Genomic DNA, 57,671 nt, shown 5'->3' on the forward strand with positions numbered 1-57,671 from the left:
GAAGGAAATTCATAGTGGACTAAGTAATGTTTTGCGAGCAGGGGTAACTCCGATTGTGGCTCACATTGAACGTTATGATGCTCTTGAGGAACATGCTGACCGTGTTCGTGAAATCATCAACATGGGTTGCTATACTCAAGTCAATAGTTCTCACGTCTTAAAACCAAAGCTTTTTGGTGATAAGGAAAAAGTGAGAAAAAAACGAGTCCGTTATTTTTTGGAAAAGAATCTAGTTCACATGGTTGCAAGTGACATGCATAATTTGGGACCAAGACCTCCATTTATGAAGGAAGCCTACGCTATTATTGAGAAAACTTATGGTACTAGACGTGCCCGTAATCTTTTCATCAAAAATCCACAAAGACTACTTGAAAATCAATACATATAGGAGAAACTATGACTCAGGAAAACACGAAACGTGTTGAAATCGATGTACTTGCACTCTTGCAAAAACTCTGGACTAAGAAAGTCTTCATTCTATTTACAGCTTTTTATGTTGCTGTTTTTGCCTTCTTAGGAACTTATTTCTTTATTCAACCAACTTATACGTCATCAACACGTATCTATGTGGTAAATCAAGCTGATGATGGCAAGAATCTTTCTGCACAAGACTTGCAGGCTGGTACGTTTTTGACAAAAGACTATAAAGAAATTATTACGTCTAATGATGTTTTGTCTGAAGTAATTAAAGACGAAAAATTGAATATGACTGAAGCAGACCTTGCTAAAATGATTTCAGTTAACATTCCTACAGATACGCGTCTTATTTCAATTTCTGTTAATGCAAAAACTGGACAAGATGCACAATCCCTAGCCAACAAGGTTCGTGATGTTGCTGCAGAAAAAATCAAAAAAGTGACAAAAGTAGAAGATGTCACAACGCTTGAAGATGCGAAATTGCCAGATTCACCTTCTTCTCCAAACATTAAACGTAATGTTGCTCTTGGAGCAGTGCTCGGAGGTTTCCTTGCAATTGTTGGTGTATTGGTTCGTGAAATCTTGGATGATCGTATTCGTCGTCCGGAAGATATTGAAGACACCTTAGGACTGACACTTCTTGGAATTGTCCCTGATATAGATAAGATTTAAGGAGAAGAAATGCCTCTATTAAAGTTAGTAAATTCTAAAGTAAACTTTGCCAAACAAACCGAAGAATATTACAATGCTATTCGCACAAATATTCAGTTTTCTGGCGCTCAGATGAAAGTTATTGCTGTTAGCTCAGTCGAAGCTGGTGAAGGTAAATCAACAACATCTGTTAACATTGCCATTTCGTTTGCTAGTGTTGGCCTTAGAACACTGCTCATTGATGCAGATACCCGTAATTCAGTTTTGTCTGGAACATTTAAATCAAATGAGCCGTATAAAGGCCTTTCAAATTTCCTTTCTGGGAATGCTACTTTGGAGGAAACCGTTTGTCGAACAGACATTGCAGGTTTGGATGTAATTTCGTCTGGTCCTGTTCCACCAAATCCAACAAGTCTTTTACAAAATGAAAATTTCACACACCTAATGGACGTTGCTCGTAGCCAATATGATTATGTTATTATCGATACACCACCAATTGGTTTAGTTATCGATGCTGTCATTGTTGCTCACCAAGCCGATGCTAGTCTTTTGGTGACAGCTGCAGGTAAAATTAAACGTCGTTTCGTAACAAAGGCAGTAGAACAATTAACACAAAGTGGTTCTCAGTTCTTGGGTGTTGTTCTAAATAAAGTAGATATGACTGTAGATAAATATGGTACATATGGTTCTTACGGGGCATATGGTGACTACGGCAAGAAATCAGAGCAAAAAAGTAGTCATTCAAGGTCGCAACGCCGTAGAAAAGGATAGCATTAATGGGGATAATGTAGCTCCTTAAACATTAGCATATAAAAAAGGGGTTCAGAGTGAAAGAAAAACAAGAAATTCGTCGCATTGAGATTGGTATTATACAACTGGTTGTGGTCCTTTTTGTAGCCTGGGTCACAAGTAAATTGCCTTATACTGAGATTACCAAGGGAAGTGTCGTTCTCTTAGGTATTGTCCATGTAGTAACTTATTATATTAGTAATTACTTCGAAAATTTAAAATATCGTGGTTACTTGGATGAATTTATTGCTACTCTTAAATATTGTCTCATATTTGCTGCAATCGCAACCTTCCTATCCTTTTTTGCAGATGGTAATTTTTCAATTTCACGTCGTGGACTCCTTTATTTTATCCTCATTGCAGGTGCTCTCTTATACCTAACAAACACTGTTCTCAAATATTTCCGATCATCCATCTACACACGTCGTAAGAGTAATAAAAATATTCTCTTAATTTCTGATCAGACTCGTCTTGAAAATGTTCTGACACGTATGAAAGATAATATGGATGGTAGAATTACAGCAGTTTGTGTTTTGGATAATCCTTATTTTACTAATCCATTTATCAAGAGTGTTAAGCCAGGCAACTTGGTTGAATATGCAACCCACTCAGTAGTTGACCAGGTCCTGATTAATCTTCCTAGTGAACAATACAAAATTTGGGATTACGCCTCACCTTTTGAACTTATGGGGATTCCAGTTTCTATCAATCTCAATTCGCTGGAATTTATGAGTCAGGGGGAAAAACGAATCCAACAACTAGGACCTTTTAATGTTGTTACCTTTTCAACACAATTTTATAGTTACGGTGATATATTGGCAAAACGCTGCTTAGATATTTGTGGGGCTCTAGTTGGGTTGCTCCTCTGTGGTATTGTCGGAATCTTTCTTTATCCGATTATCCGTAAGGACGGCGGTCCAGCTATATTCGCCCAAGATCGTGTTGGTGAGAATGGACGTATTTTCAAGTTTTATAAATTCCGTTCAATGAGAGTGGATGCAGAAGAAATCAAGAAGAATCTCATGGCACAAAATCAGATGTCTGGCGGGATGTTTAAAATGGATAATGATCCTCGCATCACTAAAGTTGGTCATTTTATCCGTAAAACGAGCCTTGATGAACTTCCACAATTCTGGAATGTTCTTAAGGGGGATATGAGTTTGGTTGGTACACGTCCGCCGACCTTAGACGAATACGAATCCTACACTCCAGAACAAAAACGTCGATTAAGCTTTAGACCAGGAATCACTGGCCTTTGGCAAGTAAGTGGTCGAAGTGAAATTACAGATTTTGATGAAGTCGTCAAACTTGATGTAGCTTATATGGATGGATGGACTATCTGGCGCGATATCAGAATCTTATTAAAAACAATTAAAGTAGTAGTAATGAAGGATGGAGCAAAGTGATGGCTTTCTCCATTTCTTTTAATGGTGATTAAATGAAAAAAACAGTTTATATCGTTGGTTCTAAGGGAATTCCAGCAAAATATGGTGGTTTTGAGACTTTTGTTGAGAAACTAACAGAGTTCCAGCAAGATAAAGATATCCAGTATTACGTAGCTTGTATGCGTGAAAATTCTGCTAAATCAGGAATTACAGCTGACTCTTTCGGGCATAATGGCGCAAAGTGTTTCAACATTGATGTGCCTAATATTGGTCCTGCTCGTGCCATCGCTTATGACATTGCAGCTCTAAATAAGGCCATTGAAATCGCTAAAGCCAATGATGATCAAGAACCGATTTTCTATGTTTTGGCTTGCCGTATTGGACCATTTATCTCAGGTATCAAGAAGAAAATCAAGGCTATTGGTGGTACCCTAATGGTTAATCCTGATGGTCATGAATGGTTACGTGCAAAATGGAGTCTTCCTGTCCGTAAATACTGGAAGATTTCAGAACAACTTATGGTTAAACATGCTGACCTTTTGATTTGTGATAGTAAAAATATCGAGTCCTACATTCAAAAAGATTATGCAAAGTATCATCCCCAAACAACCTATATTGCTTATGGAACTGATACGACTAAATCTCGATTGACTAAGGTTGATGATAAAGTTCGTACCTGGTATTTTGAAAAAGGGGTTATTGAAAACAACTATTATCTTGTTGTAGGTCGCTTTGTCCCTGAAAACAACTATGAGGCAATGATTCGTGGTTTTATGGCGTCACATTCTGACAAGGATTTTGTGCTCATTACTAACGTTGAAGAAAACAAGTTCTATGACAAGTTGCGTCAGGAAACTGGCTTTGACAAGGACCCTCGTGTGAAGTTTGTTGGAACGGTATACGACCAAGAATTGCTCAAATATATTCGTGAAAATGCCTTTGCTTATTTCCACGGTCATGAAGTCGGAGGGACGAATCCATCACTTCTAGAGGCATTAGAGTCTACCAAACTTAATCTTTTGTTGGATGTTGGCTTTAACCGTGAAGTTGGTGAAGATGGTGCTCTTTATTGGAAAAAAGATCAATTGGCAACTGTTATTGATCAAGCTGAACAATTGGACAATCAAGCTATCGAAGCTCTTAATCAAAAATCTAGTCAACGTATTGCCCAAGCTTTCACATGGGAAAAAATTGTCACAGACTACGAAAAAGTATTTAAAGGATAGAAATGCAGAAAATTTTATATCTCCATGCGGGTGCTGAAATGTATGGTGCTGACAAGGTTTTGTTGGAGCTTATTAAAGGCTTGGATAAAGATGCCTTTGAAGCGCATGTTATTTTACCAAATGATGGTGTTTTAGTGGCTGCTTTAGAAAATGTCGGTGCCAAAGTGAAAGTTATTGACTACCCAATCTTGCGACGTAAATATTTTAATCCTAAAGGTATCATGGAGTACTTTGGCTCTTATAACCGTTATTCTAAACAAATTGCAAAGTATGCCAAAGAGAACGGGATTACCCTGATTCACAACAATACGACGGCGGTGCTTGAAGGCATTTACCTTAAACGTAAGTTGAAACTTCCTTTGATTTGGCATGTGCACGAAATTATTGTCAAACCAAAAGCTATTTCTGACTTCATCAATTTTTTGATGGGACGCTTTGCTGATACGATAGTAACGGTTTCAAATGCCGTGGCGAATCATGTCAAAATGTCTCGTTATGTGAATGATAATCAGGTACAAGTCATCTATAATGGGGTTGATAATGATGTTTTCCATGTAGTGGATGCTTCAGCCATTAGAGAGCGGTTTGGTATTGCTCAAGATGCTCTTGTTATTGGGATGGTTGCCCGTGTCAATGCCTGGAAGGGGCAAGGAGACTTCTTGGAAGCTGTGACTCCAATTTTACAGGCTAATCCAAAAGCCGTTGCCTTTCTTGCAGGTAGTGCTTTTGAGGGAGAAGAGTGGCGCATTGATGAGTTAGAAAAGATTATTGCTGACTCGCCAGTAGCTGGTCAAATCAAGCGTATCGATTATTATAGTAAGACAACAGAGCTCTATAATATGTTTGATATCTTTGTCTTGCCAAGTACCAATCCTGATCCACTTCCAACTGTAGTTTTAGAAGCAATGGCTTGTGGGAAACCCATCGTTGGCTACCGTCATGGTGGCGTTTGTGAAATGGTGCAAGAAGGTGAAAATGGCCTTCTTGCTATTCCAAATCAGCCTTCAGAACTGTCTAAGGCAATTCAAAAATTAGCGGATAATACCGAGAAGCGAGAACAATTTGGCAAGGCATCTGTCAAACGCCAAAAAGAACTCTTTTCATTACAAAGTTATATTCGTAATTTCTCGGAATTATATAAGAAGTACTAATATGAACAGTGAAACACTAAAGAATAAACTAAAACCAATCGTTTATCCAATTATTAATTTTATCCCAAGACGACGACTTAAGAATAAGAATTTCACAATTATTTGTGATAATTGTTGGGCTGGGAAGGTTTATCAGGAGTTGGGACTACCTTATCAAACGCCTTTTGTTGGAATGTTTGTCTTTTCACCTGATTACATCAAAATGCTCAAGAATCTAAAACATTATTTGAGTGGAGATATCCCCTTGAAATTCGTTAAGGAATCGAAATACATCAAAGACTTTGATAATGCCTATCCTCTAGCACTTCTTGATGATATTGAACTTCATTTTTTGCACTATGCAGATGAAGAAGAAGCGACTCAAAAATGGCAACGTCGATTGGCACGCATTCATTGGGATAATATGTATTTCAAATTCAACGATAACGATGCTTGTACTTACGAGCTTATGAAAGAGTTTGAAGAACTTCCTTACAAAAGCAAAGTCATCTTCTCTTCTAAGAATTATAGTGACTTACCTTCCTTGGTTCATTTCAAATCAGCTGAAAAGCAAGGTCATGTCGGTATCGATTTAAAAACTTACCACCACTATTTTAATGCTGTTACTTGGTTGAATAAGGGTGGGGAGGATTTAACTAAATGAAAAAGATAAGACTCATTATTCCGTACTTTGGAAAACTTCCAAAGTTTTTCCCTTATTTTTTGTTGACCGCCAAACGTAATCAAAAGATTGATTTCTTAATTTATACTGATCAAAATATTGACCAATTTGAAATTTTGAACGCTGAGAATATTGAATTTAAGACTCTTTCGTTTGATGATTTAAGAAAAAAAGTTCAGTCTAAATTTGATTTTGAAATTTCTCTCAAAACACCTTATAAATTATGTGACTATAAAGTTGCTTATGGATTTATCTTTGAAGAGGAGTTGAAGGGATATGACTACTGGGGATTTTGTGATACAGATGTCTTACTTGGTGATATTTATCAATTTCTGGAAGAACATAGCTTTTTTGAGAATGACTATTCTCGATATGGCCTTTTAGGTCATCTCCAAATATTTAAAAATTCACAGGAAGTTAATCATATATTTATGTCTGGCCAAGGTTTAAACTATCGACTGGATTTTCACAATATCTTTACAAGTGAGCAAAATTTTATTTTTGATGAGGCAGATGGTATCCAAAAGATTTTTGAAAAAAATAATTTTAAACAACTGCAAGATAAGTTTTTTGATGATATTGATATTAGTCAGTTCTCATTTAGAGAATATGGTGAAAATGAACCTAAACGCTATTATTTTTGGTCAGAGGAAAATGGTTTGGAATCAATAAATTTAATCGATGGTAATATAAAGGTTAATCGTCCTCTATATGCACATTTCCAAAAGAGAGTGATTAAGTGTCCTGAGTTTAGACTAGTAGATTCATTTTATGTTATACCAAATCAATTAGTTATTGGAGAGAAAATTTCTAAGGAAGAGCTTTTAGAAGTAACAAGAAATAAATTCTATTGGGCATATGTTAAATCGACAATATTAAAGAAATTTAAAAAAGAAAAATGGACACTAGAGTTTATTCGTCATAAATTAAGGATGAAGAGTTAATGGATAATATAGATTTGAGCATAATTGTTCCTGTATTTAATGTTGAAGGTTATTTAAAAAGAGCCCTAGATTCCATACTTATGCAATCGTCACCAATTAAGTATGAGATTCTATTAATTGATGATGATTCAACCGACCAGAGTGGTGCGATTTGTGATGAGTATCAAGATAATTATTCAAATATTTTTGTTAGACATATTGAGAATAACGGAGTCTCGGAAGCTAGAAATTTAGGGATTTCTCTCTCGAGGGGTGAATATTTGTACTTTATGGACTCAGATGATTTCTTATCAGATGATTTCTTTGAGAAGATATGTCCTAATCTTAATGGAGAATGGGATGTTCTTTGTTTTGGTTACAATGAAATTAAAGAAACCAATAACACTATTTTGTCTTGCCGTTCTCATTCTTATCAGCACCTAGGACTTCTTAAAAAGGAAGAGTTTAGGAATGACTTCATAAAGCTTTTTAAAACTGATATGATGTATAATGTTTGGTCGAGAATTTATAACAAAGAATTTATTCTAAAAAATAATATTAAGTTTCCTAGTAAACCAATAGGGGAAGATACTTTATTTAATTTCCAAGTTTATCAACAATTAGATAACATTCTTTTTATTGATTCGACTCTCTATAATTATATTGCAGGTAGAAGTGGTTCTGCACTGACGAGTTATCATCCTAGAAGAATTGAATTTCAATTAGATGAACTTCAAGAATTACATAAATTGCTTGAACAGTTCCAATTAGAAGATGCTACATTAATGCAGGATATTAAGACCAAAATTATCATAAGTTCAGTTTTCCAGATTTCTAATTTAAAGTTGAAAAGACAAGAAAAAATAGAATTACTACAGTCCATTATTTCAAATAAAGCTTTTGACAATATTTTTTCAGGGAATGGAGATCAAATCATTGGTCCTTATAATATGTTATTGAGACAGCGAAATATTTCTTCTTTTCTTAGAAGATTGAGTATTGATCTTCTTACCCAAAAAAAGTTTCGGACAGTCATCTTTATTGAAAAAATGAAAATGAATCCAATTTTACGTAAAATTGCTTTTAAATAAATTAGCTATTCTTATAAACGGTAAAAGGGTATTATGTTAAAAATTAAGTTTGAGAACCTTTTGGTTATTTTGGTCTTATCGGTAATTGTAGGGTACGATGTTATTATGACTTCGGTTCTAAATAAAACTCTCCCTCAATTACCAACTATTCTCTTGATTGGTGTTGCATTGGTGTTGTCACTAAGATTTTTATTTATTAAAAATTTTAGTATATCATTTATTGTTTCAGGAATTCTTTTAATCGTAACAAGTTTATGTGTCTTTTTACAAACTGGTGCTACCAATTTTCTTCTTTACTCATTATTGATTTTACTACTTTATGATGTTGATGTAGATGTTATTTTAAAAACTTACGTGTTTATTGCTGGTTCAATTGTCATAGGTATATTCTTACTTTCAATAATTGGTCTTCTACCAAATTTACAATTTGCCCAAGTTAGATCTTCTGGTTTAGTTATAAGAAATTCATTTGGCTTCATTTATCCTACAGATTTTGCCTCACACTGTTTTTATTTGTTTATTGCTTGGGGATATTTACTTAGAGAAAAGTATATTTGGCTTAGGGTGGCAGTTGGAGTAGCTTTATCAGCCTTTATTATCAAATTTTGTGATGCTAGATTGAATTCTATGTCTATTTTGATAGCTGTAATTATTTTTTTAGTAATGTACTATACTAAAGAAAAGAAATTTAAAGTTTATTACATACTACCCTATTCTGCGGCAATTTTTTCATCATTGATGTTTTATTTGTCTTCTCATTTTTCTTTTTCTTCCCCATTTTTTGTTAAGTTGAACGATTTCTTCAGTATGAGACTTTTTTTGGGTAAAAATGCCCTTGATACATACAAGTTACACCTTTTTGGAACTAATAATGTAAAATTTATTGGTTATGGTGGTACTACAGAGTCAGTACTCAGTTATAATTATGTTGATTCCTCTTATATTCAAATGTTATTCTACTATGGAATTGTTCCTGTAGTCTTACTTGTATTAGTTTATGTTTTATCATCCAGGAGATTTTACAAAGAAGGTAAAATGTTATTTCTATCATTACTTTCTTTAATAACTATTAATTGTATGATAGAAGCGTTTTGGATTAGACCAGGATACAACATCTTCATGTTTACATTATTCGCAAGTTTAATTTCGATAAAAGAAATAAATGACGAGGAAAATAAAATAGAGATACTATAAATGAAAGTTTTAAAGAATTACGCCTATAATCTCTCTTATCAATTATTGGTCATTGTGTTACCAATTATTACGACACCTTATGTAACTAGGATTTTTAGTTCGAAAGATTTAGGTACCTATGGTTACTTTAACTCTATTGTGACCTACTTTATTCTCTTAGCGACCTTAGGAGTTGCTAACTACGGGACCAAGGAAATTTCTAGTAATCGTAAGGACATTCGAAAAAATTTCTGGGGTATCTATACCCTCCAATTGATTGCCACCTTTTTGTCTCTTCTTTTGTATACGCTCTTGTGTTTATTTTTGCCAGCAATGCAAAATATGGTGGCTTATATCCTTGGGCTTAGTTTAGTATCTAAAGGAATGGATATTTCTTGGTTGTTCCAAGGTTTGGAGGATTTTCGTCGTATTACGGCAAGAAACACAACGGTTAAACTCTTAGGAGTTATTTCCATTTTCTTATTTGTAAAAACTTCCGGTGATTTATACCTCTATGTGTTTCTACTAACCTTTTTTGAATTACTAGGTCAATTAAGCATGTGGTTCCCGGCAAGACCATATATTGGTGAGCCTCAATTTGATTTGTCGTTTGCTAAGAAGCATCTTAAGCCAGTTATTTTACTGTTCTTACCTCAGATTGCTATTTCACTTTATGTGACTTTGGACCGCACTATGTTGGGGGCCTTGTCATCTACTAATGATGTGGGGATTTATGATCAGGCTTTGAAAATTATTAATATTTTGTTGACTTTGGTGACTTCATTGGGAAGTGTAATGCTTCCAAGGGTATCTGGTCTGTTATCTAGTGGAGACTATAAGGCTGTTAACAAGATGCATGAATTTTCTTTCTTGATTTATAATCTAGTCATTTTTCCAATTATTGCTGGTCTCTTGGTTGTCAATAAAGACTTTGTTAGTTTTTTCCTAGGAAAGGACTTCCAAGCAGCCAATATTGCCATTGCTATCATGGTCTTTAGGATGTTCTTCATTGGTTGGACAAATATCATGGGAATTCAGATTTTAATTCCGCATAATAAGCATCGTGAATTCATGCTTTCTACCACTATTCCAGCATTTGTTAGTGTGGTACTTAACCTTTTATTGATTCCACCATTTGGTTTTATTGGGGCTTCTATTGTTTCCGTTCTTACAGAAGCTTTGGTTTGGGTGATTCAGCTTAATTTTGCAAGAAAATTTATGAAAGATGTTTCTATCCTTCCTGCTATGTCTAAAATTATCATTGCATCAGTTGTGATGTATCTTGGACTTTTTGTCTTCAGAACCTTTGTTCAATTTAAACCTATGCTAAACGTAGCAGTAGATGGTTTTGTTGGAGCCATCATTTATTTAATTTTGATTGTTGTTTTACGTGTCCTTGATGTGAGAGACTTGAAGGAACAGTTAATGAAAAACTAAGGAGTAAACTATGTACGATTATCTTATTGTTGGTGCTGGATTATCTGGCGCTATATTCGCACATGAAGCTACAAAACGTGGCAAAAAGGTAAAAGTGATTGACAAGCGTGATCACATCGGTGGAAATATCTACTGTGAAAATATTGAAGGCATCAATGTTCATAAATACGGTGCTCACATTTTCCATACGTCCAACAAAAAAATCTGGGACTATGTTAACCAGTTCGCTGAATTCAATAACTATATTAATTCTCCAGTAGCTAACTACAAGGGTAGTCTTTACAATCTTCCTTTCAACATGAATACCTTCTATGCCATGTGGGGAACCAAGACTCCGCAAGAAGTGAAGGACAAGATTGCGGAACAAACAGCTGATATGAAAGATGTTGAGCCAAAGAATCTTGAAGAACAAGCTATCAAGTTGATTGGTCCAGATATCTACGAAAAGTTGATTAAGGGCTATACAGAAAAGCAGTGGGGACGTTCTGCAACAGACCTTCCACCCTTTATCATCAAACGTCTTCCAGTCCGCTTGACCTTTGATAACAACTACTTTAATGACCGTTACCAAGGTATTCCAATCGGTGGTTACAATGTCATCATTGAAAATATGCTTGGCGATGTGGAAGTAGAACTTGGGGTTGATTTCTTCGCCAACCGTGAAGAACTGGAAAGTTCAGCTGAAAAGGTTGTCTTCACAGGCATGATTGACCAGTACTTTGACTATAAACATGGAGAGCTGGAGTATCGTAGTCTTCATTTTGAACACGAAGTCCTAGATGAGGAAAACCATCAAGGTAACGCAGTAGTTAACTATACAGAGCGTGAGATTCCTTATACTCGTATCATTGAGCACAAGCACTTCGAGTATGGAACCCAACCGAAGACGGTCATCACCCGTGAATATCCAGCAGATTGGAAACGGGGAGATGAACCTTACTACCCAATCAATGATGCTAAAAATAATGCTATGTTTGCCAAGTACCAAGAAGAAGCAACTAAAAATGACAAAGTTATCTTCTGTGGGCGCCTAGCAGACTATAAATACTACGATATGCACGTGGTGATTGAGCGTGCCTTAGAAGTCGTAGAGAAAGAATTTAGTAGATGACAGAAGAAAAAATTGATATCGTTGTCCTCTGGGTAGATGGCAGTAACCCGGAGTTTATCCGTGAGAAACAAGCTGTTTCCGGTCGAGTTTCAGATTGGAACCAAGAAATTGATGGAGAGCAACGTTATCGTGACTATGGTATTTTTAATTATTGGTTTCGAATGATTGAAAAACATGCTACTTGGGTAAATAATGTTTATTTAATCACTAACGGACAAAAACCTGACTGGTTGAACTTGGAGCATCCAAAACTTAGATGGATTACTCATAAGGAATTTATGCCTGAAGAGTACCTACCTACCTATAATTCTGCTGCTATTGAACTTAATCTCCATCGCATTGAAGGATTATCGGAGAATTATTTGTATTTCAATGATGATATGTACTTGATTAAAGATAGCCACCCTTCAGATTTTTATAAAAATGGTCAACCTAAGCTTTTAGCGGTGTATGATGCCATAGTTCCTTGGTCACCATTTACAAATACTTATCTCAATAATGTTGAGTTGATTTATCGTCATTTTCCAAATAAAAAAGCTTTAAAGTCGTCTCCTTGGAAGTTTTTTAATTATCGCTATGGGTCTTTGGTTCTGAAGAACTTGCTACTCTTACCATGGGGGCCGACGGGCTATGTGAATCAGCATTTGCCTGTACCGATGAAGAAGAGTACTTTGTCACATTTGTGGGACATTGAAAGTGAGACTTTGGATAGAACATCCAGAAATAAGATTAGAGATTATGGGGTAGATGTCAATCAATACATCTGTTCTCACTGGCAAATTGAAAGTAATCAGTTTTATCCTATGTCAAAGAATTTCGGAGAGACAATTGGTTTAAATCAAGTTAATAAACTTGATAGGATCTTTGAAGATAAACATAAAAAATTGCTTTATGTGAATGATGATAGTGACTTTAAGGAAGAAAACCTCATTCATTTTAAGCAAATCTTAAATGAATACTATCCTAAAAAATCAGCGTATGAAAAATGAGAAGTAAAAGATGAAATACTATTTAAAAGAAGAATTTTTACACGACAATAATGCTAAAAATGCGGGAAATAAAGCACGTAATGACGTTGAAGTGATTTTAAATGACCTAGGTTATGCCCCCTTAAAAGTTATAGTTGATGACTGGTATAAAATGAATGTTCTTAATGCTCAGATTCACAAATATAGAGCACTTTTGAGAGCCTTTAAACGCTTAAAGAAAAATGATGATATTGTGATACAATTTCCCTTGTTACATCATTCTTTGTTCATTAACAGTATACTAAAATCTCTTAAAAATAAAGGTGTTAACATCTATCTGCTGATTCATGATTTAGAGACCTTGCGTTTTGTAAATGACAAGACTCTCCCCTTTAGAATGAAGTTGCGGATGAAATTAACGGAAAGTGATACATTTCATAGTGTAACTGGCATTATTGCCCACAATCCTATTATGAAGTCGGTTTTGGTGGATAAAGGAGTGGCGGAAGATAAGATTGTCAGTCTTGGTATTTTTGACTATTTGATTCCAAATTTCCAAGAAAAGAACGAATTGTCAAAAAATCAGCCAATTATTGTGGCTGGTAACTTGGAACAAGAAAAAGCTGGCTATCTTTACTCACTTCCAAAAGAACCTGCTTATAACCTTTATGGTGTAGGTTTTGACGAGAGTAGAGCCCTTGAAAACGAGACCTACTTTGGTTCTTTCCTACCTGATGAGCTTCCTGCAGCCCTAAAGGGTGGTTTTGGTCTTGTCTGGGATGGAGAAAGTGCTGAGACCTGTAGTGGTGTGTTTGGTGAATACCTACGTTACAACAATTCTCACAAGGCGTCACTATACTTAGCCTCAGGTTTCCCGATTGTAGTCTGGAAACAGTCAGCCTTGTCTCATTTTGTTCTTGAGCAGGGTTGCGGTATTGCAGTAGAGTCTCTTCATGATTTGAAGGCTACCATTGAAAATCTCTCAGATGACGATTACCAAACCTTGGTTGAAAACACCAAGCGTGTCGGTAAGGAGATTCGTGATGGTCACTACCTAATTACTGCGCTTAACAATTTAAAGTAAGATAAAACTCCTCATTTTATTGAGGAGTTTTTGCATTATTTAGAAACCTCAAACTGGTACTGGGTTCCTGGAACCTTCCCATTTGAGTAGATAGCTTTGATATAGTCGTCATATGTAATTGACTTAGATTTTCCTGCTTTTACAAGCTCTTGGTCACGCCAGATATATGGATCAGTGGCGTTACTATCTCGTTTGATAAGATAAAGATATTCAATATAGGTTCTATTATCGACAAAGGTACCAGCAACCTTTTCTTTACCATTATCAGATCGCGTATACATACGAGTTGTTCCACCTCCGTCGAGTAGGAAGGCAAGACGAATATTTGAGTAACCTAAATCTTTCAAAAGGTGATAAACGTCTTCGTGATTTAATCCTTTATTGAGGGACTTGTGGCCGTAGGTTTGAATAATACGGATAATGCCATCATAGGTCTCTACATAAATAGAGCGTGCATTAGGTTGGTCAGGATCACCTTTCTCCCATGACTTGTCAACCTTTTTATCTTTAATGAGTATACCAAAGGCGCCGGTATCCCAACCGTTGCTTCCCATATGTGTGAACATTTTGGCTGTATCTATATTTGGGTAGGTTCCTGCACTGATATTGTTTTGATCATCGCCATAAAGAAGGCCAGTTTTGCCAAGTTCGATTTCCTTTTGAGCGAAAGGACGATCTAGACCTTCATAAGACCAAAATCCTGAGTTAATCAGAGCAATGGCTTCACGACGTTTAGCTTCGTACTTAATACTTTGCTCTGTGAGTTCAGGATTATTATCTTCGGTTCTTCCTTTTTGGAGGACGTATTTTCCGTCTTTTTTAAAAGAAAGGATTTGCATGTCTACATTTTTAATACTACCAGTCTCAAGAAGAATTGATTGATCTAGTAGTTCCTTATTTTTGATGGTGAAACTCAATCCATCCTTATTAGACGGCATGGAGAGCTTTTTTATATCACGTTGATTAAAGTAAATAGTGACATAGAGTAGTCCAGCCACGACACCTGTTAAGATTAGAAGAACAAGCACTATTCTTAAAATATTTTTCAATTTCATACTATTATTATAAACAATCCGGGCTAACAAAACAATCTAATTCTTTCTAAATTTGAAAAAATAAGAATATTTTTCTGCAATAATACTGGAAAGCGTTTTCTAAAAGGTCTATAATAGAGGTAAATCAGTCATGGATGTAATTACTACCATGGCTTTACCATTTTCTGAAGGAGTGTCTTTTATTAGATGCCATGCTAGTGTTTAATAGTATACCTAAAGATACATAGGGCTTCTTCAGTTTATGAATCCGATTTCTGCTTTAGAGGTGATAATATGAAAGAATTTTATTTGATGAGACATGGGCAAACATGTTTTAACGTTCAGCATAGGCTTCAAGGGGTCTGTGATGCTCCTTTGACAGAAGTTGGAATCGAACAGGCTAAGAAGGCAGGTCAGTATCTAGCTAAGCAAGAACCCATTTTAGACCATCTCTTTTCTTCAACATCTGAGAGAGCTAGTGATACTCTAGAAATTGTAACTGGAAGAACAGACTATGAAAGGCTTAAAGGGCTTAAAGGACAGGATTTTGGAGCCTTTGAGGGGCAGCCAGAGTATCTGCTTCCGAAACCTTTACCAGATGGTCAGGGGTTTGGAGATTACTTTCTTCAATTTGGTGGTGAGAGCACTACTCAGGTTCGGGATCGTATGGAGTTGACGGTTAGAGCCATCATGGAGAGTGTGGCTGAAGGTTCTAAGTCCTTACTGGTTAGTCATGGTCCATCTATTTTACAGTTTTGTAGACGTGTTTTAAATCCGACTCCAGAATTACATGGTCTAAAAAATTGTTGTATCTTACATTTTAGTTATGATCAAGGTCAATTTGCATTGGTTTCGATTTATAATCCGGTAGAGGAAGAGTATATTTTCGGAGGCGAAGAATGACACGGTTTTATTTGATGCGACATGGGCAAACACTTTTTAACACACTTAATCGTATCCAAGGTTGGTGCGATTCCCCTTTGACCGAAAAGGGGAGAGACCAAGCTCGTCAGGTTAGGGCTTATTTTCAAAAACATTATCTGACCTTTGACCAATATTATTGCACGACAACGGAGAGGGCTTCTGATACTTTAGAGTTGGCGACAGGACAAACTGACTACCATAGGGTAAAGGGCCTTAAGGAAATGAATTTTGGTATTTTTGAGGGTCAACCTGAATATCTTCACCCCAAGACAACTATTGTAGGGCATTTTGGTGACCATTATGCTCAGTTTGGTGGGGAAAGTCAGGACCAATTTGTTGCTCGTGTAGTGAAAAGTGCTAGGGAAATAGTCAATAAACATCCCGATCAATCCATCTTGGCTGTTAGTCATGCTGGGGCTTTGATGACTTTTTTACATGCTGTGGAGCCAGAGCGTGAGTTTCAGTCTTGCCCAGGTAATTGTGCCATCTTAGTTTTCGATTATGATGGGACTGATTTTCACTTTATCAAACTCATCGATCCAATAGCTGATCGAGAGTTTTCGGATTTCTAGAAGCTTTCTCATGTCAAAGATAGTAAGATGCCCTTTCTTAGTGTATAATGAAAGGGTATCTTAAATTTTGGAGTATCTATGAAGTTTACAAAAAATCAATTTATTTGGTTGGCTGTCCTTTTTTTCAGTTGTTTTTTGATATACACTTACTGGGAAACAGTTGTTTCAATTTGTAACACCATTTTTGTTGCCAGCCAGCCCTTCTTGGTAGGAGCAGGAATAGCTTTTGTGGTCAATATCTTGATGTCTTTTTATGAAAAATGGCTAGTCAAGCTTGTTCCTTTTGCTTTTACCCATAAAATCAAACGCCCCATTTCTTTGATTTTAGCCTTTGCGACCATTGGTTTAGTCTTTACCTGGGTAGTCTTTACCGTTCTTCCAGATTTGATTGATAGTATCAATACACTGATTAGTCAAGATAGATCGGCTATTAATAACCTGATTAATTGGTTACTTAAAAATAAGTCTTTGCAAAAAGTTATTCAAGATTTTGGTGGTGTGACTCAGGTTAGAGAGCTGATTAATACTTACAGTGCTCAATTACTTCAACAGATTATGAATGGTTTGACAAGCTTCTTGACGTCATTAACGAGTTTACCGTCAACCTTGATTAACCTCTTTATCAGTATCGTCTTTTCTTGCTATGTCTTGGCTAGCAAAGAAAAACTTGGTAATCAGGTCAATCGCTTGGTAGAGGTTTATTTAGGTCGTTTTGGTAAGACGTTCCATTATGTCGTTGGGATTCTCAATAATCGTTTCCGTAATTTCTTTGTTTATCAGTCTCTTGAGGCATGTATTTTGGGGACTTTATGTTATATTGGGATGCGTATCTTTGATTTTCCATATGCTGCGACCATCTCTATCTTGATTGGATTCTCAGCTATGATTCCAGTTGTGGGAGCCTACATTGGTGTGACGATTGGTACCATTTTGATTATGACTCATTCAGTGACTTTGGCACTTTTGTTTATTGCTTATGTGGTTATATTGCAACAGTTCGAGGGAAATCTCATCTATCCGTATGTTGTTGGTGGTTCTACTGGTCTGCCTGGTATATGGGTTATCTTCGCCATCACCATCGGATCAGCCTTAGGTGGCATCCTAGGTATGCTGGTTTCTGTGCCAGTAGCTGCGACCCTTTATCAGATTGTTAAGGACAATGTGGTTAAACGTGAACAGGACAAGACAGCTAAGTCGCTTGAAACTAAATATTAAGTGAAACAGACTACGGTCTGTTTTTTGATACGCTTGACTAAACATCGTCAGCAACAAGGATAGTTGTGTTGGATTGTCTATATCATAGAGTATTATGATACTACATTGATATAAGTGGTTTTTGATCTTATTAATAGAATTTTTAGTATTTAGATACTATTTATACATAATGGATTTTCTTATCTGATTCACACAATTTTCAAAAAAATGCTAGAATAAAACTATCAAGATTTTCCTATCTTTCCGAAGAAATAGTGGAAGTATTGCTTACGTGCAGAAATTAAGAATTTATAAATGTGTTAAGGATAAGGTGTGAGATATGATAGAATCAACAAGACCTGAGCTTTCGACTTATCAAGAAGAACGGTTAGCTAAATTTGTGAGTGACAATCAAAAACTTGGCAAGGGTCAAATTGTGTTTGCTGGAGACTCGATTACAGAATTTTTTTCCTTGAAAAAATATTTAGGAAGAGACCTCCCTTTGATTAATCGTGGAATTGCAGGAACAGATTCCGTTTGGCTCTTAGAGCATCTTAGAGAGCAGGTTTTAGATTTAGAGCCTGATAAATTAATCATCTTGATTGGTATTAACGACATTGGACGAGGCTATCCTATTCGAGATATCGTCAATCGTATTTCGGATATGGTTATGGCAGTTCGTCAAGAATCACTTTCAACAGAGATTTATTTGCTGAGTGTCTTTCCAGTCAGTGAAAGGTTAGAACATCGCTCAAAGGTAAAAGTAAGGAATAATACGACGGTTTCTGAGCTCAATCAAGAACTTGCTGTTCTTCCTGGTGTGACCTATGTGGACCTTTTTGACTATCTAGTGGATGATCAAAGTCAGTTAGATGAGAAATATACAACTGATGGTCTTCATTTAACCCCATTAGGCTATCAAGCCATAGCAGAACCAATCATAAGGGAGATTTTAGAATGAGGGTAGGTTTAGTCCTGGAAGGTGGAGGCATGCGTGGCCTGTATACAGCTGGTGTTTTAGATGCCTTTTTAGAGGCTGGTATCAAGGTTGATGGGGTAGTTTCAGTGTCTGCAGGGGCGCTTTTTGGTGTCAATTACTTGTCCAATCAACCTAAGAGGGCATTGCGCTATAACAAGCGTTTTATGGGAGACCGGCGTTACATGAGTTTCTGGTCCTGGTTAACAACTGGTAACTTTGTTAATAAGGAATTTTCCTACTACAAGGTGCCAATGGAACTAGATGTTTTTGATCAGGAGGCTTTTGCTGAGTCAGGGGTTCCTTTCTATGTGGTTACTACAGATATTGAGACAGGGAAGCCAGACTATATCAAGATTGACCATGTCTTTGAACAGATGGAAGCCCTTCGTGCCAGTTCCGCCCTCCCCTTGGTTTCTGAGATTGTAGACTACAAGGGTAAGCGTTATATGGATGGTGGCCTTTCTGACAGTCTTCCTGTTGGTTTTATGGAAAACTTAGGCTTTGATAAGCTTATTGTCATACTTACTCGTCCTAAGGGCTATCGTAAACAGCCTTCAAAAACCAGCAAGAGACTCTACAAGATTTTTTATCGAAAATACCCGGAATTTGTGAAAGTGGCTTCAAACCGCCATCTTCACTACAATAAGAGCATTGAGAAAATTGAGGCTTTGGAAAAATCTGGAAAACTGTATGCCATTCGTCCAGAACATGCACTTAAAGTCGGGCGTTTAGAAAAAGATCCAGAAAAGTTTGAAGCCATCTATCAAGAAGGACTGAAACAAATGCGAACCAATATTAATGATCTCAAAACCTTTCTTCAAGACAAGTAAAAAACGTGCCATTGCGCACGTTTTTTTTACTTGTTAGATTGTCGAGCTTGTTTGCGTTCTTTGACTTTTTGTCGATGGTCTTTTTCGTTAAGATAAATCAAGTATAGAAGTCCAACTGGGACAAGGCATAAGAGCCAGAAATAAACAGGTAGTCTATTACTTCCTTTAGTATTAGTGGTTGCATTACCCTTTTGGTTACTTCCAAAATCGAACCAGCCTTTAACTTTAGTAGCCTTAACCGAAGTAGCTTTGATTTTAGGTGAGACTGTTTTTAGGCCATTATCAACCACAATTTGGTCATCTTTGACAGAGATTTTAGGTTCTTGGCCTTTTTTAACAGTGGCATAGACATCTTTTGCGACATCATATTTTTTACCGTCAATTTTTTGCTCGCCTTTACTTAAAACTTTCTTGTAAGAGAAGTCTTTGTACATTTTCTCAACAAGAGCATTCCCAAATGTATGGCGAATTTCTTCCCCTGTTTGGTCAGACCAGTCACCAGAACCCATGATGACAGCAATCATACGCTGATCGCCACGTTTAATAGTATTGATATAGTTGAAGGCACCTTCTGGACTAGAACCTGTCTTCAAACCATCAACTCCCTCAATACCGTATTTAGCACCAGGGATAGAGTAGTTGTAGGTTTCGAAGGTTTCCTCATAAGGTGTTCCTTTTTTAACCGTTACAACTGGCTTGTTGGTGTAATTGAGAATTTTTGGATACTTCTTGATAAAGTTATAGGTCATGATGGCCAGATCACGTGCAGTTGTCTGGTTGGTTTGGTTGATATCATAGCGTTGGGGGCTGTAGTAGCCTTTAAAGGCTACGGCAACAGCACCAGAAGCATTGTACCATTTGGTATGGGTCATTCCCAGCTCTTTAGACTTCTCATTCATCTTGTCAATCCATTTATCTGGATCATTTTTGGTCAGATAATTGGCTAACATTACGGTTGTAACGTTTGAAGACGGCACAGCAGTCATGGTAATGAGTTCTGAAACGGTATATTGGACACCAGCGACAATCTTATTATTGGAAATTTCATAGATCTCAGCTATAGCTTGATCGGTAGGAGTAGCTGTGATGACAGTATCTTCTGAAATCTCACCTTTAGACATGGCTTCAAAGACCAGATAAAGCGTCATAGCCTTGGACATAGAGGCAGGGTCACGGACTTCATCAGCGTTTTCTTCCCAGAGGACGTCACCAGTATTTCCATCAATTAGGAGAGTGGACTTAGGACGATAGGCCTCCGTAGCTTCAGTATAGCCAGCGGCATGTGTGATATCCATTAACTCGTCAGCACTAGACAAACTTGGTGCTAGAGCCAGACAAGCTGTTAAAAGGATGGCAACAATTTTCTTTTTCATAATGTGTCTCCTTTATTATCTATGAGGCTCTGACTTAGCAAGAACCTCCTCACATTCAATAATAGTAAAAGCATGTCACTCAAACTGAAATTTTCTTATTTGATAGTGACTATTATTCCCATTATACCATATAAAACCTAGTCTTTTAGCATCCTTGGAGAATTTAATGCAATTTTTAGAATCTATTGAATGTTGTAGGCAATAGTGCTGGTGACAAGAAAAAACGAGCTATTTGCTCGTTACTTGTCATTTTTTATGGTTGTTACTTGATGGTAAATCATAAACCATGTCTCATTTCGACGCCAGATACTGGTATGGAAATTTCCCTCCAATTCGTAACTGATTAATTTGGTTTTTTGACTTACAGATGTCATCTTAAAGTCTTTATAATTGTTAAGGAGCGGTTGTTGGTTAGCAATGACTTCTTGGCGGTTGTGATGATGTCCATTTTCATCAATCAAGTAGAAATCAGGGGCTAAAAGATTTTCATAGTCAGGGATTTTTGATAGAAATATCTTTTCATTTCGAGAAAGTTTATGGAGGACATTGCCATAAATCTCATCCTCAGGAATTGCAGCTGGTTCGACATGGACATCAGTGTCGTAGACAGAGAAACGCTTGCTGAGGACTTTTTCGATTTGTTCAGTGATGGCATGACTCTCGTAAACAGAGAGGTCGGGGTTCATTTCAACAACAATGTCAAGGTAGATATTACTCCCATAGGAACGGCCACGTTGCTTTTTAACTTTGGTAACTTTAGGAATCTCCAGAATGGCTTTTTCATAGGCCTTGAGATTTTTCTTATCGAAACCATCTGATAAACTAAAGGTTGCTTCCATGAAGATATCATAGGCTGTCTTTAGGATGAAAAAAGTGATGATAATGGCAGTAATATAGTCAATGATGGTAAGGTTGAAAGATGCTGCGACGATGGCAATTGAGGTTCCGATAGAGGTCACAGCATCAGAGAGATTGTCTTTAGCAGCCGCAATGAGGGCGCTGGACTTCAGTTTTTTGGCAAGACTCTTATTGTAAAAGTAGACGCTACACATGACGATGGCAGAGAGGACTCCAACAGTAGCACCAAGAGGATCAACTACAGTTTCAATTCTTAGAAAAATCTTTCGGACTGTTTGGATAAGGACTTGGAAGCCCACTACAAACATGATGAAGGAGGTGATTAAGCTTGATAAGTCTTCAATCTTCCAATGGCCAAACCTGTGGTCTGAATCGGCTGGTTGACTAGCCAGGTGTAGTCCAATGAGGAGAGCTACATTTCCCAAGATATCTGACAAGTTGTTGAAACCATCAGCTATCAAAGAGCTAGAGTTTAAAAAGTGTCCAGCGAGAAGTTTCGCTATTGTTAGAAGCATGTAGGCTACGATACTAACGATGGGACCTCGCCTCGCTGCCCGTAAGTTTTCATACGTCGTCATAGAATTACCCTTTTGTTTAAATACAAGTGTTTATTATAGCATAAAATGATAGCTTATTAAAGGTTGTATTGGTTTTTATCGTAATGCTTGTTCGATTTTAAAATGAGAGTCAGAAGGAGAATGCAAAGAGTCAGCCTTTTTCAGTATTTTCCGAATATTCCCTACACATTTATGGTATAATTTAGGGGATAAAACAGTCTAAAAAAGAGGTTTTTATGGAACATTCGACATGGCATAGGCTTTTGAAAGAAGCTTTGCCGGACCATTATTTTTCAAAGATAAATCAGTTTATGGACCAGGTTTATAGCCAGGGAATCGTCTATCCCCCACGTGACAAGGTTTTTAATGCTTTGTTAGAGACTCCTTTCGAAGAGGTTCGGGTGGTTATCCTAGGACAGGATCCTTATCATGGTCCTAATCAGGCTCAAGGCTTGTCATTTTCAGTGCCTGAGACGATTCCAGCCCCCCCTTCTTTGGTTAATATTCTCAAAGAATTGGGAGAGGATCTTGGGCCTAGAACGCATCATGATTTAACGACATGGGCCAAGCAGGGAGTGCTATTGCTTAATGCTTGTCTGACTGTTCCAGCAGGTCAAGCCAATGGGCATGCCGGTCAGATTTGGGAACCTTTCACAGATGCTGTTATCAAGGTCCTCAATCAAAAAGATAGCCCCGTTGTCTTTATACTTTGGGGCGGCTATGCTCGTAAGAAGAAGTCTCTAGTGACTAATCCTAAGCATGCCATTATTGAAAGTGCCCACCCGAGTCCCTTGTCGGCCTATCGTGGTTTCTTTGGTAGTAAGCCTTTTTCAAAAGCCAATGCCTACCTTGTCTCTCAAGGCCAATCCCCAATTGATTGGTTGAAGTAAAATAGAAAGTTGGAAGATTATGTTACTTATTAAAAATGGTCGTGTTGTCGACCCTAAATCAGGTTTAGACACACAATCTGACGTTCTTATTGATGGTAAAAAAGTCGTTAAAATCGCTGAAAATATTGACGCAGGTGATGCTCAAGTCATTGATGCGACTGGTCTTGTGGTTGCTCCTGGATTGGTGGATATCCATGTTCATTTCCGTGAACCAGGCCAAACCCACAAGGAAGACATTCATACTGGTGCCTTAGCAGCGGCGGCGGGTGGCTTTACGACTGTTGTAATGATGGCTAACACCAATCCAACGATTTCAGACAAGGAAACCTTGGAGGAAGTCTTGACTTCAGCAGCTAAGGAAAATATCCATGTGAAGTCTGTAGCAACTATTACAAAGAACTTTGATGGTGAAAACATCACTGATTTCAAGGGCTTGCTTGAAGCAGGTGCTGCTGGTTTCTCAGATGACGGCATTCCATTGACCAATGCTGGAATTGTCAAGAAGGCCATGGAGTTGGCTAAAGAGAATAATACCTTTATCAGTCTTCACGAGGAGGATCCTGATCTTAATGGTATTCTCGGTTTCAATGAAAATATTGCTAAAAAAGAATTTCATATTTGTGGGGCAACTGGCGTAGCTGAGTACAGTATGATTGCGCGTGATGTCATGATTGCTTATGATACCCAAGCCCATGTTCATATTCAACACTTATCAAAAGCTGAATCTGTCAAAGTGGTTGAATTTGCTCAAAAACTTGGAGCACAAGTCACAGCGGAAGTAGCACCACAGCACTTCTCAAAAACTGAAGAACTCTTGCTTTCAAAAGGTGCTAATGCCAAGATGAATCCACCACTTCGTTTGGAATCTGACCGTCAAGCCGTTATTGAGGGATTGAAATCTGGAGTGATAACTGTTATTGCCACAGACCACGCGCCACACCATGCTGACGAAAAGAATGTGGCTGATGTGACTAAAGCCCCATCAGGAATGACAGGACTTGAAACGTCTCTATCTCTTGGATTGACATACTTGGTCGATGCAGGCCATTTGAGTTTAATTGAGCTATTGAAAGTGATGACCAGCAATCCATCTGAGCTTTATGGCTTCGATGCCGGTTATTTGGCTGAAAATGGACCAGCTGACCTTGTGATCTTTGCAGATAAGGAAAAGCGTCAGGTCACAGCAGACTTTAAGTCTAAAGCGTCCAATTCACCATTTGTCGGTGAAGAGCTTACAGGAAGTGTCAAATACACTATCTGTGACGGTGAGATTGTTTATCAAGCCTAAGTTTACGCCCCTTCTTATTTGAGAAACCGAATGAAATTGTTATGGTTTTGTCTATTGCCATTTCTTTTGGTTTTAGGGCTAGCAGTAAGGAGAGAATATGAAAAAATTTTTGATTTGGCTTGGTTGTTTAATAGCTTTTATAGTCCCCGTAATTTCTGTTAAAGCTGATGACGTTAGTTACCGTATCCCCTCATACAAAGGGCATCTAAGTATTTCGGATAATAGTAGTGCTACATTTACGCAGGAAATTACTTATGATTTTGAGAGTGATTACCATGGGCAATATGTCACATTAGGTAGTGCAAAGCCAGTTCCAGATGGTTTTTACATTAGTGGTAATCCAACAGTAACAGCGACAGTAAATGGCCAAACCAAACCCTATGTTAGGGTTGAAGCATCAGAGTTATCAGATGGAACTAAGCTGAAAGTTTACAACCAGGGGCATAGTGGTGATAAAGTTGTTCTTAAGGTTACTTGGCAAATTAATCGTATTTTAAATCTTTATTCAGATATTGCTGTCCTCAATTGGTTTCCGATTTCCGATTGGGATAAGTCGATTGGTCATGTTGATTTTACTGTTGATGGTTTAGATTCCAATAAGGGTGAGCTTTATGCTCATGCAGGATTTTTCCAAAAAAATCCTCAGGTTCAAAGGACGGATGAAGGCTATAATATTCAGTTTGATCATTTTCCTGCAAAGGGGAAACTTGAACTTCATGCTTATTGGCCTATGACACCAAGTCTAAAATCTAAAAATTCCACTAATATCATCAATAGTTCAGCTAAAGATAAATTCCTAAAACAGGAAAATGATATTGTGAGAAATAGAAAGATTTACCACATCATTTTCTATGGTCTTTTACCAGGACTTCTCCTCGTCCTATTTGTTTTGGCAATCGTGTTTTATAGTTCAGTCTTGAGGAGCACTAGGCCACCACGTTTTCCAAAGGATAGTAGACTTTATGACATCCCTCAAAATCTAGCTCCTCTAGTTCTTGCTCAGAACGTCTACAACCAACGATTTGACATTAGTGGTCTGAATAGTGTGACTTATCCACTATCCTTTAACCATATGGTTCAAGCAACGATACTGGATCTTATAGATAGAGGAAATTTATCCTTTAATCAATCAAGGGGAGAGCCAATTCTTGAATTTATTAAAAGTGATGGTTTAGCCGATTTTGAAGTAGCTTTTATTGACATGCTTTTTGATGGTCAAAGTCAAGTCAAAGAGAAAGATATGTTCTCACGATACTATATCAACGAAGATGAAATTGAAGGTCAGTATAAAAAAGCTAAAAATAGGACAGAAAGAGATAAGCTTCGTTCTATAGGTAGAAATATTAGAAGTCTGTTTTTAGAAGATGCTACAAGGGTTACCCAAGGTGTCGAAAATCAAGAAAAGCAACTCGGATTACCAAGCCTGTATAGGCAGCTGACTCCTTCAGAAACGCATTTATCTTCAGTAGCAAACATAATGTTTATATCTCTTTATGTACTCATTGCTATTGGTTTCTTCCTTCTCTCAATTGGTTTCTCCTCTAATTTATCCTTTTTATATTTACTCATTTTCTTCCCAGTTATTACCATGCATCTTATTTATCGTCTTCAAATTAATGGGCGGGCAAACGGGTGCCTTGTTCCAGAAAACTCGGATATTTATTATCAATGGCATAGTTTTAACAACATGATTAAGAGTATCGAGCAGTTTAATCAAGCAGAATTACAATCCATTGTTTTATGGAATCGTATTCTAGTTTATGCGACACTTTATGGACAGGCTAAGAAAGTTAGTGACGTCCTGAAACGTTACAACATTCACCTTAGCAATCCATCTTTAGATGCCTTCACTTATTCACCTGTATCTTTTGCCATGCTCTATAATTCAACTGCATTGCAAAACTATGTTTCTGCTTCAGATACCGTAAGTAACTTCTCTATTAACTCAAGTAGTGGTAGTGGAGGCTTTAGTGGTGGTGGCTTCTCTGGTGGAGGAGGCGGAGGAGGTGGAGGTGCCTTCTAATTCTTTAACCAATTGAATACTATCACCTGATAGAGACACTCAGAGTACTTTGGGTGTCTTTTAGTGTCAATTCAGATGGCTTTCTTCTCTGAAAATTTTTCTGAATAGATTAGACATTTAGTGTGTTAAGTTTATAAAACTAAAAAAGAGCCTAAAAGCTCTTTTTTGATGAAATTTTAATATCCAGGCTCAAAGACTTCAATAATTTGAATAAGGTAGCCTTCATGGAAACCGACTCGGTAATCGACGTTTGGCAGCGTTTTAACCAAATCATTAAGCTCCTTATCCTTGCTAACGGAATCAGTTAGGACTGGTAGTTCAACAACAAAAAGTTGGGAATGGTCCATTTGTAGATAGCTACTATGTATCTTGGTATCAGGACGGAGTTGTTTGAGAACAGCTTTGTCTGAGGCCTGAAGAAGTTGGTACAAATCTAAGTCTGATAAAGGAACTTCTCCAAATTTTGGACTAATATTGATCGTGATATCAATATGAGCTGACCTCGTCCCTACAATACGATTAGAAAGAAAACTAGCTAAGATAGGATTAGTCAGCTGATTCAATTTTTCTTGAGTTTCTGGGCTACTAATGATGGAATTACTCGTTTTATAAATCTCAAGTAAATCTTTAGCTTTTGTGGCATCATCAGCCTTTAAAGCTACTGAGACATCCTTCAGATTTTTTTGTAAAGCTCTGAAAATTTTTGTTTTTGGGTGATAATTTGGATTAGGGCTTTGTTGTAGTTAGTCATAGTCCCTAGCAATTTAAAACGTTCTCTGTCCAATCTTTTGATGAACTGTGAGTGGACGGCTTCGTTCCAATTGTAAAAATCCCATAGGAGAAGGGCGAGGTAAAGCATCAAAACGATGATACTATTTGAACTCACTCTAAATACCATTTCAAATAAGTTCTGGGGGTCATTCGTAGTTGGAAGAACGCTATTAAGACCATGGATGACTGTGAAAAAGACGTAATAAACAGCGAGAAAAGTGGTACTACACAACCAATTACGTCTCGCCCAGTATTCATCGAGTTTGCTCATCTGATCTAAATCAATAGCGAAAATCTTAAGGATCAGAAAGATGATAAGAGGAGCTAAAAAGTAAGTCAGAATATGTAGGTTATTATCAAGACTCACATCTCCATTGATATGTAGGACATGAGGCAATATGACGATTGAAAGCAATCGCGTTGCAACATCAAAGAGAATAGTTGGATAAAAAGCAAAAAGAAGTCGATGATAAAAGGAGCGTTCTCTAACAAGAGCCAAGTCAACAACTAGAAAGAAAAGAGGGTCTACAATGATTTTGACAAGGTTGAAGTAAGATGCCCCAGCAACGTAAGAGAGGAAAATGAGAAAGAGGTGCCCAGGTAATGGTTTAACCTTAGACATGATTTGATAAAGGTACCAGATAGAAATAAAACTAATGGCCTGCAGGAGAGGATTGATAATATTAGTAATCATGATAACCTCCTTTGGTCATGTCAATTTCAATTTGTAGACGATAAATGCCAGCACGTGTATTTGAAATAATGTTAACATTTGGATAATTGACCAGAATGTGGGTGACACGTTTTAATTCTGGGTCGCTAAAATCAGAAGTAATCGGTGAATCTTCTTTTGTGCTTGAGCTTTCAACGACAAAGTGCTGACTGTCCTCGTCTTTAAAATAGGCAAAGCTAAGGTATTTTTGTCTACTGTCTCTTGCTTGGTCAATGACATGATCTAAGATAGTCGATAAGATATAAACCCAGTCTAAGGGATAAATAGGATAGACAGTGATTGGTTCGGGAATTTCCATACTAACCCAGACATCTAGTTCTTTAGCCTTTAAAAATTTAGCTTCAAAAAGCGCCTGCAAGTCAGCTAATTTTATGTTTTCAAGCTTATTTCTGTAGAATCGGTCAATCTTTTTATCTAAAGGGTTTGGTGTTAGCAAATAATCTATAAGTTCCTCAGCTTCGTCGTTTTGTTGGAAGCGAATGAGGTCATAGAGATTTTCAGCTTCATCCTTGATAAAAAGTTCTTGGCTAGTCTTTTTTTGATACCAAATATTGATGTTTTGACTTGATTTTTGCAGAAGGTCTATATGCACCTCCTGAGCAGCCCTTGTTTGGGCTTTTAATTCTTTTCTATAGAGGGTAACTTGTTTAGATAGAATTAAAGCCGTAGCAATAAGGAAGAAAAGAGTGAGTTGGATATTATTCGTAATCAATTCCGAAATAAAGTAAATGACTGCTAGACTATAAAGTGCGACTGACGTAGATCTGTACCATGGTCTGGCAGAATCAATTTGCTTTAAGCGATTATAATCGACTTGTAGAAGAGCATTCTGAGCAAACCAAAGTAAGAAGGCTAAGAAAAGGATTAAGAAGCCAGCGAAATTGTAATCTAAGACAAAAGGAAAAAAGATTGGAATAATGAGGGAAATCACAAGCCTTACCATTAGGGCAAAGGTAAATGGTATAAAGAAGGATTCCAAGATGGTATGTCTAAGATTTTTGAAGGATTTGACAGAATGAAGGAATACAAGCGCTATAAAACCTGATTTTGGGAAGAGAATACCTAAAAAGCTGAAAGTCATAATCGCCACTCCAGCTAAAAAGAGAACCCAGTATCTTACGGGTCTATGCGTGGTTAATTTGAAGATAACAATTTGTAATATAAAAGCTGTACATGCCGTAAGCCCGTGAACAATGGCATCACTCAATATAATATAATCTCCTATTCGGGTAAAATCTATTCAATTATATCATACCCCTTGGAAAAATAGCATACGAATTGCCTATTAGTGACAGTTATGTAAGGCTTTTCATTTTTCAAGCATATTTCTTGCCCATAAAGTTTTTTTCCCCTATTCTAGATGTATAGAAAAAATTCGATAGAGGAGATCGATATGATAAAACTTTCTAAAGAGACACATCTTGAGATGTTCACTAAAATGGAACGTATCCGTGAATTTGATTCACGTATTAATAAATTGGTTCGTCGTGGTTTTGTTCAAGGGATGACTCACTTTTCAGTTGGTGAAGAAGCCGCTAACGTTGGGGCTGTTCAACACTTGAGCTACGATGATATTTTCTTTTCAAACCACCGTGGTCATGGACAATCTATTGCTCAAGACATGGACTTGAACAAAATGATGGCCGAACTAGCTGGTAAGGCAACGGGTGTTTCAAAGGGCCGTGGTGGCTCAATGCACTTGGCTGACTTCGAAAAAGGTAACTATGGTACCAATGGTATCGTTGGTGGTGGCTATGCCCTTGCTGTAGGCGCAGCCCTCACGCAACAATATAAAGAAACTGGAAATATCGTTGTTGCCTTTTCAGGAGATGGTGCTACTAATGAAGGCTCTTTCCACGAGTCAGTCAATATGGCTTCTGCTTGGAAATTGCCAGTAATTTTCTTCATCATTAACAACCGTTATGGTATCTCAATGGATATTCATAGAGCTACCAACACTCCTCATTTGTATACACGTGCGGAAGCCTATGGTATTCCAGGTTTCTACTGTCAGGATGGTAATGATGTCATGGCAGTCTACGAAACAATGGGCAAGGCTGTGGAACATGTTCGTGGTGGAAATGGTCCTGCTATCGTTGAGGTAGAGTCTTACCGTTGGTTTGGTCACTCCACTGCCGATGCTGGAGTTTATCGTACCAAGGAAGAGGTTGATGAGTGGAAGAACCATAACGATCCAATCATTAAATACCGTAACTATTTGGTTTCTGAAAAAATCGCAAGTGATGAGGAACTAGATGCTATTCAAAGCCAAGTTAAGGCACAAATCGATGCAGCGTATGAGTTTGCTCAAAATAGCCCAGATCCAGAACTTTCAATTGCCTTTGAAGATGTATGGGTAGACTAAAGAGAAAGGTTGAGGAATAACAAGTATGAGTGAAACAAAATTGATGGCCTTACGTGAGGCAGTAAACCTTGCCATGAGCGAGGAAATGCGTAAAGATGAAAATATATTCCTTATGGGTGAAGATGTTGGTATCTACGGCGGTGACTTTGGTACTTCAGTGGGGATGTTGGCTGAATTTGGTGAAAAACGTGTTAGAGATACGCCAATTTCAGAAGCAGCTATCGCTGGTGCTGCTGTTGGATCTGCCATCACAGGTCTTCGTCCGATTGTTGACTTGACTTTCATGGACTTCATCACAATTGCCCTTGACGCTATCGTTAATAACGGTGCAAAGAACAACTACATGTTTGGTGGTGGATTGAAGACACCTGTAACCTTCCGTGTGGCATCTGGTTCAGGGATTGGTTCTGCAGCACAGCACTCACAATCTCTTGAGTCATGGTTGACCCACATTCCAGGAATTAAAGTGGTTGCACCAGGGAATGCTAATGATGCTAAAGGCCTTTTGAAATCTGCTATTCAAGACAATAACATTGTTATCTTCATGGAACCTAAGGCACTTTACGGTAAGAAAGAAGAAGTAACACAAGATCCTGATTTCTACATCCCACTTGGAAAAGGTGAGATTAAACGTGAAGGTACTGATTTGACAATCGTATCATATGGTCGTATGTTGGAACGTGTTCTTAAGGCGGCTGAAGAAGTGGCTGAACAAGGTATTAATGTTGAGGTCGTTGACCCTCGTACCCTCGTTCCACTTGATAAGGAATTGATTTTCGACTCAGTTAAGAAAACTGGAAAATTGATGTTGGTAAATGATGCTTATAAGACTGGTGGCTTTATCGGCGAAATTGCTGCTATGGTTACTGAAAGTGAAGCATTTGATTACCTTGACCACCCAATTGTACGTTTGGCAAGTGAAGATGTGCCTGTACCTTATGCGCGTGTCTTGGAACAAGCGGTTCTTCCAGATGTTGAAAAGATTAAGGCTGCTATTATCAAGATGGCCAATAAAGGAAACTAACTTTCTAGCGACGGTTAAGTGATATGTCTCGCTAGTAAAATGTGTTTCTTGTTTTAACTGTGAGAGTATCGGAAAATATAATTTAAAGTAGAAAGGAGAGGGCGAACCAGAGGGTATAACTGAACCCGAGCGGAAAGCTTGGAAAATAGACCGTCCGTCTACGTCAGCAGGCTGACGTGTCGGACGCCTAATTTTCAGTCGCTTTCTGGTCGCTCTTGGTATCTTATAAATGGCTTTTGAGATTATTATGCCTAAGCTTGGTGTTGATATGCAGGAAGGCGAAATCATCGAGTGGAAGAAACAAGAGGGTGATGTGGTTAATGAGGGTGATATCCTTCTTGAAATCATGTCAGATAAGACGAACATGGAACTTGAAGCAGAAGATTCTGGTGTTCTTTTGAAGATTACTCGTCAGGCTGGTGAAACAGTTCCAGTAACTGAGGTAATTGGTTATATCGGAGCAGAAGGTGAAGTTGTGGCTGATAATGCTGCGAGCGCACCAGCTGCAGCAGCTGCACCGCAAGTTGAAGAAGTTGCTGTTGTGGAAACGCCTGCCGCTACGCCTCAACCACAAGTAGCTGTGGTTCATGAAGGTGGTAAGGTTCGTGCAACGCCTAAGGCTCGTAAGGTGGCGCGTGAGTTGGGCATTGACCTTGCTCAGGTTCCGGGAACTGGACCAAAAGGTCGGGTTCATGCAGATGACGTTGAGAACTTCAAAGGTGCTCAACCTAAGGTAACCCCATTAGCACGTAAGATTGCTGCAGACCTCGGTATTGATTTAGCGACCGTTTCTGGAACAGGCTTTGGTGGTAAGATTACTAAGGAAGATGTCCTTGCAATCAGTGCTCCAGCACAAGTTAAGGAAGCTGCTGCTGCACCTGCGGTTGAAGTTAAACCTGAAAAAGTCTTGCCAGAAGGTGTGGAAGTCATTCCAATGTCTGCTATGCGTAAGGCGATTTCTAAGGGAATGACGCATTCATACTTGACTGCACCAACATTTACTCTTAACTATGATGTGGACATGACTAACCTTATGGCTCTTCGTAAGCAAGTCCTTGATCCAATCATGAACAAGACTGGTATGAAGGTGACTTTCACTGATTTGATTGGTTTAGCAGTCGTTCGTACCCTTATGAAGGAGGAACACCGTTACCTCAATGCATCCTTGATTGATGATGCGCAAAATATCGAATTACATAAATTTGTTAATATCGGTATTGCCGTTGGTCTTGATGATGGTTTGATTGTGCCAGTTGTTCATGGTGCAGATAAGATGAGTTTGTCCGAGTTTGTTGTGGCCTCTAAGGATGTCATTAAAAAAGCTCAAGCTGGTAAATTGAAGGCTGCCGAAATGTCAGGTTCTACCTTCTCAATTACTAACTTGGGAATGTTTGGAACTAAATCATTTAATCCAATCATCAACCAACCAAACTCAGCTATCCTTGGTGTTTCAGCAACTATTCAGACACCTGTTGTTGTTGATGGTGAAGTTGTCGTGCGTCCAATTATGGGACTTTGCTTAACTATTGACCACCGTATTGTGGACGGTATGAATGGTGCCAAATTCATGGTTGATTTGAAGCATTTGATTGAAAATCCAATGGAATTGTTGATTTAAGTAAAATAAAATATCTGAAAACTGAAGTTTTGAAATAGAAAGGAGAGGGCGAACCAGAGGGCTCAACTGAACCCGAGCGGAAAGCTTGGAAAATAGACCGTCCGTCTACGTCAGCAGGCTGACGTGTCGGACACCTAATTTTCAGTCGCTTTCTGGTCGCTCTTGGTATCTTATAAATGGCTTTTGAGATTATTATGCCTAAGCTTGGTGTTGATATGCAGGAAGGCGAAATCATCGAGTGGAAGAAACAAGAGGGTGATGTGGTTAATGAGGGTGATATCCTTCTTGAAATCATGTCAGATAAGACGAACATGGAACTTGAAGCAGAAGATTCTGGTGTTCTTTTGAAGATTACTCGTCAGGCTGGTGAAACAGTTCCAGTAACTGAGGTAATTGGTTATATCGGAGCAGAAGGTGAAGTTGTGGCTGATAATGCTGCGAGCGCACCAGCTGCAGAAGCAACTGCTCAATTGGAATCAGCTGGACTTGAAGTTCCTAAAGCACCTGCCCAAGCTGCTCCAGTAGCTGCTGCAGAAAAAGCACCACTTGCTGACAATGAATACGATATTATTGTTGTTGGTGGTGGTCCTGCAGGATATTATTCTGCTATTCGTGGGGCACAACTTGGTGGTAAGGTTGCTATCATTGAAAAATCTGAATTTGGTGGAACATGTTTGAATAAAGGATGTATCCCAACTAAGACCTACCTTAAAAATGCAGAAATTCTTAATGGACTTAAGATTGCTGCAGGTCGTGGTATCAACCTAGCGTCAACAAACTACACTATCGATATGGATAAGACTGTTGACTTTAAGAACTCTGTCGTTAAGACACTTACTGGTGGTGTTCAAGGTCTTTTGAAGGCTAACAAAGTGACTATTTTCAACGGTCTTGGTCAAGTTAACCCAGATAAGACAGTTACAATCGGTTCAGAAACAATCAAGGGACGTAATATCATCCTTGCGACTGGATCAAAAGTTTCGCGTATCAATATCCCTGGCATTGATTCACAACTTGTGATGACATCTGACGATATTCTTGACTTGCGTGAGTTGCCTAAATCACTCGCTGTTATGGGTGGTGGTGTCGTTGGTATCGAGCTTGGTCTTGTTTATGCTTCATACGGTGTGGATGTAACCGTTGTTGAGATGGCTGACCGCATTATCCCTGCTATGGATAAAGAAGTATCACTTGAACTTCAAAAAATCCTTGCTAAGAAGGGTATGAAGATTATGACATCTGTCGGAGTTTCTGAGATTGTAGAAGCTAACAACCAATTGACCCTTAAACTTAATAATGGTGAAGAGATTGTAGCTGACCGTGCCCTTCTTTCTATCGGACGTGTTCCTCAGTTGGATGGTCTTGAAAATCTTAACCTTGAACTCGACCGTGGTCGTATCAAAGTTAATGCTTACCAAGAAACATCTATTCCAGGAATCTATGCTCCAGGTGATGTCAATGGAACCAAGATGCTCGCTCACGCTGCCTACCGTATGGGTGAAGTTGCGGCTGAAAATGCTATGCATGGTAACGTTCGTAAGGCTCACCTTGACTACACACCAGCTGCTGTATACACACACCCAGAAGTTGCGATGTGTGGTATTACTGAAGAAGAAGCACGCGCTAAATACGGTGACGTTCTGATTGGTAAATCAAGCTTTGCTGGTAACGGACGTGCCATTGCTTCCAACGAAGCTCAAGGTTTTGTTAAAGTCGTTGCAGATGCGAAGTACCATGAAATCCTTGGTGTTCACATTATTGGTCCGGCTGCAGCCGAATTGATTAACGAAGCATCAACTATTATGGAAAATGAATTGACTGTAGATGAGCTCTTGCAATCTATCCATGGTCACCCAACTTTCTCTGAAAATATGTATGAAGCTTTTGCTGACGTACTTGGAGAAGCTATCCATAACCCACCAAAACGTAAATAAGATAAATGAAAAAAATTCTCGGACAAAGGTTCGGGGATTTTTTCATACATTTTCATTTGTATTTATTTGAAAAAATTGTTACGGATTTTCAATAGTTTTGTAGAAAAATACGAATAATAAGTTAAAGAGTTTTCTATCAAGAGAGAAAGTTTGTTTATAATTTTATAATATTTCTATTTTATTTAGAAGATTTTTAATAATAACCTTTTCACGAGAGTTTTTCTGTGGTAAAATGGTTCAAGTATTACAAATGCAAAAGGAAAGTTAAATGCGAACGAAAGATTTTATCTACTATGCTAGTGCGGCTGTTCTCTTGGCTGTCACTACTCAGGTTGCTCAAGCTGATGAAGTGGCAACACAAACACCTTCTATTACTGAAGGAAACCACTATCAACCTGCGACTGCAGCAGAAATTTTTGGTGGTGAAGCGTCACTTACTGAAACACCAAGCTCAACTGTTTCAGCCCCTGCTTCTGTAGCAACAAGTGAAGTGCCAAAAGCTAACACTCCAGCAGTCTCTACAGTTGTTGCTAAACAAAGTTCGGAAGTGTCTAGTGTGGCTGTAACCTCAACTGCATCAACATCTGTAGCTAACTCAACAACGATTGTTACGTCTACATCAACAGCGATTTCAAACGCTAGCTCTGAGAGTGTGACCGCTTCTGCACATTCAACAGCTTCTGAGGCCCCTAACAACGCTGTTGCCACACCTGCTAAATTAACGAATTCTTCGGATGTCTCTTCGACAAATCTTAGGGTTCAGCCTAAGACTTTTATTGATGTTAGCAGCCATAACGGTGATATCAGTGTAGAAGATTACCGTGCTCTTGCCCGCCAAGGTGTGGGTGGTGTCGTCGTTAAATTGACTGAAGACACTTGGTACAATAATCCCAAAGCTCCATCACAGGTTCGCAATGCTCAAATCGCAGGCCTCCAAGTATCGACTTATCATTTTTCTCGATACACAACTGAGGAAGAAGCACGTGCAGAGGCTCGCTTCTATATCGAAGCAGCACAAAGACTTAACCTTCCAAAGAGAACTGTTATGGTTAATGACTTTGAAGATTCCAACATGCTTCCAAACATCAACCGTAATACCCAAGCCTGGGTTAATGAAATGCGTAAGTATGGCTATAACAACTTGATGTTCTACACAAGTGCCAGCTGGTTGGATGAAAACAATCTAGGTTACAGAGGTCCAGTTTCAACCTCTCAATTTGGTCTTGAAAACTTCTGGGTTGCTCAATATCCATCAACAACACTTACAGCTACAAGTGCTAAGAATATGCGCTATAACGGTAAAACTGGTGCATGGCAGTTCTCAGCGACGGCTAATCTTTTGCCAGGAAAACATGTCTTTGACCAAAGTGTTGATTATACTGGGCGATTTACAGCTAATGTCGGTGTTGAGGCAGATCCTACTCAAGGTGATTTGAGTGGTCTTATCTCGATTGTCAATAACAACCCAATTCTAGGTAGCTTTGATGTTGTCATTTCTAATGTCAAGGCACCAAATGGTGTTGAGACTGTAAAAGTGCCTATCTGGTCAGAAGTTGATGGTCAGGATGATATTATTTGGTATACGGCTGACCGTCAAAGCAATGGAGCTTATACTGTCAATGTGAAAGCTTCAGCTCATAAAAACACAACAGGTCTCTATAATGTTCATCTTTACTATGTTCAGAAAGACGGACAATTGACTGGTGTGGGGGGAACGACAACGCAAGTCTTCATTGGTAAGACACCTGAGCAGTTGAAACCTAAAGCAAGTTTTGCTATTGAGAATAACAATGCCCAAAATGGTACATTTGATGCTGTCATCACTAATATCACAGCACCTTTGGGTGTTAAGGATGTTTTGGTGCCATCATGGAGCCTTGAAAACGGTCAAGACGACCTTATTTGGCATAAGGCAACTAAACAAAGCGATGGTAGCTATCGTGTAACCATTAAGGCAAGTGAGCATAAGGGCAATAAAGGTAATTATCGTGCGGATGCTTATATTGTAGATAACTCTAACAATCGTCACTATATTTCAGAAAAAGTAGTATCGGTTGACTATGCACGTCCAAGTGGTGTCCTTTCGATTGAAAACAACAATACAGCAGCAGGTACTTTTGATGCAGTTGTTCGTAACATTGTTGCTCCTACAGGTTTAAAAGAAGTTCTTGTTCCTTCATGGAGTTTAGCTGGTGGTCAGGACGACCTTATCTGGCATAAGGCAACTCGTCAAGCTGACGGCTCTTACCGTGTGACGATTAAGGCAACAGACCATAAGAATTCAACTGGTAAATACCGTGCCGATGCTTATATTGTAGATGACTCAAACAATCGCTTCTACCTTACTGAAAAAGTGGTAGAAGTTACTCAAACTCGTCCTACTGCAAGTCTCATTATTGAAAACAATAATGTTGAATTGGGAACTTTTGATGCAGTTGTTCGTAATATTTCTGCTCCAAATGGTGTTAAGGAAGTCTTAGTGCCATCATGGAGTCTTGTGAACGGTCAAGATGACCTTATCTGGCACAAAGCGACTCGCCAATCAGATGGTAGTTATCGTGTCACTATCAAGTCTAATGAACACAAGAATTCGCTTGGCAATTATCGTGCTGACCTTTATATCGTAGATAACACTAACAAACGCTACTATGTCACTGAAACGGTGGTAGACGTTAAACATAACAAACCAGTTGGTACGATTTCAGTAGTCAACAATAATAAGGATACTGGAACATTTGATGTCATTATCAGTGATGTCTATAGCCCTAAAGGTATCCGTACTGTTCAAGTGCCTATCTGGTCTGAAAAAGACGGACAAGATGATATTCGTTGGTATGAAGCAACACGTCAAGCTAATGGCACTTATACGGTAAATGTTCAAGCTACTAACCACAAAAATTCAACAGGTTTGTACAATATTCATTTGTACTACATTTTAAATGATGGGGCACAAGTTGGTGTAGGAGGGACAACGACAACAGTTGAATTCCGTAATGCTAAGACTAAAACGCAAACCTATATCACTAATGTTAATTCAGAAGCTGGTAGCTTCACTGTAGTGGTAGATCAGGCACCTCAAGGGCGTCAAATTCAGAAAATTCGAGTGGCGGTTTGGTCTGAGAGCAACCAAGGAAACCTTTCTTGGTACGATGCTACACCGACTGGAACACATACAGAGGTCAATGTTTCTACAGTCAATCACAAGAATCTTGCTGGAAATTACACGACTCATGTTTATGTTGATTATACAGATAATACAGTAGAAGGTTTTAACCTTGGTCAAACGTCACTTTCTCCACGTAATCGTCGTGTTGAGCCACAAACGACTTATTATTCTCAACGTGACCCTCGCTGGGCTTCTAAGTGGTATGGTGTCAGCAACATGGACCAATCTGGTTGTGTCCCAACATCATTGGCGATGACTTTTACAGATATCTTGGGAACAACTGTAGCACCAACAACTGTAGCAGATTACTTGTATTACAATACAAATTCATTCAATAAAACATCAGTTGCTGGTACTGATGCGGAAGGTATTGTCTCAGCAAGTAAAAACTGGGGGCTTAAGAGTAACATGCTTTCAAGCATCTCTAGTATTGCTTCTGCTTTGTTATCCGGTCAACACGTTCTTGCTGCGGTAGGAGCAAGTCAGTTTATCAACTATCCATATACGCATGAAATTGTTCTTCATGGCTATGATAATGGTAAAACTTATGTACGTGATCCATTTAATGCTGCAAATAATGGCTGGTATTCTTTGGATTACATTCATGGTGTTAAGAGTACAGATCCAATGGACACTAAACTTGGTGCACCATTCTTCTCAATCTTTGCTTAGTTTATTAAATGAAAAGTCTTCAGAAGTGAATTTCTGTGGGCTTTTTATCGTTCCTATTGTATATTCTTGGAACTATATCAATCAATTGTCAAAATCTTTTATTTTGTATTTAATTCCTTGTTATTATGATGAATATTAGATTAATTAACCTGAATTGAGTAGTCTTTTATTTGAAAAACACTTATTCTTTTTTCATTTTTGTTATTTTTTTAGAGAATTATCACTTTTCCTCTATTCGTAAGACAGTTTCTGTGGTAAAATGATTGACGTATAAAAAAGTGTTAAAGGAAAGTTAAATGCGAACTAAAGATTTTATCTACTATGCCAGTGCAGCTGTTCTTATGGCAGTAACCACTCAAGTGGCTAGTGCCGATGAGGTAGCCACTCAAATACCTACCGTTGCTGAAGGGAGTCATTATCAAGCTGCAACGGCAGCTGATATTTTTGGAGGTGAAGGAGTTCTGGTTAAGGACGCACCGTCATCATCAGCAGCATCCACTGTGGCAACTCCGTCAACCGCTACAAGTGAAGTAGCAAACTCAAGTACTCCACAAGTCAGCCAATCAGTGGTAGTTTCAACTGAAACTTCTGAATCAAGGACAGTCGCTTCCGAATCAGTAGCTAAAGTAAGTTCGGTAGCAAGTTCAGAAAATACATCTACTTCAAGTGTTTCAGAGGTATCAAGTGCAGCTTCGACTGAGCCGGAAAGATTGACTCATTCGGTAGCAGGTCAAACTGCAGATGCCTTGCAACCTAAAGCAAATTTTTCAATTGAGAATAACAATCAGACGACTGGTACCTTTGATGCAGTGGTTCGTGATATTGTCGCTCCTTTGGGTGTCAAAGAAGTTCTCGTACCAACTTGGAGTTTAGCCAATGGCCAAGATGACCTGATTTGGCATAAGGCAGCTAAGCAAATGGACGGCTCTTACCGTGTGACCATTAAAGCAGTAGATCACAGGGGAGAGGCTGGTAATTATCGTGCTGATGCCTATGTTGTTGATCTAACAAATAAGAGACATTATATTGCTGAGAAAGTAGTCTCCGTTAATTACTCTCGTCCAAGTGCAAGTCTCGTTATTGAAAACAATAATGCGGTTACAGGTACCTTCGATGCTGTAGTGAAAAACATCATTGCTCCTACAGGTTTAAAAGAAATCCTCGTACCGTCATGGAGTCTAGTTGGTGGTCAAGATGATTTGATTTGGCATAAGGCTACGAAACAAGCGGATGGTTCTTACCGTGCTACCATTAAGGCAAGTGACCACAAAAATTCAACCGGTAAATACCGTGCCGATGCCTATATTGTAGATAATTTTAACAAGCGTTTCTACTTGACTGAAAAAGTGGTGGAAGTTAGCCAATCGCGTCCCAGTGCCAGCCTAACGATTGAAAATAACAATGCTACGACAGGCACTTTTGATGCTGTGGTTCGAAATATTGTTGCACCAAATGGCTTGAAGGATATCTTGGTACCGTCATGGAGTCTTGTTAATGGACAGGATGATTTGGTATGGCACAAAGCGACTCGCCAAGCAGACGGTAGCTATCGTGTCACCATTAAAGCGTCGGACCACAAACATTCAACGGGTAAATACAGAGCGGATGCTTATCTCGTAGATAATGTTGGTAACCGTCAGTATTTGACAGAGACTGTGGTTGAGGTTAGTGAGGCTAAGCCAAGTGGCAGCATTTCTATCTTAAATAACAATGGTGCTGGTAGTTTTGATGTGCTTATCAGTGATGTCTATAGCCCTAAGGGTGTGCGTACGGTTCAGGTGCCTATCTGGTCCGAAAAAGATGGGCAAGATGATATTCGTTGGTATGAAGCCACACGTCAAACAGATGGCAATTACAAGGTTACTGTCCAAATTGCCAACCACAAAAACGTAACTGGTCTTTACAATGTTCATCTTTACTATATCCAAAACGATGGCTCACAAGTTGGAGTTGGGGCGACTCAAACAAAAGTGACCTTATCGGAACCTAAAGCAGACCTTGCCATCACAGGTCTCAACAATGCTACTGGTAGCTATGATCTTGTCATTTCAAATTTGGTTGCACCATACGGCTTCAAAGAAGTTCTAGTTCCAACCTGGTCAGAAAAGAATGGTCAAGATGATATCATCTGGTACAAGGCAGCTAAACAAGCTAATGGAGACTATAAGGTAACCGTTCGTTCAAGCAACCATAAAGGTGATAGCGGTCTCTATAATTCTCATGTCTACTTGGTTGATAATGATGGTAAATTCATTGGCCTTGGAGGCAAACAAGTGACACTTGATATCACTAAGACTCAAGGAACCTTAACTATTACCAACAACGACAAAAATCGAGGCACTTTTGATGTTGTCATCACCAATCTCACCAATCCAGGTGGGATTACTGGTGTCGTTATCCCTGTATGGTCTGACCAAAATGGTCAAGACGATCTTGTTTGGCATAATGCTACAAAACAGGAGGATGGTTCCTATAAGGTGACGGTTTCTGCCAGCCAACACAAGTGGAATTCAGGCAAGTACATCGTTCACGGATATTTGACAGATGCATCAGGTAAGAATGTTGGTTTTGGTGCAACTTCTGTTGACGTGGTAGCTCCTAAGAAAATCGGTTCAGCCTCACGAGGAAACTATGATGTCTTTAATAAGATTGTTTATCTAGATGCGGGCCATGGTGGCTATGATCCAGGGGCTTCTTATTTTGGCATTTCTGAAAAGAGTTTGACCTTGGCTATCCAAAGTCGGGTGAAAGCTAAACTAGAAGCAGAAGGTTATCAAGTTGTGACCACACGCACAAGTGATACCTTTGTTGACCTAACAGATCGTTCTCGTGCAGCCAATGCATCTGAGTCAGATATTTTCGTCAGTATCCATATCAATGCTTCAGGAAGCTCTGATGTGCAAGGTATCGAGACTTATTATTACCAACCTTTTGCAGAATATCCTTCACGTATTAATGCGGCTTATCATGCCAATCCGACTCGTTTGAGCATGAGTGATACCCTGGCAAATGCTATTCAGTCTAGCCTTATTAACGCAACTGGAGCTCAGAATCAGGGCGTTAAACGTCGCACCTTTGCGGTCTTGCGAGAAACAACAGCCCCAGCAGTCCTTCTAGAACTAGGTTTCTTGTCAAATCCTCAAGAAGCAGCTCGCTTAAGGACGTCTGCTTACCAAGAAACTTTGGCCAATGCGATTGTAGCAGGGATTAAGCGTTATTATTCTATTTATAATTAAGAAATTGAGAGAATCTAATGGTTCTCTTTTTATTTTCAAAGAACGAAAACGCTTGCATAAATGTAATCTAAATGGTATATTAGAAAATGTGAAAACGCTATCAAAAGGAGTTATAATGAAAAGAAATACTCAATCTAATAACGAAAAAGTCCTTCGTTATAGTCTTCGTAAGTACAAGTTAGGTTTGGCTTCTGTAACAATTGGAGCTGTTTTTTTGAGCTTTACTGCGGTTCAAGGGGTAAAGGCAGAAGAAGTTTCAACATCTGTATCAAGTACACAGGTAGAACCATCTGATTCTAGTCTTACCACCAGTGGTCTAGTAATTGAAACGCCAACAGCTCCTGTAACAGCTGATAATACCACAGTGTCCAAGGAAAATGAGCCAGTTTCTCTTTCAGAAGAAAATACTAGCCCTACTGTGGCTAACAAGCTAAATGAAACAACTGAAAACATACCAAAAACAGTAAGTACTAACAATAGTCAACCTCTTACTAATGCGTCTGAGGACCCTATCACTGACGGAACTATTCGCTTGCATTTTCAAGAGTTACCAAGTCCAGACAAGGCTTCACTTGGTCTTTGGACTTGGGATGATGTGGAGACACCATCATCTCAGAAGGGTGCCTGGCCAACAGGAGCAACCTCATTTGCAGAAGCCAAACAGGATGATTATGGTGTTTACCTGGATGTGAAGTTGTCTGCTTCTCCCAAAAAGCTTAGCTTCTTGATTAATAATGCCGCTGGAACGAACCTTTCAGGAGATAAAACTGTTGAAATTCTAAGTCCTCAAATGAATGAGGCCTGGATTGACAAGGATTTTCAAGTTTACAGTTATCAACCTATCCCTCAGGACCACGTTCGTATCAATTATTTCCGTACGGATGGCGACTATAGTAATAAGTCTGTCTGGTATTGGGGTGATGTTAAGGACGCTCCAAGTAATTGGCCTGATGGTGTCAATTTCCAACTAGATGGTAAGTATGGTGCCTATTTAGACATTCCGCTAACCGAGGCTGCTAAATCTATCGGATTTTTACTCTTAGATGAGAGCAAAACAGGAGATGATGTGAAAATTCAACCAAATGATTATAAATTTAGTGACTTGAAAAAAACTCGTCAGCTTTTCGTACGAGATACTGATACGACAGTCTACACCAACCCTTACTTTGTCAAGGATGTGCGTTTGACTGGAGCTCAGCAGCTTAGTCCAAGCCAAATCGAACTTAGCTTCACCAATCTAGAAGAGGTTTCATCTGAAGACATTCTCAAAGACCTCAAGGTGACAGATAAGGATGGTAATAGCGTCACTCTTAAACAACTTGACTTGGATGCTAAACTTAAAAAAGCCAAACTAATAGGTGATTTTGCTGCAGAAAATCTACCTTACAAGGTCACTCTAGGCAATGATAGTTTTAAAACATCTGAAAGTTGGCAATTGAAGGATGCGCTCTACAGTTACGATGGTGAATTGGGTGCTCGTCTAGAGGAGAATGGTAGTAAGGCACATGTGACCCTTTGGTCACCAAGTGCAGATCAAGTAGATATCATTGTCTATGATAAGAATAATCAAGACATGGTTCTTGCTGAACATGCCCTAAACAAAGGACCTCGAGGGACTTGGCAAGCTGACTTGCTTGCGACTGATCTTGGTTTGGATAACTTAACAGGTTATTTCTATCAATATCGCATTAAACGTGGTGATCAGTCTGTAATTGTTCTTGATCCCTATGCGAAATCTCTGGCCGCTTGGAATAGTGACGATGCTAGCAAGGGACCTGACCATAAGATTGCCAAGGCTGCCTTTGTAGATCCTGCTAATTATGGACCAAAAGACCTTGATTACGCTAAGATTCCTAATTTTAAATCTCGAGAAGATGCCATCATTTATGAGGCTCATGTTCGAGATTTCACTTCTGATAAGGCTATCTCAGCTGAATTGAAACACCAGTTTGGGACTTTCGCAGCCTTTGCAGAGCGTTTGGATTATCTTAAAGATCTTGGTGTCACCCATATTCAGCTTTTACCAGTATTAAGCTACTATTTTGTCAATGAAATGCAAAATGGGAAGCGTTTGGATACCTACGCTTCAAGCAATAGTAACTACAACTGGGGCTATGATCCACAAAATTATTTCTCTTTGACGGGTATGTATTCTGAAAATCCAAGTGATCCTGCTAAACGTATTGAAGAATTCAAGAATTTAGTTGAGGCTATTCATAATCACGGTATGGGAGTTATCTTGGATGTGGTCTACAATCATACAGCTAAGACAGCTATCTTTGAAGATCTTGAGCCAAATTATTATCACTTTATGGATGCTGATGGTACTCCTCGTTCGAGTTTTGGTGGAGGGCGTCTTGGAACAACTCACTATATGAGCCGTCGTGTCTTGGTTGATTCGATTGCTTATTTGACTAAGGAATACAAGGTAGATGGTTTCCGCTTTGATATGATGGGTGACCATGATGCTGAAAGTATCGAGCAAGCTTACCATGCTGCACGTGCCCTTAATCCAAACCTTATTATGCTTGGTGAGGGCTGGGTGACTTATACTGGCGATGAAAATAGCCCTGTTCAGCCTGCCGATCAGTCTTGGATGAAAGATACTGATACCGTAGCTGTATTTTCAGATGATATTCGAAACACCCTCAAATCGGGTTATCCCAACGAGGGGACACCAGCCTTCATTACAGGTGGCAAACGTGATATTAATAAGGTCTTTGACAATATCAAGGCACAACCAACTAACTTCGAGGCTGATTCTCCAGGTGATGTGATTCAATATATTGCTGCTCACGATAATTTGACCCTTTTTGATATTATTGCCCAATCAATCAAGAAGGATCCAAGCAAGTCTGAGAATAATGCTGAAATTCATCGTCGCTTGCGTCTAGGAAACCTCATGGTCTTGACTGCTCAGGGAACACCATTTATTCACTCTGGTCAGGAATACGGCCGCACCAAACAGTTCCGTGATCCTGCCTACCGTTATCCGGTGTCTGAGGACAAGGTGCCGAATAAGTCCCATCTCTTAGTGGATGAAAAGGGCAATCCATTTGACTATCCGTACTTTATCCATGATTCTTATGATTCTAGTGATGCCGTTAACCATTTTGACTGGACTAAGGCTACTGATACTAAGTTATTCCCAGAAAATACGAAAACACGTGCATTTACCAAAGGGTTAATCGCTTTACGTAAGTCTACAGATGCCTTCAATTTTAAATCAAAAGCAGATGTGGATACTCGTGTGACGCTATTGACAGTTCCTGGTCAGGACAATGTGGCTCAAGAAGATTTGGTATTAGGATACCAAACTGTTGCTTCTAATGGTGATTGCTACCTGGTCTATATCAATGCTGATAGCAAGGCTCGCCAGTTTGATTTGAGCAAGATTACAAATGGCCTATCCTATCTGGTTTTGGCAGATGATGACCAAGTCAATTTATCCGGAATTAGTGAGTTATCAGGTGTGACAATCAACAATCACATCTTGACCTTGGATCCACTAACAGCGACTATTATTCATTTGACTAATGCTCAGACGCCAACTGAGGAAGTAGCTAAGCCTTCTGAAAAGACTAATGCACTCGCTGGTAAAGATGCTGGGGTAAGTAAAACAATTGTCAAAACCTCAAGTCAAGAGGACCTTGTTGGAGATGCTGAGATTGTTAATCGTGACAATGGTCAGGCTAAGACTGAAGCTGGTCGACAAACTGATAAACAACTGCCATCCACTGGTGAAGAGACAAATCGTGGACTCTTTTTAGCAGGTCTTCTAAGCATTCTTAGCCTAGGATTCCTTAGAAAACGACGGACGAAATAATAAGTGACAACAGGTTATTTCCTGTTGTTTTTCTTTTATTTAGAATCATTCTTATCTGCTCTTTAGAATAGTTCTTAAATAGGCTAAAACCATTGACAGTGCTGGGTTCTTCTGTTAGTTTAGATTATGTTCTCCTACAATGGGAGATCATTATTGACTTATCATTGCTCGTTTTTCATAAACATGAAAGCGGCGATTCACATATATATCGACAGATGTCGCACACTATCTTGAAAATAGGAGGCATTTATGAAAAAATTAAATAAACTTGGTGTTGTTCTTTTGGCATCAGGACTTTTATTGACGGCTTGTGCCAAATCTGGTAATTCAAGCCCGACGAGCTCAAAACTCACAGCCAGTGAGCAAAAGCAATTGAAGCAGGCTACAAGTGATTACAAGACTTTCGTAGAAGGCGAAATTGATCAGCTTTTGAAAGATACTGAGGGATTCAGTGAAACCCTCAAGTCAGGAAATCTTGAAGAAGCTAAGAAACAATACCCATTAGTTCGTATGGCTTACGAACGTTCAGAACCAATTGCAGAAAGCTTTGGTGAGTCTGATGTGAAAATCGATTACCGTTTGGTAGATTACATGGATGAAAATAAATCAGAAGACGGCTGGTCAGGTTTCCACCGTATTGAACGCATCATGTGGCAGGACAACACGACGGATGGGACTGCGACTTATGCAGATCAATTGGTTAAGGATATCAAGGAACTCAAGGCTAAAATTGCAACTGTTAAAGTTACTCCAGATATTATGTTGACAGGAGCTGTAGACCTTCTTAACGAAGTAGCCACTCAAAAGATTACGGGTGAAGAAGAAGTCTTCTCACACACTGATCTCTACGACTTCCGTGCCAATATTCAAGGTGCAGAAAAAATCTTTGAACTCTTCAAGCCATTGATTGAGAAGAAAGATGCTAAGCTTGTGAAGACTTTGGAAACAGAGTTCAAGAATGTGAATGGACTTTTGGACAAACACATGATTGATGATAAAAACTATAAGTCTTATACTGATTTGAGTGAGGCTGATACTAAGGAATTGGCTGAAGCTGTAACGAAACTTGGTGAACCATTATCACAAATGGGTGTTATCCTAGATGGGAAATAAGAAAAATGACTGACGAAAAATTTTTAGATAAAAAAATGGACCGTCGTGAATTTCTTAAAAAAGCAGGTATTGGAGGGGCTGGTCTTGCACTTGGTCTTTCTGGTGCATCTGCTTTTTTCGCTAATCAGGATAGTTCAACAAAAAAAGCCCTAAATGGGGATGAAGATATTAGCTTCTATGGCAAGCACCAGGCCGGGATTACGACTCCTATGCAGAAGGCTTGCTATTTGGTGGTTTTAGACCTTCACACGACGGACAAAAAAGAAGTCATCCAGCTTTTTAAAGACTGGACCGATTATAGTAGTAAATTGGTCGAAGGAGAGTTGGTCCAAAAAAATGGTGCCAACGCCTTCTTGCCACCAAAAGATACAGGGGAAACAGTAGGACTGAATCCCTATCGCTTGAGCCTGACTTTTGGGGTTTCGGCTGATTTTCTTAAAAAGCTTGGTTTGGAATCCAAGCGTCCTAAGCTCTTCCGTGATTTGCCACCATTTCCTAAGGAGCAGTTGCAGGACAAGTATACAGGTGGAGATATCGTTATTCAAGCCTGTGCGGATGATGAACAAGTAGCCTTCCATGCTATCCGCAATCTGATTCGTAAAGGTCGTAATAAAATCACCATGAAGTGGAGCAAATCAGGTTTTGCAGCCATCGGTGACCGCAAGGAAACGCCTCGAAATCTCTTTGGTTTCAAGGACGGAACTGCTAATGTGACGACAGAAAAGGAATTTGACAAGGTTGTCTGGACTGACAGTAAGGACTGGATGAAGGGTGGTTCTTATATGGCTCTTCGTCTGGTACAGATGCATTTGGAGACTTGGGATCGTACCAATTTGCAGGAGCAGGAAAACACTTTTGGTCGCTATAAGGAATCGGGTGCCCCCTTTGGTAAGAAAAATGAGTTTGACGAAGTAGATTTGTCAAAATTACCAGTCGATTCGCATGTCCGTTTGGCTAAAGAAGTGGATCTTCCTATCTTACGCCGTTCCTATTCTTATTCGGATGGTATTGATGAGAGAACTGGTCAGTTTGATGCAGGCTTGATTTTCATTGCCTACCAGAAGGATCCAGACCATTTTGTTAAAATTCTGACCAATCTTGGTGCTGTAGACAAGATGAATGAGTACATTACCCATATCGGAAGCGGGCTCTTTGCTTGCTTTGCTGGTGTGGAGAAAGGAGGCTACCTTGGTCAAGCACTCTTTGAATAAACTCCTCGTTTTGGTGGGGCTACTGGCCTTATTCTGGACTTATCCAGTAGCTGCTGAATCCTATAGTGATCTCTATATCAAAATCACAGATGCAACAACAGCTGTTCAAAATAAAGATCAAGCTAAAGCTAAGGAATTGGTTGGTGAGATTAAGTCCGATTTCGAAACTAAAGAAAATCACGATTCCAAGGCTGGTAAAGAAGTCAGCAAGGCTCTTGATATTAAGGGCGATGTAACAGAAGAAGATTTAACCACTATCTCGTCAGCCCTTCTTAAATTTGAAAAAGAGCAAAATCCTGTTGATTTAGACGCAGAGAAGGAAAAACTAAATACTCGCCTTGAGCCTTATTTCAAGAACTTACAGGATGCCATCACAGCTAAAGACCTGGCTGCGACCCGTAAAACTTACGGTGAATTAAATAATGCTTGGACGCGAAATGAAGCTGTTGTCCGTGACCATAGTACCGCTTACTATGGCAAGATTGAAACCGCTATTTCACTACTGAGAAGTAGCATTGAAACAGAACCTACTGATTTCACTAGCATCCAGTCATCTTATGATGATCTTAAGGGTGGGATTGATGACTTTATCAAGGGTGTTCCTCTTGATAGCACTAGCACCAGTTTAACTCTTAAAGATGGTATTAAGCTCTTGGAAAAAGCTCTAGGTCAATTCCAAGCAGGTGATGATAAAACAGCTGCGGCAACGATGAAGAAGTTCATCACTATCTGGCCAACCATTGAAGGAGATGTAAGCACAACTAATCCTAGCCTCTATACACGTGTGGAGAGTGAAACGCCTGTTATCATGGTTAAGGGGAAAGAAAAGGCTTATCAAGATAAACTCCAAGCCTTAATTACAGATTTATCTGCTATCGATACTAGCGCTTCTTATAATGCCTTTGATGCCATGTTGATTCTCTTGCGTGAAGGAGTAGAAGCCCTCCTCATCGTCATGGCCCTTGTGACAACTCTTAAGGCGGCCAAGATGCGTAAGGGACTCAAATGGGTTTATGGCGGAGCCCTTGCTGGTGTTCTTGCCAGCGCAGTTATAGCTGTTATCTTGCAAGTTTTCTTTCCAGCTGTGACCTCTGGGGCTAACCGTGAAATTATTGAAGGTGGCGTTGGTATCTTTGCAGTTGCGATGATGATTCTTATCGGAATATGGCTCCACAGCAAGTCTTCAGTTAAACAGTGGAATGACTTTATGGATCGTCAGATGAAGGCGGTGACAGCTACCGGAAGTTTTGTGTCCATGTTTGCCCTCAGTTTCTTGGCTGTTTTCCGTGAAGGTGCCGAGACAATCCTTTTCTATGTTGGTATTATCCCACGTATCACGACAGCTAATTTCTTGATTGGTATTGGTTTAGCCATTGCAGTTCTTGTTATCATTGCTGTAGCTATGACTAAAGCGAGTCACTATATTAAACCACATCGTATCTTCTTTATTTTAACTTGGTTGATTTATGCCTTGGCCTTTAAGATGCTCGGTGTCAGCATTCATGCCCTTCAGTTGACCAATATGATGTCTAATCATTTGATTAGTGGTTTCCCAACCATTGATTGGGCTGGTATCTATCCAAGCTTGGAAGTCTTGATTCCACAACTGATCTTTATTGTTATTATTGCCTTTGTGACGGTGAAACAGCATGGTAAGAAATAAGGATGAGATGACAATTGTTGAGCATCTGGTGGAATTTCGGAGACGCTTCATTGCAGTAGTCATTTGCTTTTTCCTAGTTTTTTGTATCACCTTGTTGTTCGCTGGGGAGCTCTATGCTTATTTGACCAGAGGATTTGACAGGCCCTTATTGGTTCTTGGTCCTAACGATATTCTTTGGATTTACATTAACCTAGCAAGTCTTATGGCTTTTACGGTGACGCTGCCTTTCACCACCTACCAGATTTGGCAGTTCGTGAAACCTGGTTTGAAGGATAATGAAGCGCGTGCAATCTTTGCTTATATACCTGCAACTTTTGTCTGTTTTGTATTGGGCTTGGCTTTTGGCTATTATTTTGTGAGTCCAGCTATCTTAGAAGTGCTTTTGAAACTAGGTGAAGGACTCTTTAATACGCAAATAACAGCGCAAAACTACCTCAGTTTTTTATTGCATACGACTGTGCCTTTAGCAGTTCTCTTTGAACTACCTGTAGTTGTGAGTTTTTTGACATCTATCGGCATAATAACACCAGTTTTTCTGACACACTATAGACGCTATGCCTACTTTATTCTCTTGGTTTTGGCGGTCATTTTGACACCAGCTGACTTTATCAGCGACTTGGCCATGACTGCTCCCTTAATCTTGCTTTATGAAGTTAGCGTAACACTTAGTAAGCTCATTTATAAACGTAAACAAAGAAAATATAACGAAAAATAGAAAGGAGATTTCATGGGAATTCTACGTGATATCGGAGCTCCTGGACTTATCATTATTGTTCTAGGCGCCCTTCTCATCTTTGGTCCTAAACGCTTGCCAGAACTTGGTCAATCTATTGGTAAAATGCTATCCGAATTTAAAGCAGCCGTAAATAAGACCGATGATGATAAAAAAGACGAAGAAGACAAGAGTAAAGACTAGGATCTCTACTTAGTGAATATCTTCAAGTTTCTTGACAATTATAAGCTTTTATGGCATAATACTTTTGTATTGAATAGTAAGTCTATATCATAGGCAAGAAAAGACCCCAAGCTAACTTCCACATAAGCTCGGGGTCTTTTTTAGCACTATCTATCCCTCTTTAACCACTTGTCGATTAGACGAAGGATAACACCGACCACAATAGGTCCGATGATAGTTTTGAATAGTAAATCCATCATAGGCAAATTCACCTCCCTTCGTAGGCGGTGTCGAGGTGCCAAAGGCTATTATATCATAGATTGATAGAGATATGGTTAGTGAGTATCAGGAAGTAAAAGTTAGAATGTGATTTAATCATGCCAAACAAAAAATCAGCCCTCTTGAGCTGATTTTTTTATCTTACAAGCTGATACGTTTTTCTGTTTCAGCGTCGAAGAAGTGACCTTTAGCAACGTTGAAAGTAAGGTTAACTTTTTCACCTGGATTGTGGAAGTCACGCGCATCAACACGAGCAGCAAATTCAGTTTTTCCAAGTTTTAGGTAAAGCATTGTTTCTGCACCGAGGAGCTCTGAAACAACGACTTCAGCATCTACATTGGCATCTGGATATACTTCTTGAACGATTGGACGGCTTGAAACATCTTCAGGACGGATACCAAAGATAACTTCTTTACCTTGATAACCTGTTTCTTTCAAGATTTTAGCTTGACCTTCAGAAATTGCAATATCCAAGCCTTCAGAGTTAGTGATACGGTTGCCATCAACTTTGACATTGAAGAAGTTCATAGCAGGACTTCCGATAAATCCGGCAACAAATTTATTGGCTGGCTCATTATAAAGTTCTTGAGGTGTACCAATTTGCTCGATACGACCGATAGTACCAGAACCATCAGGGTTCTTAGTAGAACTCATGATAACGATACGGTCAGCAAGGGTCATGGCTTCTGTTTGGTCGTGGGTTACGTAGATGGTAGTTGCCCCAATATTACGAGTAATTTTAGCAATTTCAGCACGCATAGTGACACGAAGCTTAGCATCCAAGTTTGAGAGAGGTTCATCCATGAGGAAGACTTTAGCATCACGAACGATAGCACGTCCCATAGCTACACGCTGACGTTGACCACCAGAAAGGTCGGCCGGCTTACGATCTAAGAACTCAGTCAAACCAAGGCTAGCAGCAGCTTCACGCACACGTTTGTCGATATCGTCTTTTTTATATTTACGGAGTTTAAGACCAAAGGCCATATTTTCATAGACAGTCATGTGTGGGTAAAGGGCGTAGTTTTGGAATACCATGGCAATGTCACGGTCTTTTGGTGATTTGTCATTAACCACTTCACCATCAATATAGAGTTTACCTTCAGTGATTTCTTCAAGACCAGCAACCATACGGAGAGTTGTAGATTTACCACATCCTGAAGGCCCTACGAAAACGATGAATTCCTTGTCTTTAATGTCGATACTAAAATCTTCGACAGAGTAGTGAGTTGCATTTGGGTATTTTTTGTAAATTTTATCCAGTTTAAGAGTTGTCATATCATTTATCCTTTATTATTTAACTGATCCGCCGGTTACACCTTCAACATAGTATTTCTGCATGAAGATAAAGAGAAGGGTGATTGGGATGGCGATGATAATAGCACCTGCGGTAAATGGAAGGAACCATTCATTGATTGCGTCTTGGTTAAGCATTTGATAGAGTCCAAGGGCAACAGTATATTTATCTTTAACGTCACCGAGGATAACAGATGCAAAGATGAAGTCTACCCAAGGTCCCATGAAGGCCATGAGAGCAGTATAGACGATAATTGGTTTAGACAGTGGCAAGGTAATCTTAGTGAAGATTTGAAGACGAGTTGCACCGTCAATCATTGCTGATTCATCCAATGAGTAAGGAATGGTATCAAAGAAACCTTTCGCAATGTAGAAACCAAGTGCTGCCCCAGCAGAATAAACCAGAACCAAAGATGTCAAGGTTTGTGTCAAATTGAGTGCTTTCAAAATGTAGTAGACCGCAATCATTGACATGAAACCAGGGAACATGTTAAGCACAAGTGCCAATTTCAAGAAGCCATTTCTGTGTTTGAATTTAATACGGCTAAGTGAGTAGGCCATCCCAACGGTAATCAAAGTTGAGAGGATACATGTACATGTGGCAACGATGAAGGTATTGATGAACCATTTTCCAAATGGATAAGCATCGCTGGTAAAGAGTTTGATGTAGTTATTAAGAGTATAAGTCTTAGGGAAGAAGTACGGTACCGCATTAGCTCCTTCACCACGGAAACTTGTAAGGAAGATCCAGAGAATCGGAATCAACCAGATGACAGCTAGAACTGTCAATAGGATATAAGTACCAGTTAGGTAAAGATTTTTCTTACGTTTCATTATTTAGCAGCCCCTTCCTTGAATGAAGATGATCTTGTGTAGGCCAAGAGACTGAATGTTGCAGAGATGGCAAAGATCAAGATACCGATAACAGATGCCAAGTTGTAGTCTTTAGCGCTAACAGTCAGTTTGTAGAGCCAAGTTACCAAGAGGTCAGTTGAACCTGCTTGATAGTATTCAGAATTAGTAGGTCCACCACCAGTAAGGAAGTAGATAACGTTGAAGTTATTGATATTACCGATGAATTGTTGAATCAAAGATGGCGCCATAATCAAGAGAATTTGTGGGAAAGTAATGCTCTTGAAAATTTGGAATTTACTTGCTCCATCAATTTCAGCTGCTTCAATCTGCTCAGTTGGCAAGTTCATGATGATACCAGTTGCGACCAACATTGTGAATGGAATACCAATCCACATATTAACCAAGATAATAGAGAATTTAGCCCAAACTGGATCAGTCAAGAATGGAATCGGACCATTTGTAAGATGCAAGGTTTGAAGCAAACCATTCAAAGGACCGTGGTCATTTAGGAAGTTACGCATCAAAAGAAGTGATACGAACTGAGGAACGGCGATAGTAATAACGAAGAGCGTACGCCAAACTTTCTTGAATTTTAGCCCCTTAGTGTTAAGCAAGAGGGCAAGGACAATACCGAAGAAGAAAGTAGTTGCTGTTGCGGCAACCGCCCAAATCAAGGTCCAAGTCAAAAGTGGGAAGAAAGTACCAGCCATACGACCTTGTAGGACTTCACCAAAACTTGCAAAGCCAACCCAGTCGAAAAGTGATTTAGGAGCTGGGTGATTGTGGTCAAAGTTTGTAAAGGCCAAACAAATCATGTAGATCAAAGGCAAGATGGTGAAGAGCAAAACACCAATCAATGGAATAGACATTAGCCCCATGTGGAAGCGACCATCTGCCAAGGTCTTAAAGTCTTCAATAAAGTTAGGTACCTTACGATCTGATTGCTTAAGAGCCATGAGATGGCGAGCACTTTTAAGGTTACACCAGTAAATATAAGCAAAGACTGCACAGAATATTACTGAAGCAAGACCAAAAATCAACATGAGCATCGAGTTATCTCCAGCAACTTGCACAGTTAGCTTGATACCATTAACTTCTTTAATGGCTTCACCCTGTTCTTGAGTACCCAAGGTTATCATGCCTTGGAGAGCTGGGACAATTTGGATAACGAATGCCGCTAAAAAGGCAATCTCAGAGAGGAGGAAGAGCAAACCCTTGGTGAACTGTTTGTTGACCAAGTTTGCCAATCCCATTACCAGAAAGGATAATTTGACATCCCATGTACCCTCTTTGAAGACCTGGCGCATAGGAGTTGTGTCGTAGATTGTTTGTGACATAGATATCTCCTCAGATAAATGTATGATTAGTGATGTTTTTATTTTGTCTATAAGTCATAGATAAAGAGGCTAGGACCTTCACCTGCCTCTTTACCATCTCATTTGTAGGTTTCTTATTTAGCTGCTGCCAAATCTTTATCAAACTGTTGTAATTTAGTAAGGAATTGATTTTCCTTGATCTTACCGTTATAGGCATCACTCATAAGAGCAGCACTTTCAGTCCAGAAGACTGACATTTGACTGAGTTTAGGCATAACAGTTGTGTATTGGTCAGATGAACCCATCGTAATGACAGCTTGTGCAAGAGCATCCTTTTGAACGGCTTCAGAAGCTTGAACTTCTTTGTTAGCTGGGATGATATGACGTGATTCAGTAGTGAATTGGTTATTTTGACTGTCTTTGCTTGTCAAAGCTTGTGCCAATTGGTAAGAAGCAGCAATACGTTCAGCGTTACCTTTAGATGGTGTTTGGTTAACTGCGTAAAGTTTTACACCCATGAAGGCTTTTTGTTGAACGTCTTGCCCACCGATATTAACTGTTGGGTAAACAGCAACACCAAGATTGTCTTTACCGACAGCTTTAGCAGCTGCAGCGTAGTCCCATGGTCCTGATTGGAAAGCATCAACAGAACCATCTTCGAATTTAGCCATCATGTTAGCTGAATCAACATTAACAAATCCTTTGTTGTCTTTTTGAGCTGCAATGAATTTAAGAACGTTCACACCAGCTTCGTTACCCCAGTTTGTCCCTTTCACATCTTCACCATTTTGACCAAAGAGTGTGTCACCAACTGAAAGGAAGAGAGGACCAGTTACATAAGCATTAACTTCTTTCAAGTTGCTACCAAATTTAGCTTTAGAAGTGATTGTTTCATATGATTTAACATCTTCTTCGTTAAGTTTAGATTTATTGTAGTATGTAACTTGTGTTTCGATACCGTATGGGAAGGCATAAGTTTTACCTTTGTATTGAGCACCTACAGCAGCTTGCTCAGTATCTTGCTTGGTAATTTCTTTTGAGTATTGCTCTGGGATTTCTTGGATAGCTCCAGCGTCTACCAATTTACCGAGTTGGTCATGTGGAAGTGAGAAGACATCTGCAGCAGTAGAGGCATCCTTAGTCAAGTTTTCTTGAGCATTTGGATCTTCCATTTCAACCATGTCAACTTTATAGCCAGATTTCTTTTCAAATTGTGCGACTGTGTCTTTGTATGACTTCTTAGCACCTGTTGGTACCCAAAGTTTCAAAGTCTTACTATCTGAGCTTGAACTCTTGCTTGAGTTAGACCCACAAGCTACCAAGAGCGATCCAGCAACTAGTAATCCTGCACTACCAAGTAGCACTTTTTGCCATTTTTTCATTTCGAATTCCTCCAAAAAATTAGTTTACTGATACATTATGCAACCGTTTTCACTTTCTGTCAAGTGATTTGTTTAAAAAAATTAATTTTCTGCAATCGCTTGCAAAAATACTTGAAGTTCTCTGCTTAAATGCTATAATATTACCTTGATAGCAATTATATTGGGTAATTCTCACACTTCAGCAAATTAGATTATGAATAGAAACGAGAGGGATATACATGGCTACAATTAAGGATGTTGCCAAGAAGGCTGGTGTCAGCCCGTCGACAGTGAGTCGAACGTTAAAAGATAATCCGGCTATTTCAGAAGAAACCAAGATTAAAGTCAGAGCGGCTATGGATGAATTAGGGTATGTTCCTAACATAGCTGCGCAAGTATTAGCGACTGGCTTAACACACAGTTTAGGTGTTATACTCCCGCCTTTAACAAATCGTGAAAATATTAGCCAACCCTTCTATATGGAAATTCTAACAGCGATTAACGAAGAAGCTAGTTGTAATTCTCAGGTTGTCAGCATCGCTACAGGAGCAACTTTAGATGAATTGGTTAAGCAAGTTAAACTGATGCATCGTCAAAAACGTGCAGATGGATTTATCATCCTCTATTCAGAAACAAAAGATCCTGTTAAAGATTATCTCTTAAAAGAAAAAGTACCTTTTGTAGTAATTGGAGCAGCAGTAGATAATACAAATAAAGTTACTTATATCGATAATGATAACAAGGCAATAGGTCAAGAAGCAGTTTTTTATCTAAATTCAAGAGGTCACCAAACCATTGGCTTTGTCACTGATGATCTTTTTGGTCAGGTAGGCCAAGAGCGTTATCAAGGTTATAAAGATGCTGTTAGTGAGTTGCATATAGAAAGCTTACCTGAACTTGTTTTCTCATCTCAGACAATTGATTCGTTTAAAAAGCACTTGCGAACTTTTCTACCTACAGCATTGGTTGTTAAAGATGATCTTGTTGCCCTTCGGCTTATCCAATGGGTAAACAATCAAGGAATAAAGATTCCGAAAGATTATTCTATTATCTCCATTAACAATTCTTCATTTGCAGAAATCATGCATCCTTTCTTAACAACCTATGACATTAACATTCAGGAACTGGGAAAAGAAAGTGTTCGTAAATTAGTTGCTATCCTGAAAGATGAAAATACTGAGCCACAGAAAGTAACTATTCCCTTCCATCTCATTGAAAGAGAAAGTGTAACATCTATATAAAAGGATCATAAAAAAATGGATAGACAGAAAAGGATCATAAAAAAATGGATAGACAGAAGTAGTTCCGACTATTTTTTATATTCGAATTGACGTATTTTTCAGAAAACTAAGAGCCTGTGTATCTAAAAAAGCTATAATTTAGATATGAAAGCGTTTATTTCACGAACATTCATTCAAAAAAATATAAAAAAATCCCATTTTTTTGTTAAAAACTCTTGACTTATGCAAGCGTTTGCATTATAATCATAAGTGTAAAAAATAATTTGAGGTAAACTTTATGAACAAACGAGCAAGCGGTGTTTTGATGCACATCACATCACTACCAGGTGACTACGGGATCGGTTCTTTCGGTCAAGCAGCCTATGACTTTGTTGATTTCTTAAAAGAAACAAAACAAACTTACTGGCAGATTTTGCCACTTACTACAACAAGTTATGGGGACTCACCTTACCAATCATTCTCAGCGGTAGCGGGAAATACACACTTTATCGATTTGGATTTCCTTAT

47 protein-coding genes (2 of these 47 cut by a window edge) are annotated in these 57,671 nt (G+C 38.9%); 36 read left to right on the plus strand and 11 right to left on the minus strand.

Annotated features, from left to right (window positions below):
- The 14 genes in view from cps4B to QRD39_RS02925 are tightly spaced (at most 56 nt apart) and all read left to right on the plus strand, a layout consistent with a single transcriptional unit that may run on beyond the window.
- Positions 1 to 388, plus strand: partial view of a capsular polysaccharide biosynthesis protein Cps4B gene (gene cps4B, locus QRD39_RS02860; RefSeq protein ID WP_285955591.1) — the 3' portion only. It extends 344 nt beyond the left edge of the window; the window shows 388 of its 732 coding nt (coding positions 345-732); its start codon lies off the left edge, out of view; it ends in the stop codon at positions 386 to 388.
- Positions 389 to 396: 8 nt separating this feature from the next.
- Positions 397 to 1,089 carry a capsular polysaccharide biosynthesis protein gene (locus QRD39_RS02865; protein ID WP_285955592.1) on the plus strand — a complete coding sequence of 231 codons (693 nt, stop codon included), beginning with the start codon at positions 397 to 399 and terminating at the stop codon, positions 1,087 to 1,089.
- A 9-nt stretch (positions 1,090 to 1,098) separates the two neighbouring features.
- On the plus strand, positions 1,099 to 1,839 hold the full coding sequence (locus QRD39_RS02870) for a tyrosine-protein kinase (RefSeq protein ID WP_285955593.1): 741 nt from the start codon (positions 1,099 to 1,101) through the stop codon (positions 1,837 to 1,839).
- A 56-nt stretch (positions 1,840 to 1,895) separates the two neighbouring features.
- Positions 1,896 to 3,263, plus strand: coding sequence for a sugar transferase (locus QRD39_RS02875; protein WP_285955594.1), 1,368 nt, complete (start codon positions 1,896 to 1,898; stop codon positions 3,261 to 3,263).
- Between the two features lie 32 nt (positions 3,264 to 3,295).
- Positions 3,296 to 4,468 carry a beta 1-4 rhamnosyltransferase Cps2T gene (gene cps2T, locus QRD39_RS02880; protein ID WP_285955595.1) on the plus strand — a complete coding sequence of 391 codons (1,173 nt, stop codon included), beginning with the start codon at positions 3,296 to 3,298 and terminating at the stop codon, positions 4,466 to 4,468.
- A 2-nt stretch (positions 4,469 to 4,470) separates the two neighbouring features.
- Entirely contained in the window at positions 4,471 to 5,619 is a 1,149-nt protein-coding gene (locus QRD39_RS02885; RefSeq protein ID WP_060934237.1) for a glycosyltransferase family 4 protein, read from the plus strand.
- A 1-nt stretch (position 5,620) separates the two neighbouring features.
- Positions 5,621 to 6,262, plus strand: coding sequence for a DUF1919 domain-containing protein (locus tag QRD39_RS02890; protein ID WP_002888643.1), 642 nt, complete (start codon positions 5,621 to 5,623; stop codon positions 6,260 to 6,262).
- Positions 6,259 to 7,224, plus strand: coding sequence for a DUF6625 family protein (locus QRD39_RS02895; protein WP_285955596.1), 966 nt, complete (start codon positions 6,259 to 6,261; stop codon positions 7,222 to 7,224). Before QRD39_RS02890 ends, QRD39_RS02895 begins: the two co-directional genes overlap by 4 nt.
- On the plus strand, positions 7,224 to 8,294 hold the full coding sequence (locus QRD39_RS02900) for a glycosyltransferase (protein ID WP_285955597.1): 1,071 nt from the start codon (positions 7,224 to 7,226) through the stop codon (positions 8,292 to 8,294). Before QRD39_RS02895 ends, QRD39_RS02900 begins: the two co-directional genes overlap by 1 nt.
- A gap of 33 nt (positions 8,295 to 8,327) precedes the next feature.
- Complete coding sequence (locus QRD39_RS02905; RefSeq protein ID WP_021151916.1) at positions 8,328 to 9,488, plus strand: polymerase for repeating unit of receptor polysaccharide; 1,161 nt, start codon at positions 8,328 to 8,330, stop codon at positions 9,486 to 9,488.
- Complete coding sequence (locus QRD39_RS02910) at positions 9,489 to 10,904, plus strand: flippase (RefSeq protein WP_285955598.1); 1,416 nt, start codon at positions 9,489 to 9,491, stop codon at positions 10,902 to 10,904.
- Positions 10,905 to 10,914: 10 nt separating this feature from the next.
- On the plus strand, positions 10,915 to 12,015 hold the full coding sequence (glf, locus tag QRD39_RS02915) for a UDP-galactopyranose mutase (protein ID WP_285955599.1): 1,101 nt from the start codon (positions 10,915 to 10,917) through the stop codon (positions 12,013 to 12,015).
- On the plus strand, positions 12,012 to 13,004 hold the full coding sequence (locus tag QRD39_RS02920) for a stealth family protein (RefSeq protein WP_285955600.1): 993 nt from the start codon (positions 12,012 to 12,014) through the stop codon (positions 13,002 to 13,004). The genes glf and QRD39_RS02920 overlap by 4 nt, the downstream gene beginning before the upstream one ends.
- A gap of 10 nt (positions 13,005 to 13,014) precedes the next feature.
- Complete coding sequence (locus QRD39_RS02925) at positions 13,015 to 14,067, plus strand: glycosyltransferase (protein ID WP_285955601.1); 1,053 nt, start codon at positions 13,015 to 13,017, stop codon at positions 14,065 to 14,067.
- A 35-nt stretch (positions 14,068 to 14,102) separates the two neighbouring features.
- On the opposite strand, the gene QRD39_RS02930 is transcribed toward QRD39_RS02925, so the two are convergent.
- Positions 14,103 to 15,122, minus strand: coding sequence for a phosphodiester glycosidase family protein (locus QRD39_RS02930; RefSeq protein ID WP_285955602.1), 1,020 nt, complete (start codon positions 15,120 to 15,122; stop codon positions 14,103 to 14,105).
- Positions 15,123 to 15,395: 273 nt separating this feature from the next.
- Between QRD39_RS02930 and QRD39_RS02935 the strand changes: the two genes are divergently transcribed.
- The 5 genes from QRD39_RS02935 (at position 15,396) to QRD39_RS02955 (ending at position 19,600) form a co-directional block, all read left to right on the plus strand.
- Entirely contained in the window at positions 15,396 to 16,004 is a 609-nt protein-coding gene (locus tag QRD39_RS02935) for a histidine phosphatase family protein (RefSeq protein WP_285955603.1), read from the plus strand.
- The gene (locus QRD39_RS02940) at positions 16,001 to 16,597 is read left to right on the plus strand and encodes a histidine phosphatase family protein (protein WP_285955604.1); all 597 of its coding nucleotides are present in this window, start codon (positions 16,001 to 16,003) and stop codon (positions 16,595 to 16,597) included. Before QRD39_RS02935 ends, QRD39_RS02940 begins: the two co-directional genes overlap by 4 nt.
- Before the next feature lie 78 nt (positions 16,598 to 16,675).
- Positions 16,676 to 17,812 carry an AI-2E family transporter gene (locus tag QRD39_RS02945; protein WP_285955605.1) on the plus strand — a complete coding sequence of 379 codons (1,137 nt, stop codon included), beginning with the start codon at positions 16,676 to 16,678 and terminating at the stop codon, positions 17,810 to 17,812.
- Between the two features lie 319 nt (positions 17,813 to 18,131).
- Complete coding sequence (locus tag QRD39_RS02950; RefSeq protein ID WP_285955606.1) at positions 18,132 to 18,752, plus strand: SGNH/GDSL hydrolase family protein; 621 nt, start codon at positions 18,132 to 18,134, stop codon at positions 18,750 to 18,752.
- Positions 18,749 to 19,600, plus strand: coding sequence for a patatin-like phospholipase family protein (locus tag QRD39_RS02955; protein ID WP_285955607.1), 852 nt, complete (start codon positions 18,749 to 18,751; stop codon positions 19,598 to 19,600). The genes QRD39_RS02950 and QRD39_RS02955 overlap by 4 nt, the downstream gene beginning before the upstream one ends.
- A 26-nt stretch (positions 19,601 to 19,626) precedes the next feature.
- Here the strand turns inward: QRD39_RS02955 and QRD39_RS02960 are convergent, their stop codons facing one another.
- Together QRD39_RS02960 and QRD39_RS02965 are read right to left on the minus strand one after the other, a co-directional pair.
- Positions 19,627 to 20,973: a DUF1958 domain-containing protein gene (locus QRD39_RS02960; RefSeq protein WP_285955608.1), complete on the minus strand. Its 1,347-nt coding sequence runs from the start codon at positions 20,971 to 20,973 to the stop codon at positions 19,627 to 19,629.
- A gap of 239 nt (positions 20,974 to 21,212) precedes the next feature.
- Positions 21,213 to 22,409 (minus strand): cation diffusion facilitator family transporter, encoded by a 1,197-nt coding sequence (locus QRD39_RS02965; RefSeq protein WP_285955609.1) that lies wholly within the window; start codon positions 22,407 to 22,409, stop codon positions 21,213 to 21,215.
- 215 nt (positions 22,410 to 22,624) lie between these two features.
- Here QRD39_RS02965 and QRD39_RS02970 point away from each other — a divergent pair, with 215 nt between their 5' ends.
- From QRD39_RS02970 to QRD39_RS02980, 3 genes are all read left to right on the plus strand, one after another.
- Entirely contained in the window at positions 22,625 to 23,278 is a 654-nt protein-coding gene (locus tag QRD39_RS02970) for a uracil-DNA glycosylase (RefSeq protein WP_285955610.1), read from the plus strand.
- Positions 23,279 to 23,297: 19 nt separating this feature from the next.
- Positions 23,298 to 24,566 (plus strand): dihydroorotase, encoded by a 1,269-nt coding sequence (locus QRD39_RS02975; protein WP_285955611.1) that lies wholly within the window; start codon positions 23,298 to 23,300, stop codon positions 24,564 to 24,566.
- A gap of 97 nt (positions 24,567 to 24,663) precedes the next feature.
- Positions 24,664 to 26,589 carry a DUF2207 domain-containing protein gene (locus QRD39_RS02980; protein WP_285955612.1) on the plus strand — a complete coding sequence of 642 codons (1,926 nt, stop codon included), beginning with the start codon at positions 24,664 to 24,666 and terminating at the stop codon, positions 26,587 to 26,589.
- Positions 26,590 to 26,765: 176 nt separating this feature from the next.
- Here QRD39_RS02980 and QRD39_RS02985 read toward each other — a convergent pair whose 3' ends face one another.
- The 3 genes from QRD39_RS02985 to QRD39_RS02995 all read right to left on the minus strand — a co-directional run bounded on the left by QRD39_RS02985 (position 26,766) and on the right by QRD39_RS02995 (position 29,300).
- A complete protein-coding gene (locus QRD39_RS02985) occupies positions 26,766 to 27,152 on the minus strand; it encodes a hypothetical protein (protein ID WP_285955613.1) in 387 nt (128 codons plus the stop codon).
- A gap of 110 nt (positions 27,153 to 27,262) precedes the next feature.
- The gene (locus tag QRD39_RS02990; RefSeq protein WP_285955614.1) at positions 27,263 to 28,054 is read right to left on the minus strand and encodes a hypothetical protein; all 792 of its coding nucleotides are present in this window, start codon (positions 28,052 to 28,054) and stop codon (positions 27,263 to 27,265) included.
- On the minus strand, positions 28,044 to 29,300 hold the full coding sequence (locus QRD39_RS02995) for a histidine kinase (protein WP_021151900.1): 1,257 nt from the start codon (positions 29,298 to 29,300) through the stop codon (positions 28,044 to 28,046). Before QRD39_RS02995 ends, QRD39_RS02990 begins: the two co-directional genes overlap by 11 nt.
- Positions 29,301 to 29,486: 186 nt before the next feature.
- On the opposite strand from QRD39_RS02995, the gene QRD39_RS03000 reads away from it, so the two are divergent.
- The 12 genes from QRD39_RS03000 (at position 29,487) to QRD39_RS03055 (ending at position 50,837) form a co-directional block, all read left to right on the plus strand.
- On the plus strand, positions 29,487 to 30,458 hold the full coding sequence (locus tag QRD39_RS03000) for a thiamine pyrophosphate-dependent dehydrogenase E1 component subunit alpha (RefSeq protein WP_008534604.1): 972 nt from the start codon (positions 29,487 to 29,489) through the stop codon (positions 30,456 to 30,458).
- 25 nt (positions 30,459 to 30,483) lie between these two features.
- On the plus strand, positions 30,484 to 31,482 hold the full coding sequence (locus tag QRD39_RS03005) for an alpha-ketoacid dehydrogenase subunit beta (protein WP_002888870.1): 999 nt from the start codon (positions 30,484 to 30,486) through the stop codon (positions 31,480 to 31,482).
- Between the two features lie 229 nt (positions 31,483 to 31,711).
- Positions 31,712 to 33,100: a dihydrolipoamide acetyltransferase gene (locus tag QRD39_RS03010; RefSeq protein ID WP_285955615.1), complete on the plus strand. Its 1,389-nt coding sequence runs from the start codon at positions 31,712 to 31,714 to the stop codon at positions 33,098 to 33,100.
- Positions 33,101 to 33,276: 176 nt separating this feature from the next.
- Positions 33,277 to 35,034, plus strand: a complete 1,758-nt coding sequence (lpdA, locus tag QRD39_RS03015) for a dihydrolipoyl dehydrogenase (protein WP_021151898.1) — start codon at positions 33,277 to 33,279, stop codon at positions 35,032 to 35,034.
- Between the two features lie 268 nt (positions 35,035 to 35,302).
- Positions 35,303 to 38,872, plus strand: coding sequence for a GBS Bsp-like repeat-containing protein (locus tag QRD39_RS03020; protein ID WP_285955616.1), 3,570 nt, complete (start codon positions 35,303 to 35,305; stop codon positions 38,870 to 38,872).
- Between the two features lie 296 nt (positions 38,873 to 39,168).
- A complete protein-coding gene (locus tag QRD39_RS03025; RefSeq protein WP_285955617.1) occupies positions 39,169 to 42,108 on the plus strand; it encodes an N-acetylmuramoyl-L-alanine amidase in 2,940 nt (979 codons plus the stop codon).
- Positions 42,109 to 42,223: 115 nt separating this feature from the next.
- Positions 42,224 to 45,934: a pullulanase gene (locus QRD39_RS03030; protein WP_285955618.1), complete on the plus strand. Its 3,711-nt coding sequence runs from the start codon at positions 42,224 to 42,226 to the stop codon at positions 45,932 to 45,934.
- 249 nt (positions 45,935 to 46,183) lie between these two features.
- Complete coding sequence (gene efeO, locus QRD39_RS03035) at positions 46,184 to 47,047, plus strand: iron uptake system protein EfeO (protein ID WP_285955619.1); 864 nt, start codon at positions 46,184 to 46,186, stop codon at positions 47,045 to 47,047.
- Between the two features lie 5 nt (positions 47,048 to 47,052).
- Positions 47,053 to 48,258 carry an iron uptake transporter deferrochelatase/peroxidase subunit gene (gene efeB, locus QRD39_RS03040; RefSeq protein WP_285955620.1) on the plus strand — a complete coding sequence of 402 codons (1,206 nt, stop codon included), beginning with the start codon at positions 47,053 to 47,055 and terminating at the stop codon, positions 48,256 to 48,258.
- On the plus strand, positions 48,236 to 49,921 hold the full coding sequence (locus QRD39_RS03045) for an FTR1 family iron permease (protein WP_285955621.1): 1,686 nt from the start codon (positions 48,236 to 48,238) through the stop codon (positions 49,919 to 49,921). Before efeB ends, QRD39_RS03045 begins: the two co-directional genes overlap by 23 nt.
- Entirely contained in the window at positions 49,908 to 50,636 is a 729-nt protein-coding gene (gene tatC / locus QRD39_RS03050; protein ID WP_002889346.1) for a twin-arginine translocase subunit TatC, read from the plus strand. Before QRD39_RS03045 ends, tatC begins: the two co-directional genes overlap by 14 nt.
- A 12-nt stretch (positions 50,637 to 50,648) precedes the next feature.
- Positions 50,649 to 50,837 (plus strand): twin-arginine translocase TatA/TatE family subunit, encoded by a 189-nt coding sequence (locus QRD39_RS03055; RefSeq protein WP_037613447.1) that lies wholly within the window; start codon positions 50,649 to 50,651, stop codon positions 50,835 to 50,837.
- Positions 50,838 to 50,983: 146 nt separating this feature from the next.
- On the opposite strand, the gene QRD39_RS03060 is transcribed toward QRD39_RS03055, so the two are convergent.
- The 5 genes from QRD39_RS03060 to QRD39_RS03080 form a co-directional block, all read right to left on the minus strand.
- Positions 50,984 to 51,076 (minus strand): type I toxin-antitoxin system Fst family toxin, encoded by a 93-nt coding sequence (locus QRD39_RS03060; protein ID WP_286657680.1) that lies wholly within the window; start codon positions 51,074 to 51,076, stop codon positions 50,984 to 50,986.
- Positions 51,077 to 51,236: 160 nt separating this feature from the next.
- Complete coding sequence (locus QRD39_RS03065; RefSeq protein WP_002889347.1) at positions 51,237 to 52,373, minus strand: ABC transporter ATP-binding protein; 1,137 nt, start codon at positions 52,371 to 52,373, stop codon at positions 51,237 to 51,239.
- Between the two features lie 15 nt (positions 52,374 to 52,388).
- A complete protein-coding gene (locus tag QRD39_RS03070) occupies positions 52,389 to 53,225 on the minus strand; it encodes a sugar ABC transporter permease (protein WP_002889349.1) in 837 nt (278 codons plus the stop codon).
- Positions 53,225 to 54,583 (minus strand): carbohydrate ABC transporter permease, encoded by a 1,359-nt coding sequence (locus QRD39_RS03075; protein ID WP_285955622.1) that lies wholly within the window; start codon positions 54,581 to 54,583, stop codon positions 53,225 to 53,227. Before QRD39_RS03075 ends, QRD39_RS03070 begins: the two co-directional genes overlap by 1 nt.
- Positions 54,584 to 54,696: 113 nt before the next feature.
- The gene (locus QRD39_RS03080; protein WP_285955623.1) at positions 54,697 to 55,944 is read right to left on the minus strand and encodes an extracellular solute-binding protein; all 1,248 of its coding nucleotides are present in this window, start codon (positions 55,942 to 55,944) and stop codon (positions 54,697 to 54,699) included.
- Between the two features lie 218 nt (positions 55,945 to 56,162).
- Here QRD39_RS03080 and QRD39_RS03085 point away from each other — a divergent pair, with 218 nt between their 5' ends.
- Both QRD39_RS03085 and malQ read left to right on the plus strand, forming a co-directional pair.
- Positions 56,163 to 57,164: a LacI family DNA-binding transcriptional regulator gene (locus QRD39_RS03085; RefSeq protein WP_285955624.1), complete on the plus strand. Its 1,002-nt coding sequence runs from the start codon at positions 56,163 to 56,165 to the stop codon at positions 57,162 to 57,164.
- Between the two features lie 277 nt (positions 57,165 to 57,441).
- On the plus strand, positions 57,442 to 57,671 hold the beginning of the coding sequence (malQ, locus tag QRD39_RS03090) for a 4-alpha-glucanotransferase (RefSeq protein WP_285955625.1). The gene runs 1,270 nt beyond the window's last position; 230 of the gene's 1,500 nt are visible here — the first part of the coding sequence; it begins with the start codon at positions 57,442 to 57,444; its stop codon lies off the right edge, out of view.

It is taken from the genome of Streptococcus raffinosi (genome assembly GCF_030284685.1).
Lineage (GTDB): Bacteria > Bacillota > Bacilli > Lactobacillales > Streptococcaceae > Streptococcus > Streptococcus raffinosi.

Bases quoted from the DNA above. Each gene is read 5' to 3' on its own strand.
- QRD39_RS02865 (WP_285955592.1), top strand. From the start codon at position 397: ATGACTCAGGAAAACACGAAACGTGTTGAAATCGATGTACTTGCACTC.
- QRD39_RS02870 (WP_285955593.1), top strand. From the start codon at position 1,099: ATGCCTCTATTAAAGTTAGTAAATTCTAAAGTAAACTTTGCCAAACAA.
- cps2T (WP_285955595.1), top strand. From the start codon at position 3,296: ATGAAAAAAACAGTTTATATCGTTGGTTCTAAGGGAATTCCAGCAAAA.
- QRD39_RS02885 (WP_060934237.1), top strand. From the start codon at position 4,471: ATGCAGAAAATTTTATATCTCCATGCGGGTGCTGAAATGTATGGTGCT.
- QRD39_RS02890 (WP_002888643.1), top strand. From the start codon at position 5,621: ATGAACAGTGAAACACTAAAGAATAAACTAAAACCAATCGTTTATCCA.
- QRD39_RS02895 (WP_285955596.1), top strand. From the start codon at position 6,259: ATGAAAAAGATAAGACTCATTATTCCGTACTTTGGAAAACTTCCAAAG.
- QRD39_RS02900 (WP_285955597.1), top strand. From the start codon at position 7,224: ATGGATAATATAGATTTGAGCATAATTGTTCCTGTATTTAATGTTGAA.
- QRD39_RS02905 (WP_021151916.1), top strand. From the start codon at position 8,328: ATGTTAAAAATTAAGTTTGAGAACCTTTTGGTTATTTTGGTCTTATCG.
- QRD39_RS02910 (WP_285955598.1), top strand. From the start codon at position 9,489: ATGAAAGTTTTAAAGAATTACGCCTATAATCTCTCTTATCAATTATTG.
- glf (WP_285955599.1), top strand. From the start codon at position 10,915: ATGTACGATTATCTTATTGTTGGTGCTGGATTATCTGGCGCTATATTC.
- QRD39_RS02920 (WP_285955600.1), top strand. From the start codon at position 12,012: ATGACAGAAGAAAAAATTGATATCGTTGTCCTCTGGGTAGATGGCAGT.
- QRD39_RS02925 (WP_285955601.1), top strand. From the start codon at position 13,015: ATGAAATACTATTTAAAAGAAGAATTTTTACACGACAATAATGCTAAA.
- QRD39_RS02930 (WP_285955602.1), bottom strand. From the start codon at position 15,122: ATGAAATTGAAAAATATTTTAAGAATAGTGCTTGTTCTTCTAATCTTA.
- QRD39_RS02935 (WP_285955603.1), top strand. From the start codon at position 15,396: ATGAAAGAATTTTATTTGATGAGACATGGGCAAACATGTTTTAACGTT.
- QRD39_RS02940 (WP_285955604.1), top strand. From the start codon at position 16,001: ATGACACGGTTTTATTTGATGCGACATGGGCAAACACTTTTTAACACA.
- QRD39_RS02945 (WP_285955605.1), top strand. From the start codon at position 16,676: ATGAAGTTTACAAAAAATCAATTTATTTGGTTGGCTGTCCTTTTTTTC.
- QRD39_RS02950 (WP_285955606.1), top strand. From the start codon at position 18,132: ATGATAGAATCAACAAGACCTGAGCTTTCGACTTATCAAGAAGAACGG.
- QRD39_RS02955 (WP_285955607.1), top strand. From the start codon at position 18,749: ATGAGGGTAGGTTTAGTCCTGGAAGGTGGAGGCATGCGTGGCCTGTAT.
- QRD39_RS02960 (WP_285955608.1), bottom strand. From the start codon at position 20,973: ATGAAAAAGAAAATTGTTGCCATCCTTTTAACAGCTTGTCTGGCTCTA.
- QRD39_RS02965 (WP_285955609.1), bottom strand. From the start codon at position 22,409: ATGACGACGTATGAAAACTTACGGGCAGCGAGGCGAGGTCCCATCGTT.
- QRD39_RS02970 (WP_285955610.1), top strand. From the start codon at position 22,625: ATGGAACATTCGACATGGCATAGGCTTTTGAAAGAAGCTTTGCCGGAC.
- QRD39_RS02975 (WP_285955611.1), top strand. From the start codon at position 23,298: ATGTTACTTATTAAAAATGGTCGTGTTGTCGACCCTAAATCAGGTTTA.
- QRD39_RS02980 (WP_285955612.1), top strand. From the start codon at position 24,664: ATGAAAAAATTTTTGATTTGGCTTGGTTGTTTAATAGCTTTTATAGTC.
- QRD39_RS02990 (WP_285955614.1), bottom strand. From the start codon at position 28,054: ATGATTACTAATATTATCAATCCTCTCCTGCAGGCCATTAGTTTTATT.
- QRD39_RS03000 (WP_008534604.1), top strand. From the start codon at position 29,487: ATGATAAAACTTTCTAAAGAGACACATCTTGAGATGTTCACTAAAATG.
- QRD39_RS03005 (WP_002888870.1), top strand. From the start codon at position 30,484: ATGAGTGAAACAAAATTGATGGCCTTACGTGAGGCAGTAAACCTTGCC.
- QRD39_RS03010 (WP_285955615.1), top strand. From the start codon at position 31,712: ATGGCTTTTGAGATTATTATGCCTAAGCTTGGTGTTGATATGCAGGAA.
- lpdA (WP_021151898.1), top strand. From the start codon at position 33,277: ATGGCTTTTGAGATTATTATGCCTAAGCTTGGTGTTGATATGCAGGAA.
- QRD39_RS03020 (WP_285955616.1), top strand. From the start codon at position 35,303: ATGCGAACGAAAGATTTTATCTACTATGCTAGTGCGGCTGTTCTCTTG.
- QRD39_RS03025 (WP_285955617.1), top strand. From the start codon at position 39,169: ATGCGAACTAAAGATTTTATCTACTATGCCAGTGCAGCTGTTCTTATG.
- QRD39_RS03030 (WP_285955618.1), top strand. From the start codon at position 42,224: ATGAAAAGAAATACTCAATCTAATAACGAAAAAGTCCTTCGTTATAGT.
- efeO (WP_285955619.1), top strand. From the start codon at position 46,184: ATGAAAAAATTAAATAAACTTGGTGTTGTTCTTTTGGCATCAGGACTT.
- efeB (WP_285955620.1), top strand. From the start codon at position 47,053: ATGACTGACGAAAAATTTTTAGATAAAAAAATGGACCGTCGTGAATTT.
- tatC (WP_002889346.1), top strand. From the start codon at position 49,908: ATGGTAAGAAATAAGGATGAGATGACAATTGTTGAGCATCTGGTGGAA.
- QRD39_RS03055 (WP_037613447.1), top strand. From the start codon at position 50,649: ATGGGAATTCTACGTGATATCGGAGCTCCTGGACTTATCATTATTGTT.
- QRD39_RS03060 (WP_286657680.1), bottom strand. From the start codon at position 51,076: ATGATGGATTTACTATTCAAAACTATCATCGGACCTATTGTGGTCGGT.
- QRD39_RS03065 (WP_002889347.1), bottom strand. From the start codon at position 52,373: ATGACAACTCTTAAACTGGATAAAATTTACAAAAAATACCCAAATGCA.
- QRD39_RS03070 (WP_002889349.1), bottom strand. From the start codon at position 53,225: ATGAAACGTAAGAAAAATCTTTACCTAACTGGTACTTATATCCTATTG.
- QRD39_RS03075 (WP_285955622.1), bottom strand. From the start codon at position 54,583: ATGTCACAAACAATCTACGACACAACTCCTATGCGCCAGGTCTTCAAA.
- QRD39_RS03080 (WP_285955623.1), bottom strand. From the start codon at position 55,944: ATGAAAAAATGGCAAAAAGTGCTACTTGGTAGTGCAGGATTACTAGTT.
- QRD39_RS03085 (WP_285955624.1), top strand. From the start codon at position 56,163: ATGGCTACAATTAAGGATGTTGCCAAGAAGGCTGGTGTCAGCCCGTCG.